We start from the raw sequence: 57092 nt of genomic DNA on the forward strand, positions 1-57092 counted from the left end.
CGACTCGCTTCGGATCGGACGCTACACCAACTTTCTCGACACTACCAGGCTGAAAATATCGTGTGTAATAAAGGTGCGTAGTAGTCTCGTCTTGATTGGCAGATGTAAATAAACGGTGGAACGGCTGTAAAAGAGCCTTGCCACTGGGTAAAATCAGGATGTGCCGCGGAACCCGCTCCTCAGTCGGTCAACTTTGGAAGCGCGGGCAACGCAGGTGCTATCGTCTTAAAGGGTCGGCTGCAACCGACCCTTTTCTATGACTCCCTTCGCTATCCGTTACTGCTTATATTCCCGCCAGATCGAGTAGAGGTTCCGGGCAATGCCGGTCACATACATCGAGAGGCGCAGGATTTCAAGAAACAAGTTCATAGTTTGAATTGAGCCAGCATCTGCCCGAAGGTGCTGAGCTCGAACGGCTCATAAATGAGCGAATCGCCGTCCGCGGTCCTGTAGACCCCGCAGGGGAGGTAACGCCCGTCGGGGAGGATATAGAGGCTGGCTTCTTCCTTCAGTCCTACTGGAAATAGCGGAATCCCGTTTCGTCCACTTGGAACTCGTCTATATTTGCGGCCTTCCTCTCCATGATGCCTCCTGCCTTATTTCTTGAATGGCGCCCTAAAACAGGCAGCTCTCAATCAACTCTTTACCGCGCAGGGTGTCGACCCACTCCTGCGGGATGGCGTCGATGCCGTATGCCGTGCCTGCGAGCGCGCCGGCGACGGCTGCGGTGGTGTCGGCGTCGTCGCCTAGGTTGACGGCGGCAAGCACGCATTCTTCGTAGCTGTTGGTGTTCACAAAGCACCAGGCGGCAGCCTTAAGCGTGTCAAGCACGAAGCCGCCAGACCTGATTTCGTGCTCAGGCACGCCTTTCAGGTGGAGTGCCCACGAGGGGAGCGCGTCGTTCATCACGGTCCTCATCAGCTCGACAAATATGACGCATGCATCGGTTGACGTTCTGTGGGCGTGCGTAATCGCGGAGACCTCGCTGACCTCTTCGTCTGTCGCATCGGTGAACGCCAGGGGCGCGATGCACATGAGCGATCCGTTGCCGTTGTCGCGCTCGCCGGAGCCTCCTTTGCCGGTGTGCAAGGCGCGGGCGGTTGTGCCGCCGTAATCGAAAACGCCGTCGATTGTATACTCGTCACGGGCAATCCAGCCGACGAACTTGTCGCGCATGTCCGCGGTGTCGATGTGCCCGAGCTCCCTAATCGAGTCGCAGGTAGCAAGCGTCATGGACGTGTCGTCGCTCCAGGTGCCGTCGGGCTGCCCATGCGTGCCGTAGCCGATCATGTCGGTGCATTCGAATGTGCCGCGGGGCCTGAACTCGTAGGGAACGCCCAGCGCGTCGCCGACGGCAAGCCCATAGATGCAGTCGCGCAGTGTCGTTTTCGGTCTGTCTGTCATGGAGCGCTCCTCTTATGTCGGGGGATATGAAACGCCGTCGGGGGTATCGGTCGCAACGTGCTGCTACCCTTGCGCTTCGCCATTAGTCGCTTCGTTGATGGCGCGGTACTCGGCACTCAGCTCGCGCGCCAGCTCTTCCTTGCTTGGAAGATACGGCAAGTATTTGGCGGCAAACACTTGGTCGTTGTCTTCGGGCAGCGTGTACTCGACAATCGAGTCGCTTTTGTCCGCGCAGAGCACGATGCCTATAGGCGGATTGTCGCCTTCGTTCATGAGCTCGCGCGTGTAGTAGTTCACGTACATTTGCATCTGGCCCAGGTCCTGATGCGTAAGATCGTCCGTCTTAAGGTCGATGAGCACGAAGCAGCGCATCAGATAGTTGTAAAACACAAGGTCAATATAGAAATGGCGCCCATCAAAGGTGATGCGCTTTTGGCGCGCCTCGAAAGCGAAACCACGGCCAAGCTCCAGCAGGAACTTCTGAAGATGCGTGATGAGCGCCTGCTCTAGATCGCTCTCGCGAAACGCAGTATCGTCCGAGAAACCTAAAAACTCCAGTACATATGGATCGCGGATGATATCCTCGGGCGACGAGCCGGGGCGCTCTCTTGGATTTCCTGGGTGACGGCCTCCTTGTCCTTGCTGGCAAGCAGGCGCTCGCGGAACATGGTGTTGATCTGACGCTCGAGCTGACGCGTGCTCCAACGAGAATCGGCGCATTCGTTCATGTACCAGGCGCGAGCATCGGGGTCGGGAATGCGCATCAACCTGCGGTAATGAGTCCAGCTCAATTCGCTACGCAGTGCGTCGCGAATTGGAAACGCAAGAAAGAACTGACGCATATTGCGAAGGTTTGCGATGCCAAAGCCTCTTCCGAAATCCGCGGTAAGCCTTCTGGAGAGGCCTGCAATCAATGCCTCTCCATATGCTGCGCGCTCCTCTCCGCCCTGTTCATCAACAATGCTCTTGCCGATTTCCCAATATGCCTCAACCATCGCAAAGTTAACGGCGGTATAGGCCTTGTCGCGAGCGGCGTTTAGAATCGAGGAAACCTGCTTGTAAAAAACTTCTGGCACGATTGCCGATTCTCCACGGTTTACCAGTTCGCCCATCACTGTCGCCCCACTTTCCTCTTATGGAATGCATCTTTATCGCATTTAGTTTAAAGCCTCGCGCGGACACGAATTGCTGTGCTGTCTGGCACCTTCGCATGGGAGCCTTGCGGTGACTAAAATGTGACCATAGAGGCAGTTTTAGCGAACCCCATGGGAGTGACACGCATGGACAACAACACCTTGCTGTTTCAGGACAAGGGTTCGGGTAGGTTTAAAGACGTCAAAATTTACCCTAACCGTATCGAGGTGCTCAAGAAGGGCGCTTTCGGCGGCAAGCACACCGAGATTGTCTACCTTAAGGACATCACGGGGGTCAACAGGATCAAGGGCCGCGACGTTTTTCTGCGTAACAGGCTGTTGACTGCCTGTGTCTTTAGCCTCAGCAGTCACGCGAGGGCGCAGGAATTCGTCAACGTGCTCAATATGGTGATGTGACCGGGCGCTTTCGAACACAAAAAACCGGGATGCAAGGAGTCGCACCTTGCATCCCGGCTGAGCTAAAACGGCGCTGCTGCATGCCGTTGGAGCTTTAGCGCTTGATCTCGATATCGTCGAGCTTGACGTCCATGGCCTCGGTCTTGGCCTTGGCGATATCATCGGCAAACTCCAGGGACTTCATCATGGTCTCGACGGCGTCCTTGTGCTCTTCGACATTGTCGATGCGCACGTACACGCTGCCGCCGTCAACGTCGGTGAAGTACTCGGTCGTCACGCCGCCCGTGTGCGTGTAGGAAGCGTTGCGCCAGGTCTTGCCGTTGTACTTAACGGGATCATTCTCGGTCCACTCAAAGTCGGTCTTCCACTTGGCCTCGTAGTCAAACAGCTCGTCGGCGTTCTTGTCAGGGTCGAAGACGGGGATGAAGCGGTCGCTGGCGTGCTCGCTCTTGGTGAACTTAAACTGGGCCCTGTCGGCCGTGTCGCCGGCAACGTCGGTAATCTCGACGCCCTCGGGGACCTCGACCTTAAACCAAATGAAGTCGGTCCTCATATCCACGGTTGGCTTTTCCGCGCCGCCGCCACCGCTGCTGCCGGTAGCGCCACCGCTTCCGCCACAACCCACCAGGGCAACCGCGGCAAAGAGGCTGATGCAGAGGGTGAGAATCGCTAAGGCCTTCTTTTTCATGGTCGTGTCCTCCTCAATCTGTAACCGCCCATGGATTACCTGCCTTTACTGTACGCGTGGACGGCTCGCTAGGGTGGGCCATGTGTCCCATTCTGAGGGCCGGATTTGCGCCGTTAAGTGGCAATATGCGCGGGTGTAAAAGAGGGGAGGGCCGATACTGTCGGCCCTCCCCGGGTTGGGTGCCCGTTGTTTTAATGGGGCGCATGTGCACGGGTGCGCGTAGGCGCGTGCGGGTGTCCCGTTACTTGATCTCGATGCTCGAAATCTCGACTTCGCGTGCCTCGGAAACTGCCTCTTCCATGTCATCGGGGAACTCGATGGAGTTGAGGAGCGCCTCGGCTTCTTTCTTGTGCTGGTCGAAGTTCGAGATGAGGACGTAGACGCTTCCCGGCTCAACATCGGTAAAAAGCATGGTTGAGATGCCACTGTTGTCCTCGTATGTTCCGACGAGCCACGTCCTGCCGTTATACTCGACGGACCCGCCATCCTTCCACTGGAACGTATCCCCCTTCTTTTCCGCCTGGTCGGCGTGGGATTCCTCGGCCGTCAGCGCTTTTTTCCAAACGGGGATAAAGCGATCGGCCGAGGCGTTCTCGTCTTCGGGGAAGGTGAGCTGGACCCTGTCGGCATTCTTGCCGGCGGAGTCGCTTACGCCAACGCCCCCGGGCATCTCGACCTTAAACCAGATAAAGTCAGTCTTTTCGGCGACGGGGGCCTTTTCCTTGCCTTCGCTCTTTGAGGTGCTGCCGCCTCCGCCCGATGCGATCCCGCCGCAGCCTACAAGGGCAAACGCGGCAAAGAGGGCGATGCAAAGGGAAAGGATCGATAGGGTCTTTTTCTTCATGATGGTGTCCTCCTTGTCTGTCGATGACATCGTGTGCCGCGGATTGCTGGGGCGGCGGTTGCGCGTGCACATGATGACTTTGTTTGCTGTGCGGTTATTCCTCCATTCGTCGTCCGGTGCCGTGATGAGCGTTGCCCCAACATAGGGCTCCTTACCTATATGTATGCCCCAGCTTGTGCTGCCCGGGAGTCTCGAAAGGTGGACCATGTGTCCCATGTTTGGGGCGCTGGGCGCATGGGACGGCACGGCTCAGCATCGTCTTTTCCATGTTGCGCAACAGCGTCTTGGGTGGGGGCGTATAGACTTGGCTGTGACAAAAGCTAAACCACGAAAGGTCGAACGATGTTCTGTCAAAAATGCGGACAGCAAGTTCCCGATGGATCGACGTTTTGTACGCACTGCGGGGCCTCGCTGGCGGGTGGTTCCGTGCCGACGCCTACGGGCGCTGGTCCTTCCTCTGCCCCGGGCCTAACCCAGTCGATGCCGCCGGTCGCGCCTGTGCCTCAAAAGCCTAAGAGCAAGGCGCCGGTCATTATCGCTGTGGCATGTGCTGCTGCGGTCCTCATCGGTGGCGGCACGGTGTTTGCACTCACGATGCTTAACGGGTCCAAGAGCTCTGGCACACAAATCTCGATGATCGATACCGGGTCTTCGGACGAGAAAGATTCTTCTGCCAAGAAGAAGAGCGACAAGTCCAAGTCCAAGGAGTCTGCGTCGTCGGATGACGAGGCCGTTCCCGAAGACGAATCGGCATACTACGGCTCGGGCGATTCGGACGATTACCTAACCGACGTGTATACGTACACGAACGACATGCATCCTTATAGCATGTCGATTCCCAATCGCTTTGAGATGGAAGATACTCCCAGCGGCAGTGGCGCCAGGTATGAGGATCCGGAGACGGGCTTTGTAATCAACCTGTTTGGCTACGTCAACATTAACGACGAAACCTCGCACGAGATGTTCGTCAACGCGGACACCTCGGGCAAGGCTGACCTCTATACCGCGGAGGGCGACAACTGGTACGTGGTTTCGTGGCGCGAGGGCGACACGATCATTTACGAAAAGACGATCGTCACGGATTCGACGATTGCCACGGCGCATTTGGAGTACTCGACTGCAAACCGCGACATGGGGTCGAAGATTATCGACACGCTGCTGCCGACGTTTCAGGTGGACTAGGCACCCGCGCCTATAGCAGGCAATCGGAAACGCCGATAGCCAGAGCTCCTGACAGCCTTTGTCTTATGGGCTAGACTGACTTGGACAAGATCGATGAATGGGACAACCGCTTCCTGGCGTCGTTGTCCCATTTTTTATTATGCGTGCGGCCCGTGGTGGCCGGCGCGGTGGGCAGAGGTGTTTCGATGAGCCAAGAGATGATGGATAAAACCTGCCGAGGGTTTGCCGAGGCGCTTGCCGCGCGCGAGCCGGTTCCCGGCGGCGGTAGCGCGAGCGCCTTTGTGGGCGCACTGGGCGCCTCGCTGTGCGGGATGGTCGCGCGCTACGGCGCAACCAACCCCGCGCTTGCCGATCGCGCAGACGATCTGACGCGCGCATTTGCCCAGGCAGACGAGCTGGCTCAGGAGCTCGTGGGTCTGGTCGCCGAGGACGTTCGTGCGTATGGCCAGGTGTCTGCGGCATACGGTATTCCTCGTGATGACCCGGCTCGACCAACTGCGATTCAAGATGCGTTGCATGTGGCAGCCATGCCGCCGTACCGCATTATGGATGCGTGCGGTCGTGCGCTGGCGCTGCTTGAGGACATGGCAGACAAGGGCTCGCGCCAGCTGCTGTCCGACGTGGCGTGCGGTGCCGTGTTCTGCCGCGCCGCCATGCAGGGTGCGAGCCTGACGCTCTTTGCCAACACCACATCTATGAAAGACCGGGCGCGCGCCGAGGAACTCGAGGCAGCGTGCGACGATCTGCTGGATACGTGGCTGCCGCGCGCCGATGCGCTGGCGCGCCGCGCCGCCGACGCCGCAAGGAAGAGGGGATAGCCATGGCCGAGCTGCTCAAGGGTGCTCCCGTTGCCCGTGCTTTGACCGAGGAGCTCGCTGCTCGCTGCGCCGCCCTGCGCGAACGGGGCATCGTGCCGACACTGGCCATCGTTCGTGTGGGCGAGCGCGAGGACGACCTGTCCTACGAGCGCGGCGCCCTCAAGCGCTGCGAGAAGGTTGGCATTGAGGCTCGCCGCGTTTTGCTTCCTGCCGATGTTTCGCAGGATGAGTTGCTGGCGGCTATTAAGGGCATCAATGCCGACCCCGCTGTTCACGGCTGCCTGATGTTTCGTCCGTTGCCCGCTGGGCTTGATGAGGATGCAGTTGCCGCGGCACTCGATCCCGCCAAGGACGTCGACTCCGTGACACCGGTTTCGCTGCTCACCGCGCTTTCGGGTCGTGGCGAAGGCTTTGCTCCCTGCACGGCCGAAGCCGTGTTGGCTTTGCTGGACCATTATGGCGTCGAGCTGGATGGGGCCAAAGTTGCCGTTGTCGGTCGGTCCCTAGTGATCGGCCGTCCCGTTGCCGCCATGCTTACGGCTCGCAACGCCACGGTGACGACGTGCCACACGCATACGCGCGACCTTGCTGCCGAGTGCTGTGCGGCCGACATCGTTGTTGCCGCGGTTGGACGCGCGCGCACGATTGGCACGGATGCGGTTCGCGAGGGCCAGACGGTCATCGACGTGGGCATTAACTGGGACGAGGCCGCCGGCAAGCTGGTCGGTGACGTCGATTTTGATGCTGCGGAGCCAGTTGTTGGCGCCATCACGCCCGTGCCGGGCGGCGTGGGCGCTGTGACAACGGCGATTCTCGCCAAACACGTGATTGAAGCGGCGGAGTGCGCATCGAAATAGGCGTTTTAGGCTGTATAGAGGGTCAGTTATATACCCACTGTGCAAAAAACGCCAAATATGAGTACTGTTGCAAAGATAGTCACATATGTTTTATGACATTTGGGCTTCCTAATGATATGCATTATCGTTAGGAAGCTCATTTTATTGAACCTATGGGGAATAACGTTGTCTTGCTTTTGGACAAATAGGGATTTTCGGCACTCATTACAAGGAAACTTGCTGCTACTAAATTGGTGACAGTACTCATATTTGGCATTTTTTGCACACAGAGGTCCCGAGGGGGTTCCGAGGGGTCGCGGTTTCGCCCTTTTTGCGCCGAAGCGATACACTGGTACCGTTTGATTTCTTCGCTCAAGGAGGATGCGCATGCCGTGCACAACGATTCTGGTTGGTAAGAATGCGAGCTACGACGGGTCGACGCTTGTCGCCCGCAACGAGGACTCGTCCAACGGGGTGTTTGAGCCCAAGCGTATGCGCGTGGTGCATCCCGACGAGCAGCCGCGCGTCTACACGAGCGTCCTGAGTCACCTGACCGTTGAACTGCCCGATAACCCCATGCGCTACACGAGCGTCCCCGATGTTGTCCCGGGCCACGGCATCTGGGCCGAGGCCGGTTTCAACGAGCTCAATGTGGGCATGTCCGCAACCGAGACGCTCACCACCAACGAGCGCGTCCGCGGTGCCGACCCGCTTGTGGACTACGTGCCCGCCAAGGGCAACGAGGGTGAGGACGGCTATGTGCCGGCGCAGCCTGGTGGCCTGGGTGAGGAGGATATGGTGACCCTGGTCCTGCCCTACGCCAAGTCCGCCCGCGACGGCGTTCGTATCCTGGGCGACCTGCTCGAGCGCTACGGCACCTACGAGAACAACGGCATCGCCTTTAGCGACGTGGACGAGATCTGGTGGCTCGAGACCATCGGCGGCCACCACTGGATCGCCAAGCGCGTGCCCGACGACGCCTATGTGACCATGCCCAACCAACTGGGTATCGACAGCTTTGACCTGGATGACGCTGAGGGCGCCCAGGCCGACCACATGTGCTCCGCCGACCTGCGCGCCTGGATGGCCGAGTGGCATCTGGACCTGACGCTTGGCGTCGATGGCGACGGCCCGGCCGTGGTCTTTAACCCGCGCGAGGCCTTTGGCTCGCACAGCGACAGCGACCATGTCTACAACACGCCGCGCGCCTGGTACATGCAGCGCTGCCTCAACCCCAGCGACGTGTGGGATGGCCCCGAGGCCGACTACACGCCCGAGAGCGACGATATTCCCTGGAGCCGCGTGCCCGAGCGCAAGGTGACCATCGAGGACATCAAGTACGTGCTTTCGAGCCACTACCAGGGCACGGAGTACGACTGCTACGGCAGCAAGGGTACGCCCGCCACACGCGGCGCCTATCGTCCCATCGGGATCAACCGCAACAGCCAACTCGCCGTACTGCAGCTGCGTCCCTATGCGCAGCCGGCCTACCGCGCCGTGCAGTGGATGGCCTTTGGCTCCAACTCGTTTAACGCGCTGGTTCCGCTGTACGCCAACGTCGAGACCATGCCCGAGTACTATGCCGACACGCAGGCTCGCGTAACGTCCGAAAACTTCTACTGGGCCAACCGCCTGATCGGCGCCCTGGCCGACGTCCGTTTCCATGAGTGCGGTCGCGCCGTGGAGGACTACCAGGAGAAGGTCGGCGGCATGGGCCACAAGCAGATTCACGACGTTGACGCTGTCGTAGCCACGCTGCCCGAGGCCGAAGTGCCCGCCGAGCTCGCCCGCGCCAACGAGGCCTTTGCCGAGCTCATGCGCGTGGAGACCGATGCCCTGTTGGGCAAGGTGCTCTACACCACGAGCTGCGCCATGAAGAACTCTTTCGCGATGAACGACAACATTAGGTAAAAGCCGTATTGCAGCGAACGAGCGGGGCAAACGCCGTCAAAGGCTTTGCCCCGCTCGATTTCTATCTTGGCGGTAAAACGATTTTGTGTCGTTCACTCAATCTTGGGTACAAGAAGGCCAATGCAGTTGTTCATGATTGGAGCCAACCATGGTTATGAAACTCGATCAGCTTGTTAACGGCGCCATTAACGTGGGCTTCGGTGCCGCCGCCGTTGCCGTCGAGGGCGGCAAGAAGGTTCTCGACGACCTCGGTACCAAGGGCGAGCAGGTCCGCAAGGATGCCGGCACCCCCGATATCGCCCGCAGCGTGTCCGATATGTTCGAGCAGGCGGGTGGCACCATCTCCGACCTGACCGAGCGCCTGGGCATGCAGGGCGAGACTGCGGCACAGCGCGTGCTCGATGAGCTCATCCTGGCTCGCGTCCGCGTTATGACCGCCCACGAGCGCACGGCCTTCCTGGCTCATGTGCGCGATATCGTCGATTCGGTCGAGGACAACGTGACTTCGGTGCCTGTCGAGTCTGTTGAGCCCGACGATGCAGAGGACGCCGAAGAGGCCGAGTAGTAGCGCAGATGGCAGATTCCACCACCGATTACAACAATCTAGATCCTTTGGGTGACGAGGCGGCGGTTGTCGATGAGGTCGATGCCGCCGTCTCGGGCGCTCGCAAGAAGCCGCGCGCTGTCGATATGGTCCCCGAAGAGCCCGACGCGATGGCGCCGGATGAGGAGTACCAGCTCACGCCGGCGGGCCGCCGCGAACGCATCGGGCAAATCGTTCGCCTGATCAAAAAGTACCGTGTGTGGGACAACCTCACGCCGGTTCGCCTGCGCCGTCTGCTCGAAGAGCTCGGCCCCATGTTCGTCAAGATGGGGCAGATTCTGGCCAACCGCTCCGAGATCTTGCCGCAGCGGTTTTGCGACGAGCTGCGCCGCCTGCGCTCCGACGTAGAGCCGGTGCCGTATGAGGTGGTGCTGCGTTGTCTGGAAGAGGAGTACGGCCAGCGCTTGGGGCAGATGTTCGACGCGATCGACCCCAACCCGCTCGGAAGTGCGTCGCTCGCGCAGGTGCACCGTGCCCGCCTGGTGACAGGTGAGGACGTGGCCGTTAAGGTGCAGCGCCCCGGCGCGCAGCAGGTCATGGCGCAGGACATCGACATCATTCGCTCGGTGGTGCGCATCGTTTCCAAGTTCGTCAACACCGATCAGTTTGTTGACCTGCACGGCGTGGTCGAGGAGCTGTGGACCTCGTTTCGCGAGGAGACCAACTTTTTGGCCGAGGCCAAAAACCTCAACGATTTCTATGAGTTCCATAAGAGCGTCCATGGCGTGACGTGCCCCAAGTCCTATCTGGATCTGTGCACCGAGCATGTCGTGGTCATGGATTACGTCGACGGCATCTCGATTGCCGATCCCGAGCGCTTGGTGGCCGAGGGCTATGACCTGGAAAAAATCGGTTCGGCGATTGTCGAGGACTATTCGACGCAGGTGCTCGATGATGGCTTTTTCCATGCCGACCCGCATGCGGGAAACATCATTCTCAAGGACGGCGTCGTTTACTTTATCGACCTGGGTATGGTCGGGCGCATGTCGAGCCACGACCGCGGTATCGTTAAGGACATGATCTTTGCCGTGGCCGAGGGCGACGTGCCCAAGCTCAAGGACTCGCTCATGCGCTTTGCCGTGACGCGCGGCGATTCTGCCGAGCTCGACCATTCGGCGTTTTTGTCCGACCTGGACTTTATCGTTGCCGACTTTGCGGGCCTCGATCTTAAGGACCTGGATATCGGCGAGTTTCTGACCTCGCTGCTAAATTTGGCGCGCAAAAACGACGTTGAGCTGCCGAGCGTGGTGACGATGTTCGCGCGCGGCATGGTGACGCTCGAGGGTCTGCTGACCGAGTACATGCCCAACGTCAACATGATCCAGATCATCCAGACGCATATCAAAAACGAGAAGAGCACCTATGCGCGCGTGCGCGATATGGGGCGCGATCTTGCCGCGAGCAGCTATCGAGCGGCAAAAGGTTCGCTCGAGGCGGCCGAGTATCTGGGCTTGGCGTCGCGTATGCTTACGCGCGGCCAGCTTAAGGTGAACACGCAGATCATGAGCAGCGATAAGGCACTGCGGCAGCTGGGTGGAATTATCGACCGCATGTCGATGGCAATTGTGATCGCCGGTCTGTTTATCGGTTCGTCGGTGGTGTACTATGCGCGTATCGAGCCGGTTGTGTTTGGTATCCCGGTCATTGGCTTTATGGGCTACGTGAGCGCGCTGGCGCTGGCACTGATGCTGGGCCGCGAGATCTGGCGCAATAGCCACGGCGGTAAGCGTTAGCGATTTCCCGGGGTCGGGGAAACGGGTTATTTTGCTCGGCACTTCATCCCCGCCCTTTTCTATCGCAAACCATAGCTTGTACCTTGGGCTTCGCCTGTGTGCGGGGCCCTTTTGCGTGCTACCATATCGACAGTAATAATCGATGGCCTAGATGGTGGTGCGGAGACGCACGAATGCGCGGTTTTCCTGCGCGTTTGGGAGAATCGGGGTGTAAGTCCCCGGCTGTACCAGTAACCGTAATTCCTCTTGGCCCGGGATGGTCGCGTCGCAGATCGGACGGCGCGCCCGGGTCGGTAAGGTTAAGTCGGATCGCCTCCCATCTTGTACGCGGCTGCGGCGTATGCTGCCGGTGTGCATAGGGCTCTGGAGGGAAGAGAGATCCCGATGGGGGAACTCGAGCGCAACATGCGCGATGACGTGGGGCAGCCTCAAGGCAACGCTCCAAGTACAGACAATGGGGGACAAATGGATATGTTTGAGGACGAGCGCGAGCGCGCCTCGTTGCATCGCCGTGGCGCGATTGCACGCGGTGTAGCCAAGCGCGGCCTGGTGGCATTCCTGGCCTTTGCGATGGCCTTTGGCACCACGCCGGCTCAGTTGTGGGCCGAGGGCGCCGAGGGCATTGCCGAGGCTGTGGCTCAGGCTGCGACGCCGGGCGAGGACGCAGCGCTTGCGGGCGGTGCCGCCGAGCAGAGCGGCGCCGAGGTTTCAGATTCTGGGAGCGCGCCCGCAGCTAGTGCCGCCACAACAGGGGCGGCAGCTGGCGACGAAGGCTCGGCGACGGGGGAGAACCCTGCCGCGAGTGAGCAGTCTTCGACGGTAGCCGCTGGCCAAGCAGGATCTGCCGCCGCGACTGCCGTCCAGACAGAGAACCCGACAGAAACCGGCGATGTCGCCAAGAAGCAAGTCGAGGTCTCGTTCTCGATTATCGGCATCGATGCCGACGGCAAGGCTCAGACCTGGGTGGCACCTACGCAACTCAAGCTCGACGAGGGCGCGACGGCTGCGGACGCCTTCGTTAAGCTGCAGCAGAAGGTGGGCTTCAAGGCGAAATACGATCCGAACACGGCATACGGTTTTTACCTCGAAAGCATCACGTCCCCGAGCGATGGCCGCACGCTTGCCTTCGATCCGGCGACTTATGCCTACTGGCAGCTGTTTGTTGACGGCGCGTCTTCCTCGGTTGGCGCGAGCGGCGTCAAGCTCACCCAGGGGCAGAAGATTGAGTTTGCCTATACGGCTGGTAGCTCGTCCCCTGTCGTTAAGGACCAGGTTGCCGCAAATGTGACCGTCATTGGTCGCGATGCCCAGGGCAAGACTCAGACTTGGGTCGATAACGCGCAGTATGTGGTGACGTCCGGCTCGAACGCACTTGACCTTACGAAGGTCGCGCTCGAGGCGAATGACATCGATGCCGTTGTTGCGGGCTCCTTCATTCTGAGCCTTAAGTACAACGGCGTTGAGCTGGGTAAGCCGCTCGATTATTCGACCTATTGGCAGCTGTTCATCAACGGCAAGTCGAGCGACTGCACGGCAGACAATGTCACCATTCATGCTGGCGATACCGTTACGTGGTTCTACGGTGGCTGGGGCGACCAGTTGCCCTCCGATTCTGTCCATGCTTCCGTTCAGGTCCTCGGTGAGGACAAGGACGGCAAGCAGCAGGTTTGGGCTTCGACGGGTCAGATGAGTCTCAAGGCGGGCTCTACTGCCAAGGATCTGCTGGAGCAGACTGGTCTTGATCTCGTTGCTAGTGAAGAGTCTTGGGGCTGGTACCTCAGCGGCATTAAATCGCCGCTTGACGGTAAGACCTATAAGTATGATCCTGCGACCCGCAGTTATTGGCAATTCTATGTAAATGGCAAGTCCGCCACGGTCGGTGCCGGCAACTACGAGCTCCAAGAGGGCGACGCCGTCACCTTTATGTATGGCGCTGACGCCGATGCCCTCCCCGGTCAGGTTCTTGGGTCTGTCGATGTTGTCGGCCCCGATGTCAACGGCAACAATACTTGCTGGGGCTCGGCAAGCAGTGTTTCTTTGCCCGAAGGCTCTACTGCCCAGAACCTTATTGAGACGGTCCTGAAGGCCAAGGGCGTTACGTACAACGGCTCCCAGAGTGGTGAGTACTGGTTCCTCAATTCCATCAACTCGCCGTTCGATCACAAGCCGTATGCCTGGGATGCTGCGACCAATAAATCTTGGCACCTGTATATCAATGGAGAGCCCTCCTTACTCTGCGCCAACCAGATTACGCTCAAGAGCGGCGATAAGGTTACGCTTGCCTATACCACCGACGATTCGCCCATGCCCGATCCCGACAAGATTGTCGTGGACCCGAGTGCGACGACTCCTGATTGGGATGCCGAGTGGGCCGGCTACGGCAACAGCGGCAACGGTACGTCCGTTACGGACGCCAAGACGCCTGCGCAGGCCGCCGGTCTTAAGTGGGCCTTCGATTGGAAGGCCGAGTCTGGTCAGCAGTATGCCAACTGCAGCGAGCCTGTCATTGCTAACGGTTTTGTGTACATCGCGACCGAGAACGAGCTCATTAAGATCGATTCGTCCACGGGTAAAAAGGTTGCCTCTGCGCCGCTTGCCTCCAAGGTGAGCTATACCTCTCGTCCGATCTATGCCAATGGCCTTATCATCGTTCCGCTCAACGGCGGTGCGGTCCAGGCGATTACTGCGGACAAGCTGATCTGCAAGTGGCTGACGCCTGGTTTGACGGACTTGACGCAGAGCTCCTGCACCGTGGTTTCGGATGGCGAGTACATCTATGTTGGTACGGTCGATATTTCGTATGACGAGAACTACAACGCGACCTACGGCAACGGCTCCCTGAAGCGTATCAAGATTGCCACGGGCGAAGTCTCTTGGCAGAACATTGACCCTTCCGAGGGCTATTATTGGACTGGTGCTGCGCTGACGGATAAGTACACCATTGTTCCTACGAGCGCGGGCACGCTTAAGTGCATTGATAAGACGACGGGCGATGTCGTTTCGACCATGAAGCTCGGCGCTGTCGCAAATGCCGATTGCATTGCCGATCCGTCCAATGGTTCGACCTTCTATCAGATGACGCACGACGGAATGCTCCATGTGATTTCGCTTTCGGCAAAGGGCGTGCTGAGTGAACAGAAGACGGTTGATCTGGGCCTTACGAATAATCTGAGCGCCCCTGCGGTGTCTGGTGACAATCTGATTGTCGGCGGACAGACGGCTAAGGGCTCTGCTCTGGTTCTCTATAACCTGAAGACGGGTAAGACCACGATGGTCGCTGCTGCCGACGGCAAGGCGCTGCCGGCTGGCCTCAACGGTATTGCTGCTACTCCGCTGGTGAGTGTTCAGGGCGGCAAGACCTACGTGTACTTCACCGTGAACAGCGCGGATAGCAAGGATTACGTCAACTACTCTGCTGGTGGTGGCGTGTATCGCTATACGCTCGGCGACGCAGAGGCGACGCAGATTTATGATGCGGCCGGCCATTACCAATACTGTGACTCTCCGGTCATTGCCGATGCTTCTGGCAACCTCTACTACATCAATGATTCGGGCATGCTGTTCAAGCTCGGGGCTGTTGAGTCTTGGACGGTTGCCTTTAATTCCAACGGCGGGTCTGCTTGCGACACTAAGTTTGTGACTACGGCCGATGGCAAGCTGGTCAAGCCGGCCGATCCGACGCGCGATGGCTATACTTTCAGCGGTTGGTATACCGATGAGGCTTGCACGCAGGCGTATGACTTTATCGCGCCGGTGACGGTCGATCTGACGCTGTATGCCAAGTGGACCAAGAATGCTGTTAACCCTGGCGGCAATGGCGGCTCTGGCTCCAATGGCGGCAATGGTGGCGCTGGTAACGGTTCCGGTGCTGGTGCCGGCACTGGCACGGGTTCTGGCTCCGGCACGAAGGGCCAGCAGGCCGGTGGCGCTATCGCCCCGGGTCAGAAGCCGGTGACCAAGACGACAGTGTCAACCAAGACCGAGACCAAGGACAACAAGTCCGACAAGAAGGACACCGATAAGTCCGATAAGAAGGACGACAAGAAGTCTGACAAGAAGTCTGACAAGAAGGACAGCAAGTCCGACAAGAAGTCCGATTCCAAGTCCGATACGGGTGCTGCTTCCACGACCACTGCTAAGAAGTCCTCTAGTGCTTCCGAGCAGGAGACTGGCACCAACCCGCTCGCCATTGTTGGCGTTGCCGCCGGCGTCATCGGCCTCGCCATCGTCGGCGTGTTCGTGTTCACCAAACGTCGGTAGGTGAGGGCTGTGTCCAATAAATCCAAGGACGCTGACCCCAAGCAACCAGATTCCTCGTTCATTCAGTTCGACGAAGCAAAGCAACAGGGCGCCGCTTCGGCGGCGTCCGCCCCTCGTCGCAAGACGCTCCTCGGCGTCCTGACTGCCGCGTGCACCATTCTGATCGTCGTCTCGCTGGGTTTCGTCCATCCTTCCGAGAGCGGTGCCTGGTCCATCGACTGGATCATTCAGACCGTGACGGGGGAGAGCGTCGTCACCAAGGACACCAAGGTGTCTGGCTCGACTACGACTTCGGGCGAGGCCAGTTCCAAGGATTCCAAGTCATCGAATGACGCAAAAGATGAGTCCAAGCATTCTGATGAGTCCAAGTCCAAGGACGATTCCGAGTCTTCAAACAAGGAATCGGACAAGAACTCGGATAACAAGAAGTCCGAGGACCAGGACGGCAAGAAGTCTGGCGATAAATCCGCTGCCCAAAATACGGGAGCCGGTGATACTTCCAATGCGTCTGGCGGTGCTTCTTCGGGCGGTGGCCAGTCGTCTGATGGAGCCTCATCCTCTAATGGCGGAAACGCCTCCTCGGGCGGCCAGAGCGGCTCGCAGGAGTCCAGCTACGTTACGGTGACGGTTTCGGTCACATCGAGCGCCGTGGGCAATCCTGTGTCTTCTGGTGGCACCTTTACCTTTAACGAAGGCGCTACCGTCTACGATGCCCTGTGCGCGCTGGGCCTTTCTGTCAGCGCACATGGCTCGTCGTACGGCACGTATGTCTCCGCGATTGGTGGTTTGGCCGAGAAGCAGTACGGCGGCACGAGCGGCTGGATGTACTCCGTCAACGGCGCAACGCCCATGACGGCCTGCAGCAACTACGTTCTCTCCAATAGCGACAACGTGGTCTGGTATTACGTAACAGGCTAGAGGCCTCGACATAGCGCGCCAGACGGGCGGTTCGGACAAACATCCGGGCCGCCCGTTTTTCATGCGAATGGGACTGGTTCGCCGGGTCTCTCGACAAACAAAAAACCGGTTGGAATGGGAATTCCAACCGGTTATACATTCAAGCAAATAGTGAATCGACTACGACCGTGCGCCCTCGAGGAAGAAGCGGCGGCTGAAGTAGTTGTACCAGGTGACGAGGAACGTGGCGATGGCCTTCATGGCCTGGTAGCCGATGCTCAAAAACGTGACGCCCACAAACATGTACAGGTCGTTGAGGCCCAGGCCGATCACCGACAGGATGGTGAAGATCGTGAACTCGCGCTTGCGGCTCATGCCCTCGCGATGGTCGAACACGTACTTCATGCTGAGCCAGTAGTTGACCACGACGGACGTGATGAACGAAACCGTGGTGCTCATCAAAAAATCGAGGTGGAACAGCTCGACAAGCGCAATGAGCATACCCCAGTCGATGCCAAAGGAGATAAGACCCACGACGGCAAACTTGAGGAACTGCTTGGTATGAGGTTGTGCCAGCGCCTTGCGCACGTAATCACATCCAATGCGTTGATGAATCGAGCAGAGGATACTTTAGAGCTTTTGCAAGGGAAACGTAAGGTCTTTGCCAAGAACTATACGAACTCGCCAAATTTTCAAGAGCTAATCCGCAAACGTTGAAAATTTGCTCGTAAACGAGCAAAGCCCACGAACAACACAGCGCTTGACGCGCGTCATCCGTGGACATTGTAAAGCTGTAAGGTTGCGAGTTACTTGGTCTCATCGCCTTCCAGGAAGATCTTTCGGGTCACAAAGTTGTAGACCATGACAAGCGCGGTGGCGCAGATCTTGGCGATATTGGCCTCGAGTCCCAGGCCGGCGTTGAGTGTCAACACGATACCGTCGTTGAGTGCCAGGCCGATCACGGACAGCACGACAAAGATAATGAACTCGCGGCGGCGGCTCATGCCTTCCTTGTGCGCAAACACGTACTTCATGCTGGCGACGTAATTAAAGATGAGTGAGATGATAAAGCCGCTGGTGTTGGCGATTAGGATGTTAAGGCCCAGACCGTAGTGGAGCAGATTCATGATGCCAAAGTCGATGACCGTGGCGACGATGCCGACGACGCCAAACTTCATGATCTGCGCAAGGAGCTTCTGCATGGTACCTGCCTTAGGGTGGCGCCGGGACGCCGTGGGGATGATAAACTCAGCAAGTTTAGCCAATCCCCACGGGTGGTGCTAGGCGCGCTCCTCGATAGCACCGTTTCTATATGCATCGAGCAGCTGGCGCAGGTCTTGGATCTGGCTGCGGATCTTGGCTCCGGAATCGGTGTCGCTCACCATGCGGCGACGGTCTGCTTGGTCAAAACGGTTGGTCTCGCTCTCGATGTCCACGTTGCGCGTGAGTGCCTCGGCAACCGTCGTAAAGGCCCGGTGCGACTTGAGGCGGCAGCCGCGCGAGCTCGAGATGAGCGTATAGCCGGCGATACCCGTCTTGGGGTGGTAGGCGCGGCAGAAGCCGCCATCGATGACCAGCAGCTTGCCCTCGGCGCGGATGGGCTGCTCGCCCTTGGTGGTCTTGACGGGCGTGTGGCCGTTGATGATGTGACCGGTCGGTGAGCATGCCATGGGCGCGACGCCAAACTCGCGCATGATGTCATTGCAGACCGAGGGCGACTTGGTAAGCGTAAAGTACGGGTCCATCGGCTCGACCCAGGTGCTCTTATCGGCGATATAGGCGCGCTCAAAGGTGCGCACCAGGCGTCCGCTGGCGGGTGAGTTAAAGCCAATCCACAGGTACCACATCCAGTCGAGAGCGTCGCGGTCGCCCACGCGCCAGGCGCGGCGGGCGATGTGGTCGCAAAAATCGAGATAATCGCGGCCAGCGTGCCAGGTGCCCAGGCAGTTCATGCTGCTAAAGGTGCCGTCTTCGTTGAGCGGCACGCAGCCATGGAACAGCAGGTTGCCGTTGGCGACCTTGTACATCGAGCCGTGGGAATAGAGGAAATCGATATGGCGATGCAGGTGATCGGCGGTGACAAACTCGGACACGAGCTTGTCGATGATGTGCTGCTCTTGGGGCGTGAGCGAATAGGGGTCCGCCGGGTCGACGGTGGGGAAGTCATTGGTCGTGAGCTGCCACACGCTGCCGTCGGCGAGCGTGACCGCGCCGGCGTCGTGATCGATCTTGTCGAGCAGCAGGCGGTCGGTCATATCGAACTCGGGGTGGCGCTGGATAATCTGGCCCTCGAGCTTAAAGAGCAGCACGTTGATGGCCTTGATCAGCGGGGTGATGGGCTCACCGGCGGTGTAGGCGGCATCGGCAAAGGCGACAAGCTCACGCAGCGAGATGCCGTAGTCGTTCTCCAGGATCTCGTAGTTGTCGTAGCGTAGGTTGTTGCGCAGCACCGTGGCGATGCAGGCGGGCTCACCGGCCGCAGCGCCCATCCACAGCAGGTCGTGGTTGCCCCACTGGATGTCGAGTGAATGGTAGGTGAGCAGGCGGTCCATAATCTTGGCCGCGCCGCCACCGCGGTCGAAGATGTCGCCCACCAGGTGCAGGTGGTCGACGGCCAGGCGCTTGATGAGCGAGGCAAGCGACTCGATAAAGTCGTCGGCGCTTGCGGTCTCCAGGATGGACTCCACGATGCGCTCGTGATAGCGCACGCGATAGTTGTTCTCGTCCGGGTGCGTGTGCAACAACTCGTCGATGATATAGGCGTAATCGCGTGGGATGGCCTTACGCACCTTGGAGCGCGTATAACGGCTCGAAAGCGAGCGGGCAACCATAATGAGTTGGTCAAGCATCGTCTTGTACCAGGTGGGCGAGTCCTCGCGCTGGCTGCGGACCAGCTCGATCTTCTCGCGCGGGTAGTAGATGAGCGTGCACAGCTCGCCCTTCTCGTCAAAGGAGAGCGTTTCGCCAAAAATCTCGTCGACATGCTCGCGCACGACGCCCGAGCAGTTGTTGAGGATGTGCATAAAGGCTTCGTACTCGCCATGCACGTCGCTCATAAAATGCTCAGTGCCTTTGGGCAGGTTGAGGATGGCCGAGAGGTTGATGATCTCGGTAAACGCGGATTGCTCGGTGGGAAACTGTCTCGACAGCAGGCGCAGATACTTGAAGTCTTGCGGATTGCGATCGAATGCGACCATGAAACACCTTCCGATAGGGCTGGTAAAACTGATAAACAGCGTAAAACGTTTATCAGTATGCGCCGCTTTTGTTTCGATTGGGGATGGGCAGCCGAATTGTTAGCCGAACGGTTTGGTAAATCGATTTAGTGGAGGTAGATATGGCGGTTGAGTGGAGACGACAGAGGGTGTTTTCTCAGATATTTATGCGTGGGGCCGGTGGAGACGATGGTGGTAAAGATGTTCGCTATTTTTGGTTCGATTTGGTAAATAGTGGACATATGTACCGTATGTAGGCTCACTGTGCGATAATTTGCGCAGCAATGAGTAAGGAGCCTCATATGAGTGATTTTGTCCTGACCTGTGAATCCGCCGCCGACCGAACCCGTGAGTTCTTTGCGTCGCGCAATATCCCTGTCGTGTGTTTTCATTACGAGATCGACGATGTTGTCTATACGGACGATCTGTATCAGTCGATTACGCCGGACAAGTTTTTTGCCCAGATTGCCGCGGGCGCCATGCCCAAGACGTCTCAGGTGAGCGTGGGTGAGTACGAGGAGTTTTGGGAGCCGTTTGTTGCCGAGGGCAAAGACGTGCTGCACCTGACGTTGTCATCGGGTATTTCGGGCACGTATGGATCGGCCTGCGTTGCGGCGCAGATGCTCGCGGATCGCTATCCCCAGGGCGGCAAGGTGCGCGTCATCGATTCGCTGGCGGCGTCTTCGGGCTTTGGCCTGTTGCTGGAATATGCCGCCGACGTGCGCGATAGCGGGGCGTCACTCGACGAGACGGCCGCTTGGATCGAGGAGCACAAGCTCAACCTGCACCACTGGTTCTTCTCGACCGATCTGTCGAGCTACCTGCGCGGCGGTCGCATTTCGGCCGCGAGCGCGATCATCGGCACGGCGCTTAAGATTTGCCCGCTTATGACGGTCGATTGCGAAGGTGGGCTGTCGCCACGTGAGAAGATTCGCACTAAGAAGCGCGCGATTTCCGAGATGGCTAAGACCATGATGGCACACGTGCAGGACGGTGCGGATTATTCGGGTAAGTGCGTCATGTCGCACTCGGCGTGCCGCGAGGATGCCGAGGCAGTTGCGGCGCTGATCGAGGAACAGATTCCGCAGCTTAAAGGCAAGATTGAGATCAATAACATCGGTACTCTGATTGGCTCGCATACCGGACCTGGCACGGTGGCGCTCTTCTTTATGGGCGACAAGCGCGTGGATTAATTTGCCCCATCACATCGCTGCATGATTGCTCAAACGAAAACGGCCCGCCTCACGTTTGTGGGGCGGGCCAAGATGTTTTGCTAGCGTTTCTTTCCGCGGAAGAAGAAGCCGTGCAGTGACGGCTTGAGGCCGCGGTTGGCGCGACGCTCCTCGATATGATCGTGGATCGAAGCGACGCGCTCGATAACCTCGTCGGGAATCGGCACGTCGGGATTCATGTTCTCGACCTGGCTGACCTCGGCGGCGGCGACCTGGTCGATAATGGGCACATCGTCGTGCGAGATGACAGGCGTGGCGTCTTCTTTCATCTTGCGGTAGCGCTGCATCATGTCGGTCTGTAGCTGCTGGGCCGAAGGCGGTGTCCAGATGATGGCGTTGGCACCGGCGGCGATGGTCTCGCGGATGCTCTCGGGCGTCTTGCCGCCCGGCGCGATGAGCGGCAGGTTGGGATAGTGCTCGCGCAGTTCACGCAGGACCTGCGGCGTGTTTTTGCCAGCGGCGATGTTAAGAATCTTGGCGCCGGCGCGCACCTTGGCGTGAGCATCGTCGTCGCAACGTACGACCGTGGCGATGACGGGGATGTCGGCGATGTTGGTGATGTGCTCGACCATCTCGGCGGTGGCGGGGGAGTTGACCACACAGCCCGCCGCACCCTGCATCTCGGAGACGGCTGCCATCTGAACGGAGCGCTTGCCGGTGGTGGTGCCACCGCCCACGCCTACGAAGACCGGGCACTCGGCGACGGTCAGCAGCGCCTGCGTAATGGCGGGCTGCGGCGTGAAAGGGTAGACCGCAAAGACGGCATCGGCGTTGGAGTTGCGGATAACCGCGACATCAGTGGTGTAAATGAGCGACTTGATGCGGCGGCCGAAGAGCGTGAAGCCGCTGGCCTCCTCGATCTCGTCGGGCATGCGGAGGGCCGCCTTGCGCAAACGCCCGTCGATGGGCAGGGGCTCCATAGGGAGCAGGCCGTTGGGCGTGACGGCTACCTGGGGCTCGGTGAACTCGTCTGCGAGCTCGACCTCGGAGAAATCGACCGAGGCGACGATGTCCTCGTGAACCTCGGCGGGCACATCGATGGGAGCTTGGTCGTTTGCCGCGGCAGGCGTGTCGAAGGAGCTGGTGCCGACGAAGGCGTCGACGCGCTCGTTTAGATCGTTGAGGGTATCCATGGAGGCTCGATTCTATGTGATGACGGCCGGCAGGGTGCCGGCAGCGTTGTGCTTGCTAAATCGTTTGACGAGTTGATTTTTCCCCGCCGCGTCCTCCGTTAGACCGAAGGGCGGCGAACGTGAAGGAGCTGTGGTGGCGGTGATCGAGGTGCTATCTTGAAAGTCCCGTTTAAAAGAGAGGTGACGCGGTATGGAATTTTCGGCAATGTTGGGCTCGATTGGCCTATGCGTGGGCGCAATCGTAGCCGCCGCGGTCATCTACTTTGTGGTCACGGCCATTAAGGGCAAAAGGGCCGAACGCAAGGAGCGCACGATGCTTAAACAGCATCGCGACCAGCAGGGCAAACGCGCACGGAGATAGCTTGTTGAGTTTTGGATCCGTGCGCTAGCTGCGTTTTCGGATCAGGGCAATGTAGAAGCCCTCAAATTCGCGGCTGGGCGGAATGGTGAGCGTGCCGGGCAGGCCGTTGGCGATGGCCGATACCTGACCCGCGGCAATGGCCTCGGTCAGGGCGTTGGACTCGATGCGCGGCTCCTCACCAGCTTCCTGGGCACGGCGTGCCTCACTTTCGCTTGGCGTGCCGTCGAGGGGGATGAGCTCGCAGTCCATATGCTTGTCGAGGGCTTCTTGCAGGGCGTCCTCGTTTTCCTGCGGCAAGATCGAACAAGTCGAATAGACGAGCGTGCCGCCCGGTTTGAGGGCTCCCATGGCGCGGTCCAGAAGCGCACGCTGCGAGCGGGCGCATTTGACGAGCAGCTGCTCGGTCAGGCCGCGCAGGCTTTTCTCGTTGCCGCTGATGACGGTGCCCGTGCCGGTGCAGGGAGCGTCGAGCAGGATGCGGTCAAAGCGGAAGAACTCGTCGAGCTCGCGTGCGTCGGTGCGCATGACGGGCACGTTTTTTGCGCCTTGGCGGTGGAGGTTGGCTTCGAGCTTCTCGGCGCGGGGAATGCTCATCTCGCAGGCGGTAAGGTGCGCCTGCCCCTGCGTGAGGGCGGCGATCTGCGTCGTCTTGCCGCCAGGGGCTGCGCACATGTCCAGGATGTCCTCGCCTGCCTGTGCGCCCAGGACCAGCGGCGGCATCATGGACGACAAGCTCTGCAGGTAGATCTTGCCGTCGCGGTAGATGTCGAGGTCCCACAGATCGGAAACCTGGGCCTCGGGCAGGATAAAGGCGTCTGGGTACCAGGCGACGGGGTTGTGGGCGATGCCGGCGGCATCGAGCGCCGCAGCGATGTCCTCGGCGGTCGCCCTGAGCGTGTTGGCGCGCAGTGTGACCGGGCGTGTGGCCGCGGCGCCGAAGCCCTCGATCATGAGCTCGGCATCGGCGGGCGCATAGGCGCCGGCGACCGTGTCGACCATAAAGCGTGGCAGGTCGGCAGCGCAGGGAAGGGCGGCAAGCTGGTCGGAAAGCTCAGTAGCAGCAAACTGCCTAAGCTTGAGCTCGGGCTTAACCGGCTTTTTTTGCTTACGACGACGCGGCTTGGACATCCGTCTTTCCTTCCCACCCCAAATTGACTACTTTCCGGACACGCCGCTGCTGGCGTGCTTTAGTACTGGCTCTCGTGCTTGCTGAAGAAGTCGAAGCGCGGGGGCAGCGGCTTCACGCGGTGCTCGCCGGGCTTCTCGCCCAGGATCTCCACGAACTCGTCCGTGGAGGCAAAGATGTTATCCCAGCTAAAGAAAGCGACCGGGTCGACGTCGAAGTACTCGCAGATGAGCTCGCAGCCGGCCGGCACAATACCGTGCATCAGGACGGTCGCCACGCGCAGCTCGGTAAAGGCGTCGACAAGGGCCTGCGTCATCGCGGCATTGGCCGGCTCGCCCTCGAGCTTGTTGGCGGCCTTGGAGGCGTCGCTCCAGCGCTTGTTGGCGGCGCGCAGGTAGTCGTCGCACACGGCAAGCGCGCGGTGCGTCTCGAACTTGTACATGGCCTGCTCAAAGGCGAGGGCTGCCTGCTGGGCGGCTTCGACCACGGTGTCAGAAGCGGCACCGGCGGGGATGCAGCCGTTGCGGTAGGGGCTCTCGTCGCCTTCCTTGACGGCGACGCCGTAGAAGCAGCTGCGGGCCAGACGGTTGAACACGCCGGTCAGCAGCGCGCTCTCCTTAAGGGCCGGGTCGATAACGCGCTTGTCGTCGCAGGCGCGCACCTCGTTGCCGTCCTTGTCCTTGCCGGTCACGCGGGTGTCGTATGCCTTGGGGCTAAAGCTCACCGGCTTCTCGGACAGGCCGAGCGACAGCCAATGCGCGCGCATCTGCTCGCAGGTGTAGTGATTGAGCAGGTCGTCTGCCGGCGGGGGAGGCGTCTGCGAGGACGAGCTGGCCTTTTTGCCCATGTAGAGCAGGTGGTAGCAGGCGCTGACGGTGCTCTGCGTGAGGTCCCAACCCAGGGCCTCCCACATGGCGGTCTGCGCGATGCAGTAGAAGTAGATGTTGTCCTGACCGATGAACTGGTAGATCTGTGCGTCGTCCGAGCACCACCAGTCGCGCCAGTCGAGTGAGCTGTGCTGGTAGGCGGGCGCGGGGACCTGCGTGGAATCGGCGGCGGGCTCGCCCATGAGGGCGGCATCCTGGGCGGCGACACCCTCGGTCACGCCGGCGGCCTTGGCATCGCGTGCGAGTACGGTGCGGGTGTAGCTGATGGGCGCCCACAGGCTCTCGGGCCAGCACCAGCAGGTGACGTCGGAAACGCCGTCGACCTCGGGCACCGGAACGCCCCAGCCGATGTTGCCGGTGATGCGGAAGGGCACGAGCGCCTTACCGCTGCGGAAGCGCACGCCGCCGTTGGCGAGCACCGCGTGGGCGTCGTCGCGCTCTTTCCAGCTGGGGAAGGTGACGGTAAAGCTGCTCTTGTTGCCCTCGGGCTCCAGCACGGTGTGCTCGGGCAGCTGGTCCTCGACGGCGTCGAAAGCCTCACGGAACTTGTTCTGAATATAGAGTTGTGCCGGCAGCAGCCACTCTTCCATGGTTTTGGAGACCACGGAGCGAACCTGCGGGTTCTGGGCGAGCTTGGCGGTGTAGGTCTTCATAAAGTCGAGGTAGGCCGGAAGGTCGAAGTAGAGGTTGTCGACCGGGCGCAGCTCGGGCACCTCGCCGGTGAGCTGGCTCTTGGGCGCGATGAGCTCCTCGGGCTCAAACTGGTGACCCAGGTCGCACTCGTCGGCATAGGCTTTCTCGGACTTGCAGCCCTGAATGGGGCAGCGGCCGATCACCTGGCGGCCGTTGAGGAACGTGCCGGCCTTGGCGTCGTAGAACTGCAGCGTGGAGCGCTTTGAGATAGTACCCTGCTCGTGCAGGCGCTCGATAATCTCGGCGGTTACCTCGTTGTGAATCTGCGCAGCCGGCTCAAGACCCGAGCCGCCGTAGATGTCGCAGCTGATGTTGTAGTTGTTGAGGGTCGCGGCCTGGCGGGAGTGATTGGACTCGACATACTCGCCGATGGACTTGTCGTAGCCCTCGTTCTCCTTGAGCTTGCGGTAGCTCTCCATGATGGGCGAACCGTAGCAGTCGGTGCCCGAGGTGAAGATGACGTTTTCGCGGCCCAGGCGGTCGCGCAGGAAGCGGGCGAAGAAGTCGGCCGGGACAAAGACGCCGCCGACGTGGCCAAAGTGCAGACCCTTGTTGCCGTAGGGCTCGCCGGCGGTAACGATGGCGCGGCGCGGCCAGCTGGGACGGTCGTTCATGGAGTATTTGGATGCCATGGGACTCCTTCGCATATAGGTAAGAGCGCGGCCGGGCACGGGGTTCGGCGGCGCGGTGGTCAATTCGTGCATATCGTTCGACATTATCGCACATGCGGGCGGGTGCGTGGCAGGGGCGCTATCCTAAGATGCTATGAATGAGATTTCCAACATACATGCGTTTGAGGACGAGGATTTTCTACACGCTTGCTTCGTGTGGGGGATGGCCGTGATCGCAGTGTTTGCCGTGTGCCTGGTGCCGGTGTTTATGCTGTTGGGCGGGCCTGCGGACTTGGACGCGGCTGAGGCGGGCGGCTGGATGGCTGTCGTGGGCTGGATAGTCGGCTTGGCTGCGGTCTCAATGGCATCGTTTGCCGTGCACGAGCTGGTGCATGCGGTGTTTTTTAAGCTGCTGGCGCCTGCGGGCGCGCAGGTGACCTTTGGGGCGAATCGCGAGACGGCGATGATCTATGCCTGCGCCGAGGGCGTTGTGTATTCGCGCCGGCGGTACATGGCGGTTTGCCTGGCGCCGACGGTTGTTGTGACGACAGCGTTTGCCCTGGGGTTTGCGTTCTCGGACTATCCGCTGCTGTGCTACCTGGCGGCTGGTCTGCACTTGTCGGGCTGTGTGGGTGATTGGTATTACGTGCGGACCATTCTGCGCGACCGCCGTATCGTCGCCTGCGAGGATACGTCCTTTGGCGTGCGCTTTTTCGCAAAGTAGTCTTTTTGGGACGGGGCTATTTTAGCTGCCATGATGTCGGGGTGAGTTTTCTGGGACGGGGATGTCGATGAAGTCGTTGTTGCTGCATGCGTGCTGTGCACCATGCTCGCTTGAGCCGGTTCGCCTGCTGCGCGAGGAGGGGTTTGAGCCCACGATTTGCTGGACCAATCCCAATATTCAACCGCGCGATGAATGGCGGCGGCGTCTGGACGAGCTGCGCCGGTGGTGTGCCGATGGCGACATCGAGCTCATCGAGGCGGGGGAGGACCGCGAGCGCTGGGAGGCCGGCGTGGCCCCGCTGGGTGCCGATCGGCCCCGTCGCTGTCGCTCGTGCTATGCCTTGCGCTTGGCCGAGGCATGCCGCGTTGCCCAGGAGCGCAGGTTTGAATATGTGGGTACGACGCTCGCCGTCTCGCCGTATCAGCTGTTCGACACCTGCAATGATGTTTTGGAGCGTCTGGCTGCCGCCCGCGGTCTCACCCCGGTGATTCGCGATTTTCGCCCGTATTATCCCGAGGCTACGCGCCGTTCGCGTGAGCTGGGCATGTATCGGCAGAATTACTGCGGCTGCCGTTTCTCGGCGGTCGAGGCGGCCATGGATCGCGCCCGCATCCGCGACGAGCGCAAAGCCGCCAAAAAGTAGTTCGTTTGGGACGTCAGCCTGCTAGGATGTAGAGCGGACTTTAGCTATATAAGGAGTATCCGACGTGTCTATGCGTACCGATGATTTTGACTACAACCTTCCTGAGGAACTGATTGCCCAGGCTCCTGCCGAGCCGCGCGACTCCTGCCGCCTGCTGGTGGTGGATCGCAAAGGCTCCCAGGCGGGGAAGCCGCTGGAGCACGGCGGTACCGTTGAGCACCGCATCTTCCGCGACATTATCGACTATATCGAGCCGGGCGATGTGCTCGTCATCAACAAGACGCGTGTGATGCCGGCCCGCCTGATCGGTCGCAAGACGGGCTCGGGCGGCGTGGTCGAGACGCTGCTGCTCAAGCGCCGCGAGGACGTGGATCCGCTCGGCCATGTTTGGGAGTGCCTGGTCAAGCCGGGTAAGCGCCTGAAGCCCGGTGCTCAGATTGAGTATCGCGCCGGTGGCGCCCATGCGCCCGAGGGGGCTCCCGTGGTGCTGACGGCCGAGGTCATCGACTTTGTCACCGATAGCCGCGGAGGCCGTCTGGTGCGCTTTGAGCCGGCCGGCTGCAATGCCGCCGGCGAGCCGCGCACGCTCGACGAGGCCATTCATGCTGCCGGTCACGTGCCGCTGCCGCCCTACATTACCGATTACGAGGGCGATCCCGAGAAGTACCAGACCGTCTACGCCATGAAGGAGGAGCACTCGGCTGCCGCTCCTACGGCGGGTCTGCACTTTACCCCCGAGCTCATGGCCGCTATCGAGGCCAAGGGCGCGAAGTTTGCCGCCGTCGAGCTCGAGGTGGGTATTGATACCTTCCGTCTGGTGGAGGAGGACGACCCCACGCAGCACGTCATGCACACCGAGCGCTACCACGTGTCGCAGGAGGTTGTCGACGCCGTGCATAAGGCGAAGGCCGAGGGGCACCGCGTGATCGCCGTCGGCACCACCGCGGTGCGCTCGCTCGAGAGCGCCTTTGACGCTGAGGCACCGGTGTCCGATCCGGCCGTGACGGCGCGCTATTTTGAGGGCCGCGAGGATGGGGCCGATACGCTCGGCCGCGGCGACATCGTGGCGCGCGAGAACGCTACGACGCAGCTCTACCTCATGCCCGGCTCGACCTATCACGTGGTCGACGCGCTGATCACGAACTTCCACGTGCCGCGCTCCACGCTCATGATGCTCGTAAGCGCGCTTGCCACCCGCGACCAGATCATGGATGCCTACGCCGCTGCTATCGAAGAGCGCTACCGCTTCTTCAGCTTTGGCGACGCGATGCTCATTTTGTAGGTTACGGCGTTTTACAAACGCCGTAACCGGCCGACGCTGCAAACCCCCCTAAGCGGCAATCTGACGTTCAATCGTCGGGCATGACCAGAAGGTCAATGCCCCCCTCTTTCACGTCACCTTGCTCGCTTAGGGGCGTTTTCGCTGACTTTGCCAAAGCATCGGCAGGTACTCATTGGGGACGTACTTAAATGAGTGCCTGCAGAATGAGAGTGGATAATCTCCCGTTTTAGGCGTGTTTCTTCGTCAAAAGTGGGAGATTATCCACTCTCATTAGGTGGCACTTGGGGACGTTCCTTTTTTGCCGGCACCTGGGGACAGTCCTTGTAATCGTTGGGGAGTGGTTACTTGCTCGCGAACAGCCAGATCAAGATGATCACTAGAACTACGGCGACGATGCAGACGATGGCGCCGGTGAATTTGATGCGTGAGTCGCGGGTACGCTCGCGCACCGCGTCCTCGGTGGCCTCGAGCTGGGCGACTTCTCGCTCGGTCTCGGTGTGTTCGGCATTGTCTCGGGCCAAGGACCCTGCAAGCGACTCGGTGATCTCTGGGTGGTCGTGCACCTCGGTCGCCTGTTCGATGATCGACTGTGCATGTGCGGCATCTGCTTGGGCGTTGGCGATGGTCTGCTCCTGGTCGCGGCGCGCCTTGTCCTCGGCAGCGATCTTCTCGCGCAGTTCGCGCTGACGAGTCGCGGCGGCGGTCTTCGCCGTCTGCAGCTCGTCGCGCGCGGCATCGGCTTCGGTCGTCACGGCTTGGTGCGCGCGTTTTGCGTCGGCGATAGGGGCTTGAGCCTGCTCGACGGCCTGCTCGGCTGCGGCAAGCGAGTGCTCAAGGTCGGCGGTGATGCGCGGGACATCTTCTTCGGCTTTACGCAGGGCATCTGCCGTGTCGGAAATCTGCATCGAGAGCTCGCTGGTGCGCACCGTATAGTTGGCGGGATTTGCCGAGGGATTGCGTTGCAGCTCGGCATACTCATGACGCAGCGTCTCGAGCTGGGCGCGCGTGGCGTCGACGGTTTGTTGTGCGGCGGCAATGCCGGCGTCTCGCTCTGCCTTCACCTTGTCGCGGATGCGCTTGGAATCCTCAAGACGTCGAACGAGGCGGTTGCCGGTCTCGCGTGAGCTCGCCTCGCGGGCCTCCACGGCGTCGAGCGCGGCCTTCAGGCGGAGCTCAGTCGCGTCATCCTCTGTCTTCATTTGTTCGAGCTGACCCTTGAGCTCTGTCGCTTTGGAGGCGTGGACATCACGGTCAATCTCGGCGACCGCTGCAGTCTTTTGGGCCGTGGCAATCGCCTGGCGCTGGTCGGCGACGATCTGGTCGTAGCGGCCTGCGATATCCTGGCGCGTCTCGAGTTCCTCGGCCTGATCGGCAATGCGCTGCTCAAGTTCGGCCAGGTGGGCGCGGGCATCGGCAAGTGCCTTTTTCGCGGCGTTCATCTCGCGCATGGCCGAGGCGCCCTGGGCGATAAAGGTGCCCACGGCGTTCGCAGTGTTCGAGACAGCGGTCCCCAGATCGCGGCTCGCGGCGGGGGAGTGCGGGACAGTCGGGCGAGCGGTGTCGGCAGCGTCCGCATCGGCAGTCTGCGGCACGGCGATATTGCCGGTACCGCCTTCGATCACAGAAAAGCCTGCTGCGTGCGGGTCGACCGCATCGGTGCCAATCGTGGGATGCTCGAGCTGCAGAAACGAGGGCATGGTGCTGCCCTGGTCGGCAACCGGAGTCTCGCCGGGTACGAAGGTCGAGGCTGCCTCGGCGGCCTCCTCTTCCTCGGCGTCAACGTCAGCGTCGGCCACGGCGTCTTTCATCGCTTTGACGGCATCCATCATGGAGTCCATGACGGCGTCGAGCTCTTCTTCCGAAGAAACCTCGATAGGGCCCGCAGCTTGCGGAGCAGCATCCTGTACGGGGCGGTCGTCCTGAGCGGGCGCATCGTCGTTTTGCTCGTCTGCATCTTCGGCGCCAGGGGTTTCCGCCGTAGCGCTTTCGTCCAAGAATGGGCCGTCGAGGTCAATATCATCGCAGGTCACAGCGTCGGCATCTGCAGTGACGTCTGCGGAATCATCAATATGCTGTTGAGTCTGGGGGTCCAGCTCGTCTGTCATAGGCATGTGCTCCTCATCGTTGTTTGTCACCCTATGATAAAGTCTCGCGCCGACATCCCGCGCGCTGCAGCAAAGTTTCAAAACGTGTTCGATGGCTCGCGTCGATAGCAAAAACTCGGCCACTTTATCCAGTTTGTACTTGACATTCCCTTCGCCGAAAGACGTTGCGCCGTTCGCCTGCCAGGGGCTTTATTTTTCACTTGAACCCGCTAAAGTTGCATTTCAGCTTTTGGCGCGTGAAGTTGGATGCGCGCAGTCGACGGGCAGGCCCGTCGCGATTTGAAAGGACTTTATATGGGACTTTTCACTGGTAAGACCGTGATCGTCACCGGCGGCGGCAAGGCCACGCTCAAGGACGGCTCCGCTGGCTCCATCGGCTACGGTATCGATATCGCTTTTGCCAAGGAGGGCGCAAACCTCGTCATTACCGGCCGCAACGTTGCCAAGCTCGAGGCTGCCAAGGAATCCCTCGAGGCCGAGTACGGCGTCAAGGTTCTGCCTGTTCAGGCCGATGTCTCGGCTGGTCAGGACAACGAGGCCGTCGTCCAGAACGTCATCGACAAGGCTATTGAGGAGTTCGGCCGCATCGACGCCGTCGTCAACAATGCTCAGGCCAGCGCTTCGGGCGTGACGATCGCCGATCACACCATGGACCAGTTCAACCTCGCCATTTACTCCGGTCTGTATGCCACCTACCTGTACATGCAGAAGGCCTACCCGCACCTGAAGGAGACCAAGGGCTCCGTGGTCAACTTTGCTTCGGGCGCCGGCCTGTTTGGCAACTATGGTCAGTGCAGCTATGCCGCCGCCAAGGAGGGCATCCGTGGTCTGACTCGCGTTGCCGCCAACGAGTGGGGCAAGGACGGCATCAACGTCAATATCGTTTGCCCGCTTGCTTGGACCGCCGCGCTCGAGAACTTCCAGGATGCCTATCCCGAGGCGTTCAAGGCCAACGTCCACATGCCGCCGGCGGGTCACTACGGCGACGTCGAGAAGGAAATCGGCCGCGTCGTCGTTCAGCTCTGCGGTCCCGACTTTAAGTATATGAACGGCGAGACCGTCACCCTCGAGGGCGGCATGGGCCAGCGTCCGTAGGGTTACGCGGTTTTACCAAACCGCGTAACGGGTCGACGCTGCGCGGTCACCAGGGCGACAACTTGTCATTCAAAGAGGGCGGCATGACCAGAAGGTCAATGCCGCCCTCTTTTCATGCCAATTTGTTCGCCCTGGTGACCGCTCGCTGACGTTGTCAAAACATCGGCGTTGCCAAAACATCGGCGTTGGCGTGGCTGGTAAATAGCTCCACTCATCGGGAACGTACTTAAATGAGTGCCCGCAGAATGAAAGTGGATAATCTCCCGTTTTTGGGCTGTGCTTTGGGCAAAAGTGGGAGATTATCCACGCTCATCCGGTAAGCGTCCAAAAATCCACGCTCATTTGCCGTGTCCCTGCCGTATCCTCCTCGCGCCAGTTTCTGTCGAGTCGGTGCTTCTTGCGGGTTGCTCGTATAATGGTCTGCGTATGAACCGCAACCAAGGAGTTCCAGTTTATGGATCAAAACCTCTTTAAATTCGACCTGATCGCCGAGGACCCGACCACGCACGCGCGTGCCGGCGTGCTGCATACCCCGCACGGCGATATCGAGACGCCGATCTTTATGCCCGTGGGCACCAAGGCAAACGTCAAGGGCATTCCCACCGAGACCGTCAAACAGCTCGGCGCGCAGATCGTGCTCGCCAATACCTACCACCTGTCCATGCGCCCCGGCGAGGACACCATCGCCGAGCTGGGCGGACTGCACAAGTTCATGAACTGGCACGGCCCCATCCTCACCGACTCGGGCGGCTTCCAGGTGTTCAGCCACAACGACGCCGTCAAGCTCACCGACGAGGGCGTGCGCTTTATCGTCAACGACTACGACGGTCGCCACGTGTTCTGGACGCCCGAGGACAACATGGAAATCGCCATGAAGCTCGGCTCCGACATCTGCATGCAGCTCGACCAGTGCCCGGGCTATCCCGCCACGCGCGCCTACGTTGAGCGCGCTGTTGAGCTGTCGAGCATGTGGGCCGAGCGCTGCTATAAGGCTCATACCCGCGATGACCAGGCGCTCTTTGGTATCGTTCAGGGCGGTATGCACCTGGACCTGCGCCTGCGCTCGCTGCGTCATCTGGAGGAGTGCGGCGATTTTCCGGGTTATGGCATCGGCGGCTACTCGGTGGGCGAGGACCACGAGACCATGTTCGAGACACTGGCGCCGCTGGTTTCCGAGTACATGCCTAAGCACAAGCCTCGCTACCTCATGGGCGTCGGCAACCCTACCACGCTCGTGCGCGGCGTGGGCGTGGGCATCGACATGTTCGACTGCGTGCTGCCGACGCGCACCGGCCGCATGGGTACGGCGTTCTCCAGTGAAGGTCGCCTTAACTTCCGCAACGCGCGCTTTGCGCACGACGACGGCCCCATCGATCCCACCTGCACCTGCCCGGTGTGCACGGGCGGCTACAGCCGCGCGCTCATCCGTCACATGGTCACGCAGAAGGAGATGCTCGGCGGTATTCTGCTGTCGATGCACAACATCTATTACCTGCTCAACCTTATGCAGCGTGCCCGTCAGGCCATTATCGAGGGCCGCTACGGCGCGTTTGTGAGCGACTGGATGAACAGTCCTGCGGCGGTGGACTACTAAGAGCGGCGCGAGCGCTTGCAGAGCGCGGGCAACGGCAAGGTGCGAGCGCCGGCCGGTCATCACGTTCGCTAACACTGTCTGCGCGACCGATGACCGATAGCTTGCAAGCACTTGATGCATCGTGGGTACCATACCGAATAGTTGATGTTCGGGCGGATGTTTGGCGCATGGCGTCGACCCCGCCCGTTTTTCTTTTTCTCGATAGGAGTATCCCATGATTAAGAATGAGAACGTCGAGGGCGAGCCAGCCTACGACGAGACGTACCGCCGCGGCCCCGTGGTCATGCGCGGTCCCATGATTCCCAAGGACAACACCTACGCCAACCTGCTGGCGCCCGAGGACTCGACCGACTGGCTGCATGCTGATCCGTGGCGCGTGCTGCGCATCCAGGCAGAGTTTGTCGATGGTTTTGGCGCGCTTGCCGAGCTTGGTCCTGCGGTGACCATCTTCGGTAGCGCCCGCACGCCCAAGACCGATCCGCTCTACAAGGCGGCGCGTACCGTCGGGCGCAAGATCGCGCAACGTGGCGTGGCGGTCATCACCGGCGGCGGCCCCGGCATCATGGAAGCGGCCAACAGGGGAGCGGCGAGTGTCAACGGCAAGTCGGTCGGCTTGGGTATCGAGCTGCCGCACGAGCACGGGCTCAACAAATACGTGAACCTTGGCATGGACTTCCGTTACTTCTTTGTGCGCAAGACCATGTTCGTCAAATACAGCTCGGGCGCCATCGTGTTTCCTGGTGGCTTTGGTACGCTCGACGAGATGTTCGAGGTGCTCACGCTGGTACAGACGCACAAGGTCAAGCGCATGCCGCTCGTTTTGGTGGGAACCGAGTACTGGCAGGGCCTGTTCGACTGGCTCAACGGCCCGGTGATGGACGCCGGTATGATTAGCCCGCTCGATCCGGAGCTGGTGCACATCACCGACGACCTCAACGAGGCCGTTGACATTGCGCTCAGCGGGCTGATGTAGATCAATCGTGCCCACGCGACATGAATACGCATGGCAATCTGATGTTATCTAACATCAGATTGCCATGCGTATTGGGTATACTGGTGTAAAAGACGAGGGCGAGGAGGTCGCAAATGTCTACAGCAACAGTTAAGCCTACGACGGTTCGAATCGAAGAGGGGCTCAAGGAGCAGGCGACTGAGTTCTTGGATTCGGTCGGCCTCAGCCTCAATTCCTATCTCAATCTTGCTGTTCGGCAGCTGGTAAATCAGCGAAAGATTCCTTTTGAGATTGTAGGAAGGGCGGAGGTGCCCAACGAGGTGACGAGGCGCGCCATGGTGATCGCCGAGGCTCATGAGCTGGGGATTTTGCCGGACGATAGCCTGTCATTCAATAACGCTGATGAGCTTATGTCATTCCTCGATGAGGAATAGCGATGTTCGAGATTAAAGTCGAGGCTCAATTTAAGGTGGACTACAAACGAACGATGCGCATGCATCCGCAGCTAAAAAGTGAGTTTAAAGCGGCGGTTGCAGAGCTTGTGGCTCATGGGTCACTTCCGGCGGAGTATGGCGCCCACGAGCTCTCAAACCCGGGCGGAAACTACAACGGCCACATCGATTTCCACCTATCCGATGGCTTGGTCGATGTGGTCGTTCTTTATCTTCCCCATAAGACTAACCCAGTGATTAGGCTGGTGAGAATGGGCACTCATCAGGAACTGTTTCAGGGTCCGCTGGGCTGATCGCCGATTTCTAAGTTGCGGTGGAATAGGGATTGATTTGCGGCTGATAAGCCAAAAACAGTTCCTATTCCACCGCAAGTGGTAAAGGTGCCCCTAGTGGATGGGCTGGTAACGAGGGCAGTAGCTGATGGCGATGGCGTCGACGCCTACATGGGTGGCGATGGTGCAGCCGATGGGGCCGGTGCCGGCGTCCACGTAGTCCCGGCCTGCGAGCGCTTGGCTGACGAGCTTTTGCTCCTCAGCGGCGCCGGTCGTGAGTACGCGCACGCTGGAGCCCGGATGCTCGGCCAAAAATGCGAGGCAATCGGTCATGGTGTTGGCAACGATGCGCTTGGCGCCGCGGCCCTTTTTGACGGCCTTGATCTCGCCCGATTTCCACTCCGGCGAAACGGCCAGGCGAATGTTGAGCATCTGCGTCAACTGGCCGGCGAGCTTGGGCGCGCGGCCGTTCTTAACGAGGTTCTCGAGCGTGCGCGGAATCAGCAACAGGTGGGCGTCGGGCAGGGTCGCGCGGATCTGCGCCTCGGTCTCGTCCAGGCTGCGGCCGTCCTCGCGCATGGCCAGCGCGTACTCCACCAGCAGGCCCTCGGCGCCCGAGCCGGTGCGCGAATCGATGCAGCGCACGTCGAGCTCGTGGGTTTCGGCCGTCAGGCATGCGTTGGCATAGCAGGCGGACCACTCGCTGCATAGCGAGATAAAGATCGCGCTATCGTGGCCGTCGGCGCGTACGCGGTCGAAGAGTGCCTTGAACTCGCCGGCGCTCGGCTGCGAGGTGTGCGGCAGCTGCTCGGAGCCGGCCATGCGGGCGACGTACTCCTCGGCGGTAATCTGCACCTGGTCGAGCAGGTCCTCGCCCTCGATAATCACATGCAGCGGAATCACGTAAATGCCGAGCTCTTGGGCGCGGGCGGGGGAGATGTCCGACGTGGAGTCGGTTATGATGGCAAAAGACATAATTGCACCTTTCGTTGGGGCGCGGCAGCGCCGCCTTCTGAAAGCAAAGTGCGACAAGTATAGTGGAGTTGCTCTACATTGCTAGGTTCAATTGTTGAATAGTCAACAGTTTGAAGCGGTGGTGTGGAAATCATCAACTGGGGAAGAAGGGTGCCGATGGCGGCATTGCAACTTTGCGAGCGGCCGGTTGTGCTGTTCGATTTTGACGGCACGGTGGCAGATACGGGCCGGGCGGTGATGACCTCGACGCGCAAGACGCTTTCCGCGCGCGGGTTTTCGGAAGCGCAGATGGGTGATCTGCGCCGCATGATCGGGCCGCCCCTGTGGAAGAGCTTTCACGACTTTTACGGCTTTTCCCGCGAGGAGTCGCTTGTGGTGGCCGATGAGTACCGCGCCTTTTTTGATGAACTGGGACCGGAGGAGTATCCCGTGTTCAATGGGGTCCCCGAGCTGCTGGATGGGTTGGTCGCCCAAGGCAAACGTATGGCCGTGGCGACGTCGCGCATGGAGGCCAAGTGCATCGACATGGTGCGTGAGCTCGGGCTCTCTCAGTTTGAGGCGGTGATTGGCATGAATCCGCCGCAGGGACGCGAGACCAAGGCCGATTCGGTCCGCGATGCCCTGGCGGCGCTCGGCGCGACGGCCGACGATGCCGTGATGATCGGCGATCGCTTTAACGATGTGGAGGGCGCGCACGCAATGGGCGTGCCGTGCATCGGCATCTATTCGGGCGCGGCGGCGCCGGGCGAGCACGAGGCGGCGGGTGCCGATGCGGTGGTGCACTCGGTGACCGAGCTTGCTAAACTTTTCGCTATCTAATGACGTAATGTGAGGGGCGAGCGCGCTCGCCGCTCATTGGTAAGGAGGTCGTCCATGAATCAGGTGGAGCAGAGCGTTGCCGAATATGTCGACGAGGTCTGGGAAGATGTCGTCGCCGATATCGAGCAGCTGGTGAGCTATCCGTCTGTGGCCGTTGCTGCCGATGCGGAGCCCGGTGCGCCGTTTGGCCGCCCGGTCCGTGACGCGCTCGATTGCGCGCTCGGCATTGCGCAAAAGCTCGGCTACCAGACGAGCGACGACGAGGGCTATGTGGGCATTGCCGATATCCCGGGCCGCGGTGACAAGCAGCTCGCGACCATTTGCCATGTGGACGTGGTGCCCGCCGGCCCCGGCTGGAACACCGACCCGTTTGCGATGGAGCGTCGCGAGGGCTGGCTGCTCGGCCGCGGCGTTATCGACGACAAGGGTCCTGCCGTGCTGTCGCTCTACGCCGGCGCCTATCTGCTCAAGCACGGTATTACCCCGCGCTACACCTTCCGCGCGCTGCTGGGCTGCGATGAGGAAGTGGGCATGTCCGACGTTCACCATTATCTGGAGAACCACGCGAACCCCGACTTTCTGTTTACGCCCGATGCCGAGTTCCCGGTCTGCAATGCCGAGAAGGGCCAGTTTGGGGCGACGTTTGTGAGCTCCAAGATCGACGGCGGGCGCATTGTGTCCTGGAGCGGTGCCGAGGCGAGCAACGCCATTCCGTCGCAGTCTATCTGCGAGCTTGCGATTGCCGTCGATGAGCTGCCGGCGCCCGTTGAGAACGCCGACCGCCTGGAGATCACGGCGCTCGATAACGGGCATGCGCAGATTTTCGCCCACGGCATTGGCGGTCATGCCTCGATGCCCGAGGGAACGGTCAATGCCGTCGGCCTGATCGTGGCGTATCTGCGCGAGGCCGAGGATGCGTTTGGTGCGCGCGACGAGCGCCTGCTGACGCCTGCCGAGCACGAGTTCGTTAAGTTCTTGGCCTTTGTGCACGCGGATGCCTATGGTCGTGGCCTGGGAATCGATGCGACGAACACGGCGTTTGGCCCGCTCACGTGCAACCCCGGCGTCATCCGCGTGGTGGATGGCCACATTGAGCAGGTCATTGACGTGCGTTTCCCCGACAGCACGAGCGCCGATACCATCCGCGAGCAGCTCGAGCCACTTGTGGGCCGCTTTGGCGTGACGTATCGCGTGGGTCGCGCAAAGGTGCCGTTCTCGGTCTCTGCCGACGACCCGGCCGTGAAGGCGCTGATTGACACCTATAACGAGTTTACGGGTAAGCATGCCGAACCCTTCGCCATGGGCGGTGGCACGTACGCACGCAACTTTGCCCGCGCCGTCTCGTTTGGCCCCGAGGAGACCGGCCTGGAGCTGCCCGCATGGGGCGGCCAGATGCACGGCCCCAACGAGTGCGCCAATGAAGAGCAGCTCAAGCAGGCGCTCAAGATTTATATCGTGGCAATCCTGCGCTTGAACGAGCTGGAGCTTTAAGGTTTCGCGGTTTCCCAATCTAAGTTGCGGTGGAATAGTTCCTAGAATGGGCCATTTGATGGCCAAGCAGGAACTATTTCACCGCAACTTTGTTTTTATTGGTGTAAAAGGCGGGTCATGCTTGGTGGCGGGTTTGTTATTCGTTTGTAAAGCCGAGCCGCGCTTGCGGTAAGGGTCTATCAGATGCCCGTAAAAAACCGCAGTTGGCGCGGGCGCTGCCCGGTCGGGGCCGTATCTTTCCAAACAGCAAAGCGGGCAGGGTGCCCGCGAGTCGCATGTATGAAAGGAAGATCATGCTCGATCAGGCTTATTCTCGTCGTCAGTTCCTCGGCCTCGCCGGTGGTCTTGCCAGCATCGTCGGACTCGGCCTCGTTGGCTGCGGTGGCTCTAGCGCCGCCGACACCGCTACCGAGGGTAGTGCCGCCGCTGCTGCCGAGTCCGTCTCCGGCGAGGTGACCTACGACGGCGCCTCTTCGTTCCAGGCTCTCGTCGAGGCCGCTGCCGAGAAGTTCATGGACGCCAACCCCGACGTCTCCGTCTCCGGTTCGGGCAACGGTTCGGGCAAGGGCCTGACCGCTGTCGCCGCCGGCACCGTCACCATCGGCAACTCCGATGTCTTCGCCGAGACCAAGCTCGAGGCCGACCAGGTCAAGAACCTCGTCGACCATGAGGTCGCCGTCGTGGGCATGGGCCCCGTCGTCTCCAAGAACGTCAAGGTCGACGACCTGTCCCTCGAGCAGCTCAAGGGCATCTTCTCCGGCCAGATCACCAACTGGAAGGAGGTCGGCGGCGACGACGCCACCATCGTCGTCCTCAACCGCAAGGCCGGCTCCGGTACCCGCGCCACTTTCGAGGCCGCCGTCTTTGGTGACGAGGCCGTCGACTTTAAGGGCGACGCCGAGCTCGACAAGTCCGGCGACGTCCAGACTCAGATGGGCAGCACCGACAACGCCATCTCCTACCTCGACTTCTCGCACTTCGACGACTCCAAGTTCAACGCCATTAAGGTCGAGGGCGTCGAGCCCAAGAGCGCAAATGTCACCGACGACTCCTTTAAGATCTGGGCTACCGAGCACATGTACTGCGCGAAGGACGCCGACGAGGCCACCAAGGCCTTCCTGGAGTTCATGCTCTCCGACGACGTCCAGGGTAAGCTCGTCGAGGAGCAGGGCTTTATCCCCGTCTCTGCCATGAAGGTCGTCAAGGACGCCAGCGGCAAGGTCTCTGCTAAATAAGCAATCGCCCCCGGAAAGGTTTGCAATGGCAAAACAGCTGCCAAAGCGCGACCTTGAGAACGTGGGCCTGGGCGTCACGGGCGCGTGCGTAGCGCTCGTGACGCTTGTCGTTGCCGCGCTCATCTTTATGGTCGCCCAAAAGGGCCTCTCGGCTTTTCTCAAGGACGGCGTCTCGGTCGTCGAGTTCTTCACCGGCACCAAGTGGGACCTGGCAAACACGGCCGAGGACGGTCTGCCCTATACCGGCGCCCTACCCTTGATCGTCACCTCGTTTGCGGTCATGGTGCTCTCCACGCTCATCGCGCTGCCCATCGCCATCGGCTCTGCCATCTTTGCGGTCGAGATCCAGCCTAAGTTTGGCTCCAAGGTCTTTCAGCCGCTTATTGAGCTTTTGACCGGCATTCCCTCGGTCGTCTTCGGCCTGATCGGCTTTCACGTGGTCGTCGGTCTTATGAAGAGCGTTTTTCACGTGAGCACGGGTCTGGGCATCTTGCCCGGCGCCATCGTGCTGGCCGTCATGATTCTGCCGACGATGACCACGCTTTCGGTCGATGGCCTGCGCGCCGTGCCCGACAGCTACCGTCAGGGCTCGCTTGCGCTGGGCTACACCCGCTGGCAGACCATCTGGCACGTGGTGCTCAAGTCCGCCATGCCCTCGCTCATGACCGCGATCATCCTGGGTATGACCCGCGCCTTTGGCGAGACGCTTGCCGTGCGCATGGTTATCGGCGGTATCGAGGCCATGCCGACGTCGCTGCTGTCGCCGGCGTCGACCATCACCACCACGCTCACCACGTCCATGGCGGTCTATGCCGAGGGCTCGGCCCAGGACGACGTCCTGTGGGCGCTCGGTCTGCTGTTGATGGGCATGAGCCTCATCTTTATCCTGATCATCCATCTCATTGGCCGCAAGGGGGCGAAGGCTCGTGGCTAGCACGCGCATCCATATCGACGAGGCGAGACTCGGGCGTGTCCAAAAGCGGGACCGCATCGCCACGGGCGTGCTGACGGCGATCGCCGCCATCGTCATGCTTATCGTCGTCTCCATGGTGGCCTACATCCTGTTCGAGGGTATCTCGACGCTGTTCCAGCCGGGCTTTCTCACGCAGCCCGCACGCGCCAACGGAACGCAGGGCGGCGTGCTCTACCAGCTGTTCGACTCGTTCTATCTGCTGCTGATCACCCTGATCATCTCGGTGCCCATCAGCCTGGGCGGCGCGGTCTTTTTGGTTGAGTACGCGCCCGATGGGCCTATTCGCGACATCGCCTCGACCGCCATCGAAACGCTGTCCTCGCTGCCTTCCATCGTCGTGGGCATGTTCGGCTTTCTGGTGTTTTCGGTGCAGCTGGGCTGGAAGTACTCCATCATCTCCGGCGCCGTCGCGCTCACCATGTTCAACATCCCCATCCTGGTGCGCGTGATTCAGCAGGCGCTCGAGGACGTGCCGCAGGCCCAGCGCGATGCGTGTCTGGCTATGGGCCTCACCCGCTGGGAGGCCACGCTGCACATCCTGATTCCCGAGGCCATGCCCGCCATCGTGACCGGCATCGTGCTTTCGGCCGGCCGTGTGTTTGGCGAGGCCGCGGCGTTGCTCTTTACCTCGGGCATGAGCTCGCCGGTTCGCCTGAACTTCTTGAGCTTTAACCTGTCGAGCCCCACCTGCGCCTGGAACGTGTTCCGTCCCGGTGAGTCGCTTGCCGTGCACATCTACAAGATCTATGGCGAGGGCAGCCCCGAGGCCCAGCAGATCGTCTGGGGCACCGCGGCACTGCTGATGATTTGCGTGCTGCTGTTTAACGTGGTCGCCCGTATCGTGGGCAAGCAACTGGCAAGGAAGATGACAGCCGAATGAGCGAGATGAATGCAACGCCCGTAACCGAAGCGGCATCGTCCGAGACCCAGGACTTTTTGTCGAGTGTGGGGGAGAGCGAAAAGCGCGTTCGTGTGAGCGGCAAGGCCGTGAGTGACGAGGTCGTGCTCTCCACCAAGGACGTCAACGTGTACTATGGCGACCACCATGCACTGCACGATACGTCGCTCGACTTTCACAAGGGCGAGATCACGGCGCTCATCGGGCCTTCGGGCTGCGGCAAGTCGACCTTTTTGCGCAGCCTTAACCTGATGAATCGCGAGATTCGCGGTTGCCGCGTGGAGGGCGAGATCAACTATCGCGGACGCAACGTGAACACCAAGACCGAGAACACGTACGAGCTGCGTCGCTCCATCGGCATGGTGTTCCAGCAGCCAAACCCCTTCCGCAAGTCCATTCGCGACAACATCACCTTTGCGCCCAAGCGCCACGGCATCACCGACCGTGACGAGCTCGACCGCATGGTCGAGGAAAGTCTGCGCGGTGCCGCGCTGTGGGACGAGGTCAAAGACAAGCTCGACAAGAGCGCCTACGCGCTTTCGGGCGGTCAGCAGCAGCGTCTGTGCATTGCGCGCACGCTGGCGCTCAACCCCGACGTAATCCTGTTTGACGAGCCCTGCTCGGCGCTCGACCCCATCTCGACGCTGGCGATCGAGGACCTCATGTCGTCGATCGTGGCCGACCGCGCCATCGTCATCGTGACGCACAACATGGAGCAGGCGTCGCGCGTGTCCAACCGCACGGCGTTTTTCTACATGGGCGATATGGTCGAGTACGACGAGACCGACGAGATTTTCCAACGGCCCAAGGATAAGCGGCTGAATGATTACCTCACCGGCATGTTCTCCTAGTCCGGGACATGCTTGAGGCCCGCGGCGGCCACGGTTGCCGCGGGACTGATTGGAGAGGCGGGTCATCTCTTGCGGGAGATGGCCCGCCTTTTTGTGTCGTGTGCTGGTGCGCTTGCCCAAAACCACCACGAAGGCGCCCGTCCCCTTTGTGGTGGTTTTCGCTATCATGGAGAACGTTGAATTTCTACGAAGGAGCAGGGCATATGGCGATTCTTTTGGGATGCGATTCCGTCAGCCTAGAGTTTCCCACCAAGCATATTTTCGATAGCGTGACGCTCGGCGTGGGCGAGGGCGACCGCATTGGTATTGTCGGTAAAAACGGCGACGGCAAGTCGACGCTGCTGAGCGTGCTCGCCGGCACGCTGGAGCCCGATGACGGACGCGTGACGCACCGCCGCGGCATCACGATCGGTCTACTCGGCCAAAAGGACCAGCTTGTCGATACCGATACCGTGCATCATGCCGTTGTGGGTGACGCCCCCGAGTACGAGTGGGCGTCGAGCCCCCGTACGCGCCAGATTCTGGCCGGTCTTATTAGCGATGTGCCCTGGGAGGGCATGGTAGGCGAGCTCTCGGGCGGTCAGCGCCGCCGCGTGGACCTCGCGCGCCTGCTGATCGGCGACTATGACGTGCTCATGCTCGATGAGCCCACCAACCATCTGGACATGCGCACCATCAACTGGCTTGCGCGTCACTTAAAGGCCCGCTGGCAGCGCGGTCAGGGCGCGATGCTCGTGGTCACGCACGATCGCTGGTTCTTGGACGAGGTCTGCACCAGCATGTGGGAGGTTCACGACGGCCAGGTCGATCCCTTCGAGGGCGGCTACTCGGCATACATCCTGCAGCGCGTGGAGCGCGACCGCATGGCCGCCGTCACCGAGGAGCGCCGCCGCAACATGGCGCGCAAGGAGCTCGCGTGGCTGAGCCGCGGCGCCCAGGCACGTTCCACCAAGCCCAAGTTTCGCGTGGATGCCGCTCGCGAGCTGATCGCCGACGTGCCGCCCGTGCGTGACGAGCTGGAGCTCAAGCGCCTGGCCGGTAGCCGCCTGGGCAAGCAGGTTATCGATGTGGTCGACGTGGATGCCGGCTATGCGGATGCCGATGGCACGTCCAAACAGGTGCTCACCGATGTGACCTGGCTCATCGGTGCGGGCGACCGCTATGGTCTTTTGGGCGAGAACGGCGCCGGCAAGTCGACGCTGCTCGACGTGATCCAGGGCAAGATCGCGCCCCTGCGCGGCCGCGTGAAGATCGGCCAGACGGTGCGCTTTGGCGTGCTGTCGCAGCAGCTCGAGGAGCTCGAACCCTACATGGGCGACACGATCCGCGAGGTGCTCAGCTACTATAAGAAGTACTACGTCATTGACGGCAAGGAGACTTCACCCGAGAAGCTCTGCGAGCGTCTGGGCTTTACGACGCAGCAGCTCTGGAGCCGCATCGGCGATCTTTCGGGCGGCCAGCGCCGTCGTCTGTCGCTGCTGCTGACGATCCTGGACGAGCCCAACGTGCTTATCCTGGACGAGCCCGGCAACGACTTGGATACCGACATGCTGGCGATTGTCGAGGACCTGCTCGACGGCTGGCCGGGCACGCTGATCCTGGTGACGCACGACCGCTTCTTGATGGAGCGCGTGACCGACCAGCAGTGGGCGCTGCTTGACGGTCATCTGACGCATATGCCCGGCGGCGTCGACCAGTACCTGCGCCTGTGCAACGCTACTGCCGAGGGCGAGCCCGTGGGCGCGCCGAGCGCCAAGACCGGCACGTTCGACACCGGCGCCGCAGCGGTTGCAGCCGAAAAGCCCAAGTCGAGCGGCCAGCCCAACGGACTTTCCAATGCCGAGCGCCAGAAGCTCCGCCGCGAGGTGAGCTCGCTCGAGCGCAAGATGGAGACGCAGCGCGCCCGCGTGGAGGAGGCCGAGGCCGCCATGGCCCAGGTCGATCCCACCAACTACACGGCGCTGGGCGAGCAGCAGGCAAAGATCGACGAGGCCCATGCCGCCATGGACGAGCTGGAGATGGCGTGGCTCGAGGCGAGCGAAAAGCTCGAGGGCGAGGAGTAGGCGAGGATGATCAAGGCCGCGTTTTTCGATATCGACGGCACGTTGCTGAGCTTTAAGACCCATCGGATTCCGGCGTCGGCGCAGCAGGTGCTCGACAGCTTTCGCGGGCAGGGGATTGCGTGCGTGATCGCTACGGGCCGCCCGACCTATCAGATGCCCGATTGGCTGTTCGACTTGGGTTGGGATGCGTACATTACGCTTTCGGGCCAGCGCTGCTTTGATGCCGAGGGGGTTTACCGCAGCTGTCCGATTGACCCGGACGACGTTGCGGTGATCGTGGGCCAGGTGGCCGAGGGGCGCTACGACTCGCTGTGCATGCAGGGCGAGAATTCGTTTGTGAACCGCCTGTCCGAGCGCGTGGTGACGGCTGGCAGTAACGCGGGGATTGTCTACCATGAGGAGCCGTTTGAGCACGCCTTTGACGCGCCGGTCTACCAGTTTTGCGCCTTTGTTGATCCGGCCGACGAGCATATCGTGACCGATTCCGTGTCGCATTCGCTCACTACGCGCTGGTGCGATCTGTTCTGCGATATTATTCCCGCTAACGGCGGCAAGGACCTGGGCGTGGCGGCGACGCTGGAGCGCTTGGGCATCGACGCGAGCGAGGCGATCGCCTTTGGCGACGGCGAGAACGACCTGTCGATGTTCTCGGCCGTGGGCACAAGTGTGGCCATGGGCAACGCGCAGGATACCGTGAAGGCCGCGGCGACCTACGTTACGACCGCCGTAGACGACGACGGCATTTACAACGCCGCCAAGCACTTTGGGCTACTGTAGCTGCGGCCGGCACTTAGGGACGTTCCTTTTCTGCCGGCAGCTGGGGACACTCCTTGCGGGGCGTCCCCATTTTGTTTTCGTCCCGCATGTTTTGTGAAACACGGCTAACTTTTAGGCAAAGTAGTAAGACATGGGCAACTTTTGCGGTAAAGTAAATCAAGCAAAAGTATCCAAAGGCTAACTAGAAGCCATCGCGAAAGGCGGCCCATGGCCCTGCGTGAATCCGGAGAAGACTATCTCGAATCGATCTACGTTCTATCGGAACGTCAGGGCATCGTGCGCTCGATCGACGTTGCGGAGTACCTCGGCGTAACCAAGGCGAGCGTTTCCAAGGCCATGGCGACGTTGGAAAGCAACGGCTATGTCGAAATGGGCAAGCGCGACGTTCATCTGACGGAGCGTGGTCTGGAGGTCGCTCGCCAAATGTGGGAGCGTCACTGCTTTTTTGTAGGGCTGCTAGAGGACGCAGGCGTAACGCCCGAGGTCGCGTCGCAAGAGGGCTGCCACATGGAGCACTGCCTGAGTGAGGAAAGCTTCGAGAAGCTAAGATCGATGCTGGGACGGGACAGCGACCGGGACCAGTAGCCCCGCCAACCAAGTCCAACTCAGACAAGGAACCCCGCCAGCAAGCGATGCCCAAGAACCGCCAGCTGTGTCAATGCAGGCCGGGGCCGGGCTTGGTTTTGAAAACACTCCGCAGCGCGAGGCCCACCTTTCCGTTGCTCCGCAGGAGCAAGAAAGACGGGCCTCATGCGCGAGGACGTTTTCAAAACCAAGCCCGGCCCCGGCCGGAGGGACCACGAGCGCTACAGGTTCTTGACACCCATCGCGCGCATGGCGTTCAGGATGGCGATGATCGCTACGCCCACGTCGCCAAAGACGGCAAACCACATATTGGCGATGCCCAGTGCCGCAAGCACCAGAATCAGCAGCTTAATGCCCAGTGCAAAGATGATGTTCTGCCAAACAATCGTCATGGTCTTGCGCGCCACGCGGATCGCGCGGGAAATGTTGGACGGCTTGTCGTCCATCAGCACCACGTCGGCGGCCTCGATTGCGGCGTCCGAGCCCATGGCGCCCATGGCAATGCCCACATCGGCGCGCGTAAGCACAGGCGCGTCGTTGATGCCGTCACCGACAAAGGCGAGCTTGCCCTTGCCACTTTCGGCCGCGAGCAACGCCTCAACGCGCTCGACCTTGTCGCCCGGCAGGAGCTGCGCGTGGAACTCGTCGAGACCGAGTTGCTTGGCCACAGACGCTGCAACCTCCTCGCGGTCGCCCGTGAGCATGACGGTGCGGTTGATACCGGCGGCATGCAGGTCGCGAATCGTTTGCTCCGCATCGGCCTTAACGGTGTCTGCAATCACGATGTGGCCGGCGTACACGCCGTCAACGAGCACGTGGAGGATCGTGCCGACAACCTCGCAGTCCGGTGCTTCAACGCCGGCCGCGGCGAGCATCTTAGCGTTGCCAACGACGACGTGCTTGCCGTCGATGGTTGCCGTCACGCCGTGGCCCGCGTCGTTGGCGGAGTCTCTCACGCGCTTGGGGTCGACCTCGCCCTGGTAGGCGTCGCGCACGGACTGCGCGATGGGGTGATCGAAGAACGACTCAGCAAGGGCTGCGACTTCGAGCAGCGACTGCTCGGTATAGCCAGCCTCGGGGTGCACCGCGACGACTGAGAACGTGCCGTTGGTGAGGGTGCCCGTTTTGTCGAAGACGATGGTGTCCACGTCGGCGAGCGTCTCGAGGTAGTTGGAGCCCTTGATGAGAACGCCCAGCTTGGACGCGCCGCCGATGCCGCCAAAGAAACTCAACGGTACGCTGATCACGAGGGCGCACGGGCAGCTGACGACCAGGAAGGTCAGGCCGCGCAGGATCCAATCGGACCAAGCGCCAGTCACCAGGCCGCCGCCAAGCGCGAGCACCGCGGCAGCGCCAGTGACGGCGGGGGTGTAGACGCGGGCAAAGCGCGTGATGAAGTTCTCGGTGCGCGCCTTCTTTTCGCTGGCATTCTCCACGAGCTCCAGAACACGCGCGACGGTTGACTCGCCAAAGGGCTTGGTGGTGCGCACGTGGATGAGGCCCGTCATGTTGATGCAGCCGCTGATGATATCGTCGCCGGTCTTGGCGGGGCGGGGGACTGACTCGCCCGTGAGCGCGGCGGTGTCGAGCTGGGTTTCGCCCTCGACGATGACGCCGTCGATAGGCACGCGCTCGCCGGGCTTGACCACGATCACGGTGCCGACGGCGATGTCATCGGGAAAGACCTGTTCGAGTGTGCCGTCGGCTTGCTCGACGTTAGCGTAGTCGGGCGCGATGTCCATCATGGCACTGATCGACTTGCGGCTCTTGCCCACGGCGTATGCCTGGAACAACTCGCCGACCTGGTAGAACAGCATGACGGCGGCGCCTTCGGCCATGTGCGGGTCGGTGTCGGGGAAGAGCACCATGGCAAACGCGCCGATGGTCGCGACGGCCATGAGGAAGCTCTCGTCGAAGGCCTTGCCGCGGCGGATGTTATTGAATGCCTTTTGCAGTACGTCGTAGCCGGCAATCAAAAACGGCACGAGGAACAGCGCGAAGCTGGCGTAGATGTTGCCGGGCTCCCCAAATGCGATAGTGAGGGCGCCGAGCTCGTCGAGGGCATAAACAACGGCAAAAATGCCCAGTGCTACCAGGATGCGGTTGCGCTTGTGCTCAAGGGACTCTTTCTTCTTGCGCTTCTTCTTTTTCTTTTTGGGGTCGGCGGCTGCCATGATTCAAACCTCCCATTTGAGTGTATGAACACTTGCTCATATAATTTCGCGAGCAAAGGCCGCGGCAAGCGCGGCCTTACAGGTCAACGTGTGCGCGGGTTAGAGAATGATCTCGCAGTCCGGCTCGGCGTCGGCGGTGAACTCAACGACGCGGTCCAGGACCTCGTCGAACTTGGCGTCGTCGGCCTCGAGCGTCAGCTTCTGGGTCATAAAGTTGACCGAAACGGACTTGACGCCATCGAGCTTAGCCAGCTCGTCCTGAAGTTCACGCGCGCAGTTGGCGCAATCGATCTCGTCGAGCTTAAACTGCTTTTTCATGGTGGGTTCCTTTCCCTGTGTTGGCGGTCTGGGTGCCGGCCGCGCTGATACCGTGGTTGATTGCTATTCGCAGATATGGCTCATGCCCTGGTTGAGCATGGTATAGACATGATCGTCAGCGAGCGAGTAGAGAATGTTGCGGCCGTCGCGGCGGAACTTGACCAGGTGCGACTGCTTAAGCGTGCGCAGCTGGTGCGACACCGCAGACTGCGAGGTCGCGGTCGCTTCGGCGATGTCAGCCACGCAGAGCTCGCGGCCCATGAGGGCATAGAGAATCTTGATGCGCGTGGTGTCGCTGAAGACCTTGAACAGGTCGGCAAGGTCGTAGAGAAGTTCCTCGTCGGGAAGGTCCTCGGGCGAGCAGGTGGTGGGGACGATCGGCTCGGTGGCCTCGATGCCAGTCTTTGTTTCATCAGCGTGGCTGCTCATTGCAATATCCTTTCATATGAACATGCGCTCATATAACTTACTTCCGATTATATGAGCGCATGTTCATATGTCAATGACGTACAGGTAATTCGTCGCATAAAATGATGGGGAATAGTGGACGAGATTCCGGACTGAGCGGTTTTGATAGCCGATGCCGGGGTGGGTGCCCCCGCGCCGTGCAAAAATTGGAGTATTCTGCAACTATAGGGGGTCCGTTAATCTATTCCAGGCCAAATAAAGCCGCTCAAGAGTTATCCAAGGGCGGTAAACAGACAAGGTCTTCCTCAAATGTTGCCTAACGTTCCCGTTCGATAGCGTTTTTGTTTTTCATTTGGATTAACTTGTGGGTGCTGGAGGGCCGACCCTGCTGAATACTCGCAATTTTGCACATCGCTAGGGTACCCACCTTGTTAGCCGGTCTAGCTTCCGGCCCCGAAGATTCTGCCCTCGGGCGCGAGGCTGCTTATTTGGGCAAATGATGGGCTGTCGGATTCGACAGTCTGCATGTCATCGATTGCCGGAACTTCATTTATTGTCGGGTCATCCAGCGTGATGCCTTCGAGTGTTGCTTTTTCGAGGTCGATTCGTTGACGATCTTCGGAATCCTGGCGAAGCTGCTTCTGAATTCTCTTTTTCTCTTCTATAAACCTTCTGAGCACAAACTGTCTCAGGTCCTCTTGCATGATTTGAAAGTCTTTTGGCAGACGCGAGGGGCGTATGCCCTCTTTCCGTTGGATCGCCTCCATGACCCTAACGAAAGCGCTGGCATGCATAAAGGAATAACGACTGACGGTGATGATTCCGTATCCCATGGACGCAAGCGCATTCTTGCGCTCCTCATCGATGGCGCGGTCTTCTTCCGCGTCATGATAAAACCCGTTGTATTCAATGTCTGTGCGAGATTTCTTTAGATACGCATCCATAAAGAACTTTTTGCGTCTCGTGAGATTCTTTGCGGCAGCGGTGACCTGCACCTCGCAATCGGTCTCAATTCCCTTAATACCAAGCCCTCCTTCGCTTTTAGGCAGCGTTAGCATCATGACAAAGGCCGTTTCCATAGGAGACCGGCATCCGTCGCGCACACATTGAATCGCCTTTCGGGCAAGGGCCAGACCGTCGCATCTGGTAATGGAATTAAAGAACTGTTTTAACCTTTCGGTCGAGGTGAGCGCGAAACGCTCGTTATACGAGGTGGAAGAGCCGGTTCCAAGGGAGTAAGCGCCGCACAATTCAAAGTAGTACTCCACCAGTTCGCGAAAAGGGAGATAGGTGGCGGCCTGAAGTGCGCAAAGCTCAACGCCAACAATGAAGATGCCATCTTTGAGCTCTATAAAGCGTGAGCTCGAGAATCGTTTTGACGAAACGTGGCATTGACAGTTCATTGCATAGCGCGCATTCCTGCGATCAAACACCATTACTTCGAGGCAATCATTTGCGTCAAGGGAAACATCGTGTTTGGTGAGCCATTCTACGGCTGCGTCAAGGAGCGTTCCGGTGGGACATGATCCGTAAATCGCGGCAGGGTTACAGGGCTCGGTGTCTTTCGTAGACGCCGAATGCGCGGCCTGGTAGACCGCTTTTGCAGTGGTATGTGACAATACGATACTCATGGTATATATCGTGTCAGCTAATGCCGTGCTGATGGCGCTGAGTGGGAAAGTCGTTTTAGGGGCCTAACCAAATGCTGTCCAAAAGCTTGACGCAATTATGGGTTGGCATGCCTAAAATCAATGTTATCGCAGCTTAGCTATAGCATATAAAAACTCAATTGCTGCACATTTGATATCGATGCATCACCATCCGACAACGAATTACGTGTCGGGAATTGGCCGAAATCGTTCAAAATGAGGGTTCAGAATTTGTGATGGCAGATCTATCTGTGGAACGTAGGGCGGCCCCGCTGCGGTGTTTCCCGCTGCGAGGCCGCTCGTGAGCAAGTAGTGTTTGTCGCAGGCGTTGCTATTTCGCGAATAGGTTCTTGAGGTTGAACTCGGCCTGTACCGTGCGGAGCATGAGGTCGGTGTCGTCCAGACCCAGATGCTGCTCGTTGGCGTCGGGCGCGAGGGTGCCGCGACGGCGTGCCCAGTTCTCGAGCGCGGCGGGGGCGGACTCGCGGGGGAGCGAGCGCACGTCGGCGTCCAGGCTGCGGCAGATCTGGCGCGAGTCGATGACGATGATCTTGCCGGCGCGGCGTGCCTCGGCGTAGCCGTCCAGGTGGATCTTGAACCAGCTGTCCTCAAAGGCGGCGTTGTGTGCCATGTACGGGTACTTCTTCATAAGCTTGAGCAGCTGCTTTTGCAGCTCTTTGTTCTCGCGGAACGGCTTTTTGCCGTCGATGTCGTCCCAGGTGATGTGGTGGATATTCGACAACGGCACATCCTCGCCGCGGTAGATGTCGGGCAGGCCGCAGTAGTGTGCCTCGGCGTCATGCGGGACGGCGTCGCTGGTGAGCTCCATGATCTCCCAGCCCACGTTGATGATATAGCCGCGCTCGGGTGCACGTCCGGTGGTCTCGATGTCGATACCGAGCACGGTGCCCTGGATGGGCTTGCGGGCGTAGGCCACGCCGAGCGCGTCGCGGTCGCCGCGGATTTCGCGCATAACGGACGCGGCGGTGCGCTTTTGCATCTTGCCGATGGCGGCGCAGGTGTCGGCATCGGACAGGCCGCGCGAGAGCGTCGCGGGCGTCACGTTGCGCAGACGCGCCTCGCCAATCTGGTCGCACAGGTCGCGGTTGCGGTCGGCCAGGTCGCGCACGGTGGCAAAGTCGAAGCCGGGGTCGCCCTCGGCGGTAAAGTACTCGGTCTCGAGCACCTTGAGGGCCTCCTCGCCCTTCTGGCGCTCGGACTCCATGGCGCCGTGGTCGCCGTAGATAAACATGGGGATAAACGGCTGGCGCTCGTATTCGAGTGCTTGCGATACGTTCATATGCTACTCCTTGGACGGGCCGCGTTGTGCGGCTCGAGGTTACTGAGTTATGGCGAGATGATAGTTTACCATAGGCAACTATTGGCACCGCGCCCGGGACAACTACAATACCCTAGTTGACCGCTAGAACTTTTACAATGCTGCCGAAAGACACGAAAGGTTCCATCCGTCATGGATTTACTGATTGATATTCTGCTCGACGCCGGCAAGGACACGCTGTCGCTGGTGCCGTTTTTGTTGGTGACGTATCTTGCTCTCGAGACACTTGAGCACGTTGCGGGCGACCGCGTCAACGGCGCTATCAAGCGCGCCGGCGCTGCGGGTCCCGTGGTTGGCTCGCTGCTGGGCATGGTGCCGCAGTGCGGATTTTCGGCCATGGCAGCAACGCTGTACGCCGGCCGTGTCGTGACCTTGGGCACGTTGGTGGCGGTGTTCCTTTCGACCTCCGATGAGATGCTGCCGCTGTTGCTTGCCGAGCAGGTTCCCGTGCAGACTATGGCGATGCTTTTGGCTTCGAAAGCGCTGATCGCACTGGTCACGGGTTTTATCGTGGACGCTGCCATTCGCGGCCTGCGCCGTAACGCCCGCGCGCACGCGGCGATTCGCCGTACCGTGCTGGGAACCGCGGCCAACCCGGCCCACGTGAACTGCGCGCACGACGACCACAGCGGCGGTGACATCATCGACGAGGTGGCCGAGGCAGGCGTGAGCGCCGACCACATCCACGAGCTGTGCGAGCGCGACCATTGCGGTTGTGATGAAGACGAGGACGAGCACGAACACGGACATGGCCACGATCACGGTCATGAGGGCGAACATGAACACCATGATGGTCACGGTCACTCTCACTCCCACGAAGGGACGCCTGTCCTGTCGATCATCCGCAGTGCGATCTCGCACACCGTGCAGGTCTCGGTATTCATTTTTCTGGTGACGCTGATTCTGGTCGCCGTGCTCGAGACGTTCGGCGAGTCCGCGATCGAGCAGTTCCTGCGCGGCAACGAGACACTCGCTGTCCTGGGTTCGGCGCTTGTCGGGCTGATTCCCAATTGCTCGGCGAGCGTGGTCATTACACAGCTGTATCTGGAAGGCGCGCTGCAACTGGCGCCGATGCTCGCCGGCACGCTCATTTCCGCCGGCGTGGGTTATCTGGTGCTGTTCCGCACCAACCGCAGCGCCCGCGAAAATGCCGTGTTCCTGATCATGATGTACGTCATCGGCACTGGCTGGGGCCTCATCCTCTCCGCCGTTGGCCTCTAAGTAGGCCTAAAAAATGGGCTTCAAATAGCCATGCTCAGCGCCTGCGCAATGCGGCGACGCATGGCATTTTGAAGCCCGTTTTTTGTTGAGCCATGGATTCCGAGCGCTCACACCGCTCAAAACAAAAAGGTAGATTTTAGGCATGTCTCAAAAATCTACCTTGGTTAGTGCAGCAACTCGGTGAGGTTGCGTTTAAAGCGGGCGCGGTCTTCGCTGGTAAATGCTGCCGGACCGCGAGTGCGTCCGCCGGCGCGGCGTACCTTCTTTTCCTCGTGGCGAATAAACAGCTGCATGTCGATAGTCGCCTTGTCGTACACGCGCCCGCGCACACCGATGGCGGCGGCATCGCGCCCGAGCACCATGCTCGCCAAGCCAATGTCCTGCGTCACGACCACGTCGCCCGCCTGCAGGCGTTCGACAATGGCAAAGTCGGCGCTGTCGGCGCCCACGCTCACATCGAGCGTCGTGACCCAAAAGCCGCGTCGCGCGTGCTCGGCATCGCGCGGGTCGTCGCGGCGAATGTGCCGTTCCAGGTTTTGCGTGCTGTTGCCGGCGATAACAACGGCGACGCCCGCCCGCCGCGCGCAGTCAATCGACTCGCGCGTGACCGGGCAGGCGTCGGCATCAATAAAGAGCGTTCGCGGCATCTAGTGCACCAGTTTGCCAAATTGAATAGCGCGAACAATCAGCGTAACGCCAAACACCAGCAGCGCGGCGCCGCTAAAGATGACGAGCATCTTGGCCGACCACAGCGGATAGATAAACACGAACATGCCGGCGATGATGGAAAGTGCGCCGCTCAGGATAGCGAGGGCGCGGTTGGACGAAAGCTCGGACTCCAGAATGGACATGACACCTTCGACAATCCAGCCAAAGCCGGCCACGATAACCACCATCGTGGTGAGCGTCGCGGTCGAGAAGGCCTGGTTGCGCAGGATTATGACGCCGCCCAAGATAATGAGTAGGTTGGAGATGATGCTCGTCACGCGCCAGCCGGTGGGCAGCAGCGGCTCAAAAATGGCAGTGAATAGTCTGATGGCAGCAGTGATTACAAAGTAAAAACCCAGGACAGTCGTCAAAAAGACGAGGGACTTGGCAGGTGCAAAAAGCAGCGCGATACCAGCAATGAGTGCTAAGACGCCCGTGATGGCGTAGATCCAGCGTACGGCCTTGACGGCTTTGCCCGCCATGCTTTTCTCGTCAAATCCAAACTGGCTCGATTTTTGGTCATCGTTCTTAAAGATGCCCATAAGTCTCCTTTCCGTGCGGCGTAAGCCTTGATCGTTACAACCAGTATCCCCTAAGGGCGCTGACGTATGGGTCGGGGAGGGCGAAACGTAACCCAAAGGCCCCGAATTGTTTCCGTTGTTCCCCACGTCGCGATTTTCTATTCAACAGGTGTAGAACATTGCAGCCCTGTTCGTTATTGCCTACGTTTTAGGTTAGATTTTCCTAAGGACAATTGGCTTGTATTGGGGGTCCCTATGAACGAAACAGTTCCCGCGGCGCCGGTAAGCGCAGAATCGATGGCAAAGCAGGGCCGCGAAAAGCTCGGCTTGGACGCGTTTGATGCGTTGGTTCGTCGCGCCCGCACGTGCCGTCGCTTTGACGAGTCCATGCGCGTGCCGCGCGAGTTTTTGCTCGAGCTGGCGGAACTGGCGCACCTGACCCCGTGTGGTGCCAATGCTCAGCGTCTGCGTTTTCACGTGGTGAGCGGTGCCGAGGATTGCGCGCGTGTATTTGACGAGCTCGCATGGGCCGGCGCACTTAAGGACTGGCCGGGTCCTGCCGAGGGTGAGCGCCCGACCGGCTACATCGCGATTCTGGCCGAGCGCGCCGTTCCGGGCAAGCCTGTCGCTCCCATTACTGAGGTCGACACGGGCATTGCCGCACAGACGATGATGCTCGCCGCCCGCAGCGCCACGCCCGAGGTGGCAGCCTGCATGTTCAAGGCCTTTACGCCCCACGCGATCGATGCCATGGGGCTCGATAACGACAAGTATGAGCTCAAGCTGATCATGGCGTTTGGCGTTCCGGCCGAGACACAGGTGATCGATGCGATCGATTCCAACCCCGATGGCTCCATCAATTATTGGCGCGACGAGGCACAGGTGCACCGCGTACCCAAGCGTTCGCTCGCCGACGTGCTGGTGTAGCTGAGCGTCACCGCGGCGTGATCAGACGGTAAACCACCACAAAGGTGCCTGTCCCCTTTGTGGTGGTACGAGGGGAGGGCGTGTGGCAGATCTGTATTTGGTGCGGCATGGGCAGACTGAGCTCAATGTGCAGAGCATTTTGCAGGGCTGGCACGATTCGCCGCTTACGGCGCGCGGGCGCGAGCAGGCGCTGACGGCGCGTACGGCGTTTGCGGCGCGTGGCGTGGCCTTTGATCATGTGTATTCCTCGCCGTTGGGCCGGGCGCGGCATACGGCCGAGCTTATCGTTGGCGAGGGCCGTTCCATTGAGCTGGTCGATGACCTGCGTGAGTGGCATTTTGGCTCGCTGGAGGGCACATCAAATCGCGAGATGCCGCCGCAGCCCTGGGGCGATTATCCGGTGGCCTTTGGCGGCGAGTCGGAAGTGCAGCTTCAGTCGCGCATGGTCGCGGCGCTGTCCCGTATTATGGCCCGGCCGCAGCACGACTGCGTGCTGGCGGTTTCCCACGGCTCAGCCTGCCAGGAGTTTCTTGAGTATGTGACTGGCGGGGGAGAGCTGCCCGACAACGGTGCCGTGCTTCATTTTGGCTATTGCGACGGGGCGTTTTCGCTCTTGGGTTGGTAACGAACGAAAGGACCCCTATGAATAAAGATCTGTATCTGGTCCGTCATGGACAGACGATATTCAACCTTAAGCGTATCATTCAGGGGTGGAGTGACTCGCCGCTTACGCAGTTGGGTTGCGACCAGGCGGCGCGCGCCGGCATGTTTTTACGTGCGCGCGGCATTGAGCCCGATCATGCCTACACCTCTACGCTTCATCGCACCGAGCAGACTATCGCCAACTTGTGGCCGGGCTTGGCGTACGAGCGCCTGGACGGCCTGCGTGAGTGGTTCTTTGGCGACTTTGAGGCCGAGCGCGTGATGCTTATGCCCGAGCGCCCGTGGCGCGACTTCTATCGGCAGTTTGGCGGCGAGGGCCAGATCCAGGTGCGCACGCGCATGGTGGCGACGCTGACCGATCTTATGCAGCGTCCGGACCATACGTGCGTGCTCGCGGTAAGTCATGGCTCAGCTATCAAGGAGTTTTTGGACCACGTGCGGGGCGCGGCGGCTGACGAGCGCGAACGCGTGCCGGGCAACTGCTCAGTGCTGCATTTTGCGTTTGACGATGCGGCCGATACGTTTGAACTGGTCGAAGTCTTTACGCAGGAAGACTACGCGCGCGAGCTGGGGCTAGAGCCGCTCGTGGCGGCGGCAGGTCCGCAGCGTGGATAACGCTGACGTTGCGGCCCGGTTTACCGGCGTAATTGTTTGATGCGAAAAGGGCGGAGGTGCATGCGTTTGCTGCATCTCCGCCCCTTGTTTGTTTGGATGCTGGGTTTTCCAGCTTAGCGTTTGAGTTCGCTAGAACCGTGAGACCTGGTGAGTGAGCAGACCCGTCGGAACCTGCGGCGCGCTGCCGCTGACCTGCGCGGCGGGGAACAGCACGGCTACAGCAAAGTTGAACGGCTCTTTGCCAGAGTAGGCGCCGGCAGCGCGGGCCTCGTCGGCCAGAATCTGCGATGCCCCAGCCAGTGCGGCGACATAGGCGGAGTCACCGGCGAACACCGGGTCGGGCGCCTGATCGAGCATGGCACGGATGGCGGCAACGGCGTCCTCGCGCTTGACCTCCCACACGCGATGTGTGACGCCCGCGGGATCGGTGACGGCGTAGAGCGATGCGCCCTCTTTGGCAGCGCTCAAAATGATATCCATGACGGGCGACGCCTCGTAGGCGAGCGACACGGGGCGCGGCTGCACCTTAAGCTCGGCGATCGCGCGCGCGGCGGCGAGTGCGTCGACGCTCTCGGCGGCAGCCTCGTCGCTACCCGTCAGTACGTTAACCGGGCAAATCGCCACGACACCCGTCGCGCGACCCGGCTCGCCCGAGCATTCGTACACGTAATACGCCGCGCCTGGATCCTTGAGCATTAGGCCGTCAGCAATGGCGCCGCGCAGGGCGTCGTTGCCGCTCAGGATACCGCCCATCGCAGGCAGCGCCTCGAGCGCACGG

At 60.4% G+C, this 57092-nt stretch carries 53 protein-coding genes (1 of these 53 running past the window's edge); 32 read left to right on the forward strand and 21 right to left on the reverse strand.

The window, feature by feature from the left end; translation table 11 throughout:
- Positions 1 to 615: 615 nt before the first annotated feature.
- The 3 genes from DW233_RS05275 to DW233_RS10445 form a co-directional block, all read right to left on the reverse strand.
- Entirely contained in the window at positions 616 to 1404 is a 789-nt protein-coding gene (locus DW233_RS05275; RefSeq protein ID WP_118267087.1) for an ADP-ribosylglycohydrolase family protein, read from the reverse strand.
- Positions 1405 to 1467: 63 nt separating this feature from the next.
- Positions 1468 to 1983 carry a DUF1016 domain-containing protein gene (locus tag DW233_RS10440; protein WP_233547953.1) on the reverse strand — a complete coding sequence of 172 codons (516 nt, stop codon included), beginning with the start codon at positions 1981 to 1983 and terminating at the stop codon, positions 1468 to 1470.
- Complete coding sequence (locus DW233_RS10445; protein ID WP_233547949.1) at positions 1950 to 2480, reverse strand: DUF1016 N-terminal domain-containing protein; 531 nt, start codon at positions 2478 to 2480, stop codon at positions 1950 to 1952. Before DW233_RS10445 ends, DW233_RS10440 begins: the two co-directional genes overlap by 34 nt.
- A gap of 204 nt (positions 2481 to 2684) precedes the next feature.
- On the opposite strand from DW233_RS10445, the gene DW233_RS05285 reads away from it, so the two are divergent.
- Complete coding sequence (locus DW233_RS05285; RefSeq protein ID WP_118267089.1) at positions 2685 to 2954, forward strand: hypothetical protein; 270 nt, start codon at positions 2685 to 2687, stop codon at positions 2952 to 2954.
- A gap of 94 nt (positions 2955 to 3048) precedes the next feature.
- Here DW233_RS05285 and DW233_RS05290 read toward each other — a convergent pair whose 3' ends face one another.
- Entirely contained in the window at positions 3049 to 3642 is a 594-nt protein-coding gene (locus DW233_RS05290) for a hypothetical protein (RefSeq protein ID WP_118267091.1), read from the reverse strand.
- Positions 3643 to 3883: 241 nt separating this feature from the next.
- Complete coding sequence (locus DW233_RS05295; protein ID WP_118267093.1) at positions 3884 to 4486, reverse strand: hypothetical protein; 603 nt, start codon at positions 4484 to 4486, stop codon at positions 3884 to 3886.
- Positions 4487 to 4828: 342 nt separating this feature from the next.
- On the opposite strand from DW233_RS05295, the gene DW233_RS05300 reads away from it, so the two are divergent.
- The 8 genes from DW233_RS05300 to DW233_RS05335 all read left to right on the forward strand — a co-directional run bounded on the left by DW233_RS05300 (position 4829) and on the right by DW233_RS05335 (position 16748).
- Positions 4829 to 5668 carry a zinc ribbon domain-containing protein gene (locus DW233_RS05300; RefSeq protein WP_118267095.1) on the forward strand — a complete coding sequence of 280 codons (840 nt, stop codon included), beginning with the start codon at positions 4829 to 4831 and terminating at the stop codon, positions 5666 to 5668.
- A gap of 185 nt (positions 5669 to 5853) precedes the next feature.
- A complete protein-coding gene (locus DW233_RS05305; protein ID WP_118267097.1) occupies positions 5854 to 6486 on the forward strand; it encodes a cyclodeaminase/cyclohydrolase family protein in 633 nt (210 codons plus the stop codon).
- Between the two features lie 2 nt (positions 6487 to 6488).
- Positions 6489 to 7343, forward strand: coding sequence for a bifunctional 5,10-methylenetetrahydrofolate dehydrogenase/5,10-methenyltetrahydrofolate cyclohydrolase (locus DW233_RS05310; protein ID WP_118267099.1), 855 nt, complete (start codon positions 6489 to 6491; stop codon positions 7341 to 7343).
- Between the two features lie 366 nt (positions 7344 to 7709).
- Positions 7710 to 9233: a C69 family dipeptidase gene (locus DW233_RS05315; protein WP_118227280.1), complete on the forward strand. Its 1524-nt coding sequence runs from the start codon at positions 7710 to 7712 to the stop codon at positions 9231 to 9233.
- A gap of 148 nt (positions 9234 to 9381) precedes the next feature.
- Positions 9382 to 9798, forward strand: a complete 417-nt coding sequence (locus DW233_RS05320; protein ID WP_118267101.1) for a hypothetical protein — start codon at positions 9382 to 9384, stop codon at positions 9796 to 9798.
- Positions 9799 to 9806: 8 nt separating this feature from the next.
- Entirely contained in the window at positions 9807 to 11570 is a 1764-nt protein-coding gene (locus DW233_RS05325) for an AarF/ABC1/UbiB kinase family protein (RefSeq protein ID WP_118267103.1), read from the forward strand.
- Positions 11571 to 12035: 465 nt separating this feature from the next.
- The gene (locus DW233_RS05330) at positions 12036 to 15830 is read left to right on the forward strand and encodes a DUF4430 domain-containing protein (RefSeq protein ID WP_158567809.1); all 3795 of its coding nucleotides are present in this window, start codon (positions 12036 to 12038) and stop codon (positions 15828 to 15830) included.
- Between the two features lie 9 nt (positions 15831 to 15839).
- On the forward strand, positions 15840 to 16748 hold the full coding sequence (locus DW233_RS05335; RefSeq protein ID WP_233547950.1) for a DUF4430 domain-containing protein: 909 nt from the start codon (positions 15840 to 15842) through the stop codon (positions 16746 to 16748).
- Between the two features lie 159 nt (positions 16749 to 16907).
- Here the strand turns inward: DW233_RS05335 and DW233_RS05340 are convergent, their stop codons facing one another.
- The 3 genes from DW233_RS05340 to DW233_RS05350 all read right to left on the reverse strand — a co-directional run bounded on the left by DW233_RS05340 (position 16908) and on the right by DW233_RS05350 (position 19924).
- Positions 16908 to 17315 carry a GtrA family protein gene (locus DW233_RS05340; protein ID WP_022095123.1) on the reverse strand — a complete coding sequence of 136 codons (408 nt, stop codon included), beginning with the start codon at positions 17313 to 17315 and terminating at the stop codon, positions 16908 to 16910.
- A gap of 218 nt (positions 17316 to 17533) precedes the next feature.
- On the reverse strand, positions 17534 to 17929 hold the full coding sequence (locus tag DW233_RS05345) for a GtrA family protein (protein WP_055250892.1): 396 nt from the start codon (positions 17927 to 17929) through the stop codon (positions 17534 to 17536).
- 78 nt (positions 17930 to 18007) lie between these two features.
- Positions 18008 to 19924: a fructose-1,6-bisphosphatase gene (locus DW233_RS05350; RefSeq protein WP_118267107.1), complete on the reverse strand. Its 1917-nt coding sequence runs from the start codon at positions 19922 to 19924 to the stop codon at positions 18008 to 18010.
- Between the two features lie 320 nt (positions 19925 to 20244).
- Here DW233_RS05350 and DW233_RS05355 point away from each other — a divergent pair, with 320 nt between their 5' ends.
- Complete coding sequence (locus DW233_RS05355; RefSeq protein WP_117839725.1) at positions 20245 to 21135, forward strand: DegV family protein; 891 nt, start codon at positions 20245 to 20247, stop codon at positions 21133 to 21135.
- Between the two features lie 80 nt (positions 21136 to 21215).
- Here DW233_RS05355 and DW233_RS05360 read toward each other — a convergent pair whose 3' ends face one another.
- Positions 21216 to 22307: a hypothetical protein gene (locus DW233_RS05360; RefSeq protein ID WP_117583993.1), complete on the reverse strand. Its 1092-nt coding sequence runs from the start codon at positions 22305 to 22307 to the stop codon at positions 21216 to 21218.
- A gap of 190 nt (positions 22308 to 22497) precedes the next feature.
- Between DW233_RS05360 and DW233_RS10225 the strand changes: the two genes are divergently transcribed.
- Positions 22498 to 22668 carry a hypothetical protein gene (locus tag DW233_RS10225; protein ID WP_156333777.1) on the forward strand — a complete coding sequence of 57 codons (171 nt, stop codon included), beginning with the start codon at positions 22498 to 22500 and terminating at the stop codon, positions 22666 to 22668.
- Between the two features lie 24 nt (positions 22669 to 22692).
- Here the strand turns inward: DW233_RS10225 and DW233_RS05365 are convergent, their stop codons facing one another.
- Positions 22693 to 23796, reverse strand: coding sequence for an RsmB/NOP family class I SAM-dependent RNA methyltransferase (locus DW233_RS05365; RefSeq protein WP_117839727.1), 1104 nt, complete (start codon positions 23794 to 23796; stop codon positions 22693 to 22695).
- 59 nt (positions 23797 to 23855) lie between these two features.
- Positions 23856 to 26006 carry a class I tRNA ligase family protein gene (locus DW233_RS05370; protein ID WP_118267109.1) on the reverse strand — a complete coding sequence of 717 codons (2151 nt, stop codon included), beginning with the start codon at positions 26004 to 26006 and terminating at the stop codon, positions 23856 to 23858.
- Between the two features lie 133 nt (positions 26007 to 26139).
- Between DW233_RS05370 and DW233_RS05375 the strand changes: the two genes are divergently transcribed.
- The 3 genes from DW233_RS05375 to queA all read left to right on the forward strand — a co-directional run bounded on the left by DW233_RS05375 (position 26140) and on the right by queA (position 28634).
- Positions 26140 to 26709 carry a DUF3267 domain-containing protein gene (locus DW233_RS05375; RefSeq protein ID WP_117564474.1) on the forward strand — a complete coding sequence of 190 codons (570 nt, stop codon included), beginning with the start codon at positions 26140 to 26142 and terminating at the stop codon, positions 26707 to 26709.
- 67 nt (positions 26710 to 26776) lie between these two features.
- Complete coding sequence (locus tag DW233_RS05380; protein ID WP_118267111.1) at positions 26777 to 27352, forward strand: epoxyqueuosine reductase QueH; 576 nt, start codon at positions 26777 to 26779, stop codon at positions 27350 to 27352.
- A 70-nt stretch (positions 27353 to 27422) separates the two neighbouring features.
- Complete coding sequence (gene queA / locus DW233_RS05385; protein ID WP_118267154.1) at positions 27423 to 28634, forward strand: tRNA preQ1(34) S-adenosylmethionine ribosyltransferase-isomerase QueA; 1212 nt, start codon at positions 27423 to 27425, stop codon at positions 28632 to 28634.
- Positions 28635 to 28975: 341 nt separating this feature from the next.
- Here the strand turns inward: queA and DW233_RS05390 are convergent, their stop codons facing one another.
- Positions 28976 to 30739 (reverse strand): hypothetical protein, encoded by a 1764-nt coding sequence (locus DW233_RS05390; RefSeq protein WP_118267113.1) that lies wholly within the window; start codon positions 30737 to 30739, stop codon positions 28976 to 28978.
- A 294-nt stretch (positions 30740 to 31033) separates the two neighbouring features.
- Here DW233_RS05390 and DW233_RS05395 point away from each other — a divergent pair, with 294 nt between their 5' ends.
- The 5 genes from DW233_RS05395 (at position 31034) to DW233_RS05415 (ending at position 35125) form a co-directional block, all read left to right on the forward strand.
- A complete protein-coding gene (locus tag DW233_RS05395) occupies positions 31034 to 31834 on the forward strand; it encodes an SDR family NAD(P)-dependent oxidoreductase (RefSeq protein WP_006235414.1) in 801 nt (266 codons plus the stop codon).
- A gap of 454 nt (positions 31835 to 32288) precedes the next feature.
- On the forward strand, positions 32289 to 33428 hold the full coding sequence (gene tgt / locus DW233_RS05400; RefSeq protein WP_022093813.1) for a tRNA guanosine(34) transglycosylase Tgt: 1140 nt from the start codon (positions 32289 to 32291) through the stop codon (positions 33426 to 33428).
- 214 nt (positions 33429 to 33642) lie between these two features.
- Positions 33643 to 34401, forward strand: a complete 759-nt coding sequence (locus tag DW233_RS05405) for a TIGR00730 family Rossman fold protein (protein WP_117629061.1) — start codon at positions 33643 to 33645, stop codon at positions 34399 to 34401.
- A 113-nt stretch (positions 34402 to 34514) separates the two neighbouring features.
- Positions 34515 to 34814: a type II toxin-antitoxin system RelB/DinJ family antitoxin gene (locus DW233_RS05410; protein ID WP_055250873.1), complete on the forward strand. Its 300-nt coding sequence runs from the start codon at positions 34515 to 34517 to the stop codon at positions 34812 to 34814.
- A gap of 2 nt (positions 34815 to 34816) precedes the next feature.
- Positions 34817 to 35125: a type II toxin-antitoxin system YafQ family toxin gene (locus DW233_RS05415; protein WP_055250871.1), complete on the forward strand. Its 309-nt coding sequence runs from the start codon at positions 34817 to 34819 to the stop codon at positions 35123 to 35125.
- A gap of 93 nt (positions 35126 to 35218) precedes the next feature.
- Here the strand turns inward: DW233_RS05415 and DW233_RS05420 are convergent, their stop codons facing one another.
- Complete coding sequence (locus tag DW233_RS05420) at positions 35219 to 36079, reverse strand: DegV family protein (protein WP_118267115.1); 861 nt, start codon at positions 36077 to 36079, stop codon at positions 35219 to 35221.
- Between the two features lie 123 nt (positions 36080 to 36202).
- On the opposite strand from DW233_RS05420, the gene DW233_RS05425 reads away from it, so the two are divergent.
- The 9 genes from DW233_RS05425 to DW233_RS05465 all read left to right on the forward strand — a co-directional run bounded on the left by DW233_RS05425 (position 36203) and on the right by DW233_RS05465 (position 45771).
- Positions 36203 to 36898, forward strand: a complete 696-nt coding sequence (locus DW233_RS05425) for an HAD hydrolase-like protein (RefSeq protein WP_233547951.1) — start codon at positions 36203 to 36205, stop codon at positions 36896 to 36898.
- A 54-nt stretch (positions 36899 to 36952) separates the two neighbouring features.
- The gene (locus tag DW233_RS05430; protein WP_118267119.1) at positions 36953 to 38389 is read left to right on the forward strand and encodes a M20 family metallopeptidase; all 1437 of its coding nucleotides are present in this window, start codon (positions 36953 to 36955) and stop codon (positions 38387 to 38389) included.
- Between the two features lie 293 nt (positions 38390 to 38682).
- Positions 38683 to 39624 carry a phosphate ABC transporter substrate-binding protein gene (locus DW233_RS05435; protein WP_118267121.1) on the forward strand — a complete coding sequence of 314 codons (942 nt, stop codon included), beginning with the start codon at positions 38683 to 38685 and terminating at the stop codon, positions 39622 to 39624.
- Between the two features lie 25 nt (positions 39625 to 39649).
- The gene (pstC, locus tag DW233_RS05440; protein ID WP_118267123.1) at positions 39650 to 40558 is read left to right on the forward strand and encodes a phosphate ABC transporter permease subunit PstC; all 909 of its coding nucleotides are present in this window, start codon (positions 39650 to 39652) and stop codon (positions 40556 to 40558) included.
- Complete coding sequence (pstA, locus tag DW233_RS05445; RefSeq protein ID WP_199574590.1) at positions 40551 to 41477, forward strand: phosphate ABC transporter permease PstA; 927 nt, start codon at positions 40551 to 40553, stop codon at positions 41475 to 41477. The genes pstC and pstA overlap by 8 nt, the downstream gene beginning before the upstream one ends.
- On the forward strand, positions 41474 to 42346 hold the full coding sequence (pstB, locus tag DW233_RS05450; protein ID WP_118267127.1) for a phosphate ABC transporter ATP-binding protein PstB: 873 nt from the start codon (positions 41474 to 41476) through the stop codon (positions 42344 to 42346). Before pstA ends, pstB begins: the two co-directional genes overlap by 4 nt.
- Positions 42347 to 42549: 203 nt before the next feature.
- Positions 42550 to 44409 (forward strand): ABC-F family ATP-binding cassette domain-containing protein, encoded by a 1860-nt coding sequence (locus tag DW233_RS05455; protein ID WP_118267129.1) that lies wholly within the window; start codon positions 42550 to 42552, stop codon positions 44407 to 44409.
- Between the two features lie 6 nt (positions 44410 to 44415).
- Positions 44416 to 45186, forward strand: coding sequence for a Cof-type HAD-IIB family hydrolase (locus DW233_RS05460; protein WP_118267131.1), 771 nt, complete (start codon positions 44416 to 44418; stop codon positions 45184 to 45186).
- 207 nt (positions 45187 to 45393) lie between these two features.
- Positions 45394 to 45771 carry a metal-dependent transcriptional regulator gene (locus DW233_RS05465; RefSeq protein WP_118267133.1) on the forward strand — a complete coding sequence of 126 codons (378 nt, stop codon included), beginning with the start codon at positions 45394 to 45396 and terminating at the stop codon, positions 45769 to 45771.
- 221 nt (positions 45772 to 45992) lie between these two features.
- Here the strand turns inward: DW233_RS05465 and DW233_RS05470 are convergent, their stop codons facing one another.
- From DW233_RS05470 to DW233_RS05490, 5 genes are all read right to left on the reverse strand, one after another.
- Complete coding sequence (locus DW233_RS05470; RefSeq protein WP_199574591.1) at positions 45993 to 47945, reverse strand: heavy metal translocating P-type ATPase; 1953 nt, start codon at positions 47943 to 47945, stop codon at positions 45993 to 45995.
- Positions 47946 to 48044: 99 nt separating this feature from the next.
- The gene (locus DW233_RS05475; protein ID WP_055252067.1) at positions 48045 to 48263 is read right to left on the reverse strand and encodes a cation transporter; all 219 of its coding nucleotides are present in this window, start codon (positions 48261 to 48263) and stop codon (positions 48045 to 48047) included.
- A 63-nt stretch (positions 48264 to 48326) separates the two neighbouring features.
- Positions 48327 to 48692, reverse strand: coding sequence for a helix-turn-helix transcriptional regulator (locus DW233_RS05480; RefSeq protein WP_055252065.1), 366 nt, complete (start codon positions 48690 to 48692; stop codon positions 48327 to 48329).
- 419 nt (positions 48693 to 49111) lie between these two features.
- Positions 49112 to 50302, reverse strand: a complete 1191-nt coding sequence (locus DW233_RS05485) for a hypothetical protein (protein WP_118267135.1) — start codon at positions 50300 to 50302, stop codon at positions 49112 to 49114.
- Between the two features lie 349 nt (positions 50303 to 50651).
- Positions 50652 to 51620: a hypothetical protein gene (locus tag DW233_RS05490; protein ID WP_055252061.1), complete on the reverse strand. Its 969-nt coding sequence runs from the start codon at positions 51618 to 51620 to the stop codon at positions 50652 to 50654.
- Positions 51621 to 51791: 171 nt separating this feature from the next.
- On the opposite strand from DW233_RS05490, the gene DW233_RS05495 reads away from it, so the two are divergent.
- Positions 51792 to 52880: a putative manganese transporter gene (locus tag DW233_RS05495; RefSeq protein WP_089572076.1), complete on the forward strand. Its 1089-nt coding sequence runs from the start codon at positions 51792 to 51794 to the stop codon at positions 52878 to 52880.
- Positions 52881 to 53044: 164 nt separating this feature from the next.
- On the opposite strand, the gene DW233_RS05500 is transcribed toward DW233_RS05495, so the two are convergent.
- Both DW233_RS05500 and DW233_RS05505 read right to left on the reverse strand, forming a co-directional pair.
- A complete protein-coding gene (locus tag DW233_RS05500) occupies positions 53045 to 53527 on the reverse strand; it encodes a DUF188 domain-containing protein (protein ID WP_055252057.1) in 483 nt (160 codons plus the stop codon).
- Positions 53528 to 54130, reverse strand: a complete 603-nt coding sequence (locus DW233_RS05505) for an HdeD family acid-resistance protein (protein ID WP_117797862.1) — start codon at positions 54128 to 54130, stop codon at positions 53528 to 53530.
- A 234-nt stretch (positions 54131 to 54364) separates the two neighbouring features.
- On the opposite strand from DW233_RS05505, the gene DW233_RS05510 reads away from it, so the two are divergent.
- From DW233_RS05510 to DW233_RS05520, 3 genes are all read left to right on the forward strand, one after another.
- Positions 54365 to 55036, forward strand: coding sequence for a nitroreductase family protein (locus tag DW233_RS05510; RefSeq protein WP_158567810.1), 672 nt, complete (start codon positions 54365 to 54367; stop codon positions 55034 to 55036).
- Positions 55037 to 55118: 82 nt separating this feature from the next.
- Positions 55119 to 55661: a histidine phosphatase family protein gene (locus DW233_RS05515; RefSeq protein ID WP_055252053.1), complete on the forward strand. Its 543-nt coding sequence runs from the start codon at positions 55119 to 55121 to the stop codon at positions 55659 to 55661.
- Positions 55662 to 55678: 17 nt separating this feature from the next.
- Complete coding sequence (locus tag DW233_RS05520; RefSeq protein ID WP_117563979.1) at positions 55679 to 56314, forward strand: histidine phosphatase family protein; 636 nt, start codon at positions 55679 to 55681, stop codon at positions 56312 to 56314.
- Between the two features lie 129 nt (positions 56315 to 56443).
- Here DW233_RS05520 and DW233_RS05525 read toward each other — a convergent pair whose 3' ends face one another.
- Positions 56444 to 57092: the 3' portion of a DUF1015 family protein gene (locus DW233_RS05525; RefSeq protein WP_118267139.1), read on the reverse strand. Its footprint extends 41 nt past the window's final position; only the last 649 of its 690 coding nucleotides appear in the window; the start codon falls outside the window, past its right edge; the stop codon is at positions 56444 to 56446.

This window comes from Collinsella sp. AM20-15AC (genome assembly GCF_003471405.1).
Classification (GTDB): Bacteria; Actinomycetota; Coriobacteriia; order Coriobacteriales; family Coriobacteriaceae; genus Collinsella.

Bases quoted from the DNA above. Each gene is read 5' to 3' on its own strand.
- DW233_RS05275 (WP_118267087.1), bottom strand. From the start codon at position 1,404: ATGACAGACAGACCGAAAACGACACTGCGCGACTGCATCTATGGGCTT.
- DW233_RS05285 (WP_118267089.1), top strand. From the start codon at position 2,685: ATGGACAACAACACCTTGCTGTTTCAGGACAAGGGTTCGGGTAGGTTT.
- DW233_RS05290 (WP_118267091.1), bottom strand. From the start codon at position 3,642: ATGAAAAAGAAGGCCTTAGCGATTCTCACCCTCTGCATCAGCCTCTTT.
- DW233_RS05295 (WP_118267093.1), bottom strand. From the start codon at position 4,486: ATGAAGAAAAAGACCCTATCGATCCTTTCCCTTTGCATCGCCCTCTTT.
- DW233_RS05300 (WP_118267095.1), top strand. From the start codon at position 4,829: ATGTTCTGTCAAAAATGCGGACAGCAAGTTCCCGATGGATCGACGTTT.
- DW233_RS05305 (WP_118267097.1), top strand. From the start codon at position 5,854: ATGAGCCAAGAGATGATGGATAAAACCTGCCGAGGGTTTGCCGAGGCG.
- DW233_RS05310 (WP_118267099.1), top strand. From the start codon at position 6,489: ATGGCCGAGCTGCTCAAGGGTGCTCCCGTTGCCCGTGCTTTGACCGAG.
- DW233_RS05315 (WP_118227280.1), top strand. From the start codon at position 7,710: ATGCCGTGCACAACGATTCTGGTTGGTAAGAATGCGAGCTACGACGGG.
- DW233_RS05320 (WP_118267101.1), top strand. From the start codon at position 9,382: ATGGTTATGAAACTCGATCAGCTTGTTAACGGCGCCATTAACGTGGGC.
- DW233_RS05325 (WP_118267103.1), top strand. From the start codon at position 9,807: ATGGCAGATTCCACCACCGATTACAACAATCTAGATCCTTTGGGTGAC.
- DW233_RS05330 (WP_158567809.1), top strand. From the start codon at position 12,036: ATGGATATGTTTGAGGACGAGCGCGAGCGCGCCTCGTTGCATCGCCGT.
- DW233_RS05345 (WP_055250892.1), bottom strand. From the start codon at position 17,929: ATGCAGAAGCTCCTTGCGCAGATCATGAAGTTTGGCGTCGTCGGCATC.
- DW233_RS05350 (WP_118267107.1), bottom strand. From the start codon at position 19,924: ATGGTCGCATTCGATCGCAATCCGCAAGACTTCAAGTATCTGCGCCTG.
- DW233_RS05355 (WP_117839725.1), top strand. From the start codon at position 20,245: ATGAGTGATTTTGTCCTGACCTGTGAATCCGCCGCCGACCGAACCCGT.
- DW233_RS05360 (WP_117583993.1), bottom strand. From the start codon at position 22,307: ATGGATACCCTCAACGATCTAAACGAGCGCGTCGACGCCTTCGTCGGC.
- DW233_RS10225 (WP_156333777.1), top strand. From the start codon at position 22,498: ATGGAATTTTCGGCAATGTTGGGCTCGATTGGCCTATGCGTGGGCGCA.
- DW233_RS05365 (WP_117839727.1), bottom strand. From the start codon at position 23,796: ATGTCCAAGCCGCGTCGTCGTAAGCAAAAAAAGCCGGTTAAGCCCGAG.
- DW233_RS05370 (WP_118267109.1), bottom strand. From the start codon at position 26,006: ATGGCATCCAAATACTCCATGAACGACCGTCCCAGCTGGCCGCGCCGC.
- DW233_RS05375 (WP_117564474.1), top strand. From the start codon at position 26,140: ATGAATGAGATTTCCAACATACATGCGTTTGAGGACGAGGATTTTCTA.
- DW233_RS05380 (WP_118267111.1), top strand. From the start codon at position 26,777: ATGAAGTCGTTGTTGCTGCATGCGTGCTGTGCACCATGCTCGCTTGAG.
- queA (WP_118267154.1), top strand. From the start codon at position 27,423: ATGCGTACCGATGATTTTGACTACAACCTTCCTGAGGAACTGATTGCC.
- DW233_RS05390 (WP_118267113.1), bottom strand. From the start codon at position 30,739: ATGACAGACGAGCTGGACCCCCAGACTCAACAGCATATTGATGATTCC.
- DW233_RS05395 (WP_006235414.1), top strand. From the start codon at position 31,034: ATGGGACTTTTCACTGGTAAGACCGTGATCGTCACCGGCGGCGGCAAG.
- tgt (WP_022093813.1), top strand. From the start codon at position 32,289: ATGGATCAAAACCTCTTTAAATTCGACCTGATCGCCGAGGACCCGACC.
- DW233_RS05405 (WP_117629061.1), top strand. From the start codon at position 33,643: ATGATTAAGAATGAGAACGTCGAGGGCGAGCCAGCCTACGACGAGACG.
- DW233_RS05410 (WP_055250873.1), top strand. From the start codon at position 34,515: ATGTCTACAGCAACAGTTAAGCCTACGACGGTTCGAATCGAAGAGGGG.
- DW233_RS05415 (WP_055250871.1), top strand. From the start codon at position 34,817: ATGTTCGAGATTAAAGTCGAGGCTCAATTTAAGGTGGACTACAAACGA.
- DW233_RS05420 (WP_118267115.1), bottom strand. From the start codon at position 36,079: ATGTCTTTTGCCATCATAACCGACTCCACGTCGGACATCTCCCCCGCC.
- DW233_RS05430 (WP_118267119.1), top strand. From the start codon at position 36,953: ATGAATCAGGTGGAGCAGAGCGTTGCCGAATATGTCGACGAGGTCTGG.
- DW233_RS05435 (WP_118267121.1), top strand. From the start codon at position 38,683: ATGCTCGATCAGGCTTATTCTCGTCGTCAGTTCCTCGGCCTCGCCGGT.
- pstC (WP_118267123.1), top strand. From the start codon at position 39,650: ATGGCAAAACAGCTGCCAAAGCGCGACCTTGAGAACGTGGGCCTGGGC.
- pstB (WP_118267127.1), top strand. From the start codon at position 41,474: ATGAGCGAGATGAATGCAACGCCCGTAACCGAAGCGGCATCGTCCGAG.
- DW233_RS05455 (WP_118267129.1), top strand. From the start codon at position 42,550: ATGGCGATTCTTTTGGGATGCGATTCCGTCAGCCTAGAGTTTCCCACC.
- DW233_RS05460 (WP_118267131.1), top strand. From the start codon at position 44,416: ATGATCAAGGCCGCGTTTTTCGATATCGACGGCACGTTGCTGAGCTTT.
- DW233_RS05465 (WP_118267133.1), top strand. From the start codon at position 45,394: ATGGCCCTGCGTGAATCCGGAGAAGACTATCTCGAATCGATCTACGTT.
- DW233_RS05470 (WP_199574591.1), bottom strand. From the start codon at position 47,945: ATGGCAGCCGCCGACCCCAAAAAGAAAAAGAAGAAGCGCAAGAAGAAA.
- DW233_RS05475 (WP_055252067.1), bottom strand. From the start codon at position 48,263: ATGAAAAAGCAGTTTAAGCTCGACGAGATCGATTGCGCCAACTGCGCG.
- DW233_RS05480 (WP_055252065.1), bottom strand. From the start codon at position 48,692: ATGAGCAGCCACGCTGATGAAACAAAGACTGGCATCGAGGCCACCGAG.
- DW233_RS05485 (WP_118267135.1), bottom strand. From the start codon at position 50,302: ATGAGTATCGTATTGTCACATACCACTGCAAAAGCGGTCTACCAGGCC.
- DW233_RS05490 (WP_055252061.1), bottom strand. From the start codon at position 51,620: ATGAACGTATCGCAAGCACTCGAATACGAGCGCCAGCCGTTTATCCCC.
- DW233_RS05495 (WP_089572076.1), top strand. From the start codon at position 51,792: ATGGATTTACTGATTGATATTCTGCTCGACGCCGGCAAGGACACGCTG.
- DW233_RS05500 (WP_055252057.1), bottom strand. From the start codon at position 53,527: ATGCCGCGAACGCTCTTTATTGATGCCGACGCCTGCCCGGTCACGCGC.
- DW233_RS05505 (WP_117797862.1), bottom strand. From the start codon at position 54,130: ATGGGCATCTTTAAGAACGATGACCAAAAATCGAGCCAGTTTGGATTT.
- DW233_RS05510 (WP_158567810.1), top strand. From the start codon at position 54,365: ATGAACGAAACAGTTCCCGCGGCGCCGGTAAGCGCAGAATCGATGGCA.
- DW233_RS05520 (WP_117563979.1), top strand. From the start codon at position 55,679: ATGAATAAAGATCTGTATCTGGTCCGTCATGGACAGACGATATTCAAC.